Origin of the sequence: Empedobacter stercoris, from assembly GCF_025244765.1 — a bacterium.
GTDB lineage: Bacteria > Bacteroidota > Bacteroidia > Flavobacteriales > Weeksellaceae > Empedobacter > Empedobacter stercoris.
The window spans coordinates 346,029-403,699 of record NZ_CP104209.1 but is presented as its reverse complement, the minus strand read 5'-3'; the positions used below and the strand labels follow the sequence as shown (position 1 = coordinate 403,699).

The following is a 57,671-nucleotide window of genomic DNA, read 5'->3' as shown; positions in this document are numbered from 1 at the left end:
CTAATTAATGTTAGTTAAATATTAACCTGCTATTTAGCATTAAAATTTAAGCTATTCTATCAACTTATTTTCAATAAAAAAACCATTAGAATTAAACCAATGGCTTTAAAAATTTATAAATTTCCTCTTCTGTCTTGCTCTCTTTCTAAGGCTTCAAACAATGCTTTGAAATTGCCTGCTCCAAAAGATTGTGCACCATGACGTTCAATAATTTCATAAAATAATGTTGGACGATCTTCAACAGGCTTTGTGAAAATCTGTAACAAATAACCTTCTTCGTCACAATCAACTAAGATTCCAAGATTTTGTAACTTTTTGATATCTTCATCAATTTCTCCAACGCGCTCCGGAATCATATCATAATATGCCTCTGGTGGAGCTGATAAAAACTCTACACCGCGTGCTTTTAACTCTGTAACAGTTTTGATAATATCCTTAGTTGCAACAGCAATATGCTGCACTCCTTCTCCCTCGTAAAAATCTAAATATTCTTCAACTTGAGACTTCTTTTTACCTTCAGCTGGTTCATTAATAGGAAATTTAGAATAACCATTTCCATTACTCATCACTTTCGACATTAATGCCGAATATTCTGTATTAATTTGTTTATCATCAAATGATAAAATATTAACAAATCCCATTACATCTTGATACCATTGAACGGTCTCATTCATACGATTCCATCCTACATTCCCTACACAGTGATCAACATATAACAAACCACAATCTGTAGGTTGATACGTTGACTCAGATTTTACATAACCTGGCATAAAAGGGCCATTATAATTTTTACGCTCGATAAACATGTGAATTGTTTCTCCATACGTATAAATTCCTGCCATTTTTACTTCACCAAATTCATCTGTAACAGTAGTTGGTTCCATGTAAGGTTTTCCTCCACGCTTTGTTGTTTGCTCAAACGCATCATAAGCATCATCTACCCAAAGTGCTAAAATTTTTACTCCATCTCCATGTTTCATCGCATGTTGGCAAATTGGCGAATCTGATTTTAATCCAGAAGTTAGAACCAAACGAATTTTACCTTGTTGTAAAACATAAGAAGCTCTATCTCTTACACCAGTTTCTGGGCCGGCATACGCAACTTCCTGAAATCCAAATGCTGTTTTATAATAATGTGCAGCTTGTTTTGCATTTCCTACATAAAACTCGATGTAATCAGTTCCATTAATGGGAAGGAAATCTTGTGCTAATGCAATCTTTTCTGCAAATGTTTGTGTACTCATTTTTATTGTGTTTTTATTTTTATTGTATTATGTAAAATGTATTAAGTTTTACTATTTTATCATTTATTGTGATATTGAATTTATTTCAGTTTCTTTTTATTATTATATTGTATCAAATGTATTTCGAGATTCTTCGACAAGCTCAGAATGATAAAATCCACATCTTAGAACTTAGAACAAAACTCTAATCGCACTATTCATAACCTTTAATAAAGCCACGATTTATAATAATCTGGATCTTCTAATTCTATCGCTTGCTCTGTTAACATTAATGGTCGAAATGGATCAATCATCACAGCTAATTCGTGTGTTTCTTTTGCGCCAATCGATTTTTCTACTGTCCCTGGATGTGGTCCATGTGGAATTCCTGCTGGATGCAAGGTAATTTGTCCTTTCTCAACCGATTTTCTCGACATAAAATCACCGTCTACATAATATAAAATTTCATCTGAATCTACATTACTATGGTTGTAAGGTGCTGGAATTGCGTTCGGGTGATAATCAAATAAGCGGGGAACGAAACTACAAATTACAAATCCTGCTCCTTCAAAAGTTTGATGAACAGGAGGTGGTTGATGGATACGACCTGTTATTGGTTCGAAATTATGAATCGAAAAAGCCCAAGGATAATGATAACCATCCCATCCAACAAAATCGAAAGGATGTGTACCATAAACATAAGGGTAAATCAATCCTTCTTTTTTAATCATTATTTTAAAATCCCCGTGTTCATCATTCGTTTCGAGATTTTGAGGACGTTTAATATCTCGCTCACAAAAAGGAGAATGTTCCATTAATTGACCAAAATGATTGCGGTAACGACGAGGTGTTTCTACAGGGCTAAAAGATTCTGTAATAAATAATCGATTATTTTCGTCATTAAAATGAAGTTGATAAATAATTCCACGTGGAATCACTAAATAATCACCATATTCAAAATCAATTTGACCATAACCTGTTTTTAAAGTTCCAGACCCTTCATGAATAAAAATCACTTCATCCGCCATAGAATTTTTATAGAAGTAATCTGTCATTGATTCTTGTGGCGCTGCTAATGAAATATGCAAATCGTTGTTAACTAAAACGGGTACTCGAGATGCTAAATAATCTTTTGTTGGTTTGACTTTAAACCCTTTTAAAGAAGTATGTTTTAAATGTTTTGCGCGAGCTATTTTCGGTTCTACCGAATAAGGTTCATTAATTTCTTTAACCAAAGTTGGCGGATAACAGTGATAAACGTTAGAATACGTACTCGAGAAACCATGCGTAGAAACTAATTCTTCTGCATATAATTCTCCATTTGGTTTTCGGAATACAGTATGTCGCTTTTGTGGAAATTCTCCCAAATGATGATAAAGTGGCATATTTTGTTTGTTGTTTTGATGAAAAGGTAAAATAGATGACGAATTTCGTCAACAAATAATCTGCAATATTCTAAAGTGAATATTGAGCAAATACAATTTTGGAAAGTAAAGCAGAAGTTTGCTTATTCATTCCAACAAATAAAGGTTTTATATTTACTTTAATTGTTTGCATTTCTTTTCTGTGGTTAACTCAAAGATAGAAACTTTTTCCGATTGAGCAAAATAGAAACTCACTATTTTCAACGTTTGCAATGATTTCAGAACCAAATGATGTCCATATCTGTTTTAGATTATGCAATAAAAAAGATTAAGCTTCGTAATTTGTATTGATAAAAAACTTTCAGTTTTATATAAAAACTGATAAATAATAGTACAACAACTGTTAATATCAGATTTAAAATCAATACTTTTGTAGTATGAAGATATGGGCTACAAAGATTTTAATTTTTTTGTACATAACGACATCTACTCAATTTTGTCAGTTATATAAATTGCCTGTGCTTATTTCTCATTTCATCGAGCATGACACCGGAGGAGATTTTATCCATGAAATGAAAGTCTTTTTGGTACACCATTACGGAGGTCATGAAGTGGATGACGACTGGGAAACTGATCAAAAACTACCTTTCGTAAAAATAGAAACTGTTCATATTGACTTTTTCTATTCTCCAATTATCTTGTTTGATGTACTCCACTTAGATAAGGAAATATCAACTAACTCTATTAAATCTTTTAACGAAGATTTTCTTTATTCGCATTATTTAGATTCTATTTGGCAACCGCCAAAACAAGCGTAATACATTTAGATTTTCAAGATAAATTGATCGTTTAATTTATCCATTTTTCAGCTATTTACATTTTATATATAGCACATTTTTAATCTATACAATTTTACGATGTTAAATAAAATTATTGATTTTTCAATCAAGAATAAATTTATCGTGGGTTTGTTTACTGTCGCGTTGTTGATATTTGGAATTTACGACGCAACAAAATTACCCATCGATGCACAGCCTGATATCACATCGAATCAGGTACAAATTATCACCGTTGCGCCTTCTTTTAGTGCAGAAGATATTGAGCGTTTGGTGACTTTCCCTATCGAACAAGCCAATTCTAATATTGGTGGAATTTCGGAAATTCGAAGTTTTTCTCGTTTTGGTTTATCTTTAGTTACCATCGTTTTTGATGATGAAACAGATGTTTATTGGGCAAGACAACAAGTTAGTGAGCGACTATTACAAGTTCAGAACGATATTCCAGAAGGAATTGGTGAACCACAACTTGGTCCAATTTCTACAGGTTTAGGTGAAATTTATCAATATGTCGTTCGACCTGCTGAAGGTTATGAAGACCAATATGATGAAACAGAATTAAGAACCATTCAAGATTGGATTGTACGTCGACAACTTTTAGGGGTTCCTGGCGTAGCTGATGTCAGTAGTTTTGGAGGAAAACTAAAACAATATGAAATCGCAATTAATCCACAACGATTGCAATCGTTTAACCTAACCATCAATGATTTGTTTGATGCATTAAGTGAGAACAATCAAAATACAGGAGGAGCTTATATTGAAAAAGGCCCTACTTCATTGTTCATTCGTTCTGAAGGTTTAATAGGTAAAATAGAAGATATCGAAAATATCTTAGTGAAACGTTCTCAAAGCGGATCACCTATTTTACTGAAAGATGTAGCGGATGTTAAAACTGGTTTTGCAACACGATATGGCGCAATGACATATAACGATACCGGAGAAGTTTCTGGTGCAGTTGTTATGATGTTGAAAGGTGCAAATAGTAATGAAGTTGTCAAAAATGTACAAGAACGTATCGAAGAAATTAAAAAAACGTTACCTGAAGGTGTGATAGTTGAACCTTTCTTGGATCGCAAAAAAATGGTTGATAATACTATTCGAACTGTAGAAACCAACTTACTTGAAGGTGCTTTAATCGTTGTTTTTATTTTAGTTATCTTCTTAGGAAATTTACGTGCCGGATTCATTGTTGCTTCTGTCATTCCTTTGTCATTGTTGTTCGCTATAATCATGATGAACATCTTTGGCGTTGGAGGAAATTTAATGAGTTTAGGAGCATTAGACTTCGGATTAATTGTCGATGGAGCAGTTATTATTGTTGAAGCCGCTATGCATCAATTGGCACATAATAAAAAGTTTGGGTTGAAGAATAAATTAACGCAAACAGAGATGGATCAAACGGTTGGTTCTTCTGCTAAAAAAATGGTCAATTCAGCGGTTTTTGGTCAAATTATTATCTTAATTGTTTATTTACCAATCTTCACATTACAAGGAATCGAAGGAAAAATGTTTAGACCAATGGCGCAAACTGTGGCTTTTGCTTTAATCGGAGCGTTTATTCTTTCGTTGACTTATGTTCCAATGATGACCAGTTTATTCTTAAGTAAAAAGAAGAAAGTAAAACCAAATCTTTCGGATCGTGTAATGGCAAAAGTTGAAGTTTTTCATCAAAAATATTTAATGAAAGCATTACGCGTTCGAAACCTTATTTTAGTTGTTGTTTTTTCGCTTTTTGCAATTGCAATCTTTGTCATGTCTCGTTTAGGTGGTGAATTTATTCCAGCTTTAGAAGAAGGCGATTTTGCTGTTGAAGCGCGGGTTTTACCTGGAAGTAATCTTTCGACAACCAAAGAATATACAACCAAAGCTGCAAAAATCTTAAAAGATGAATTTCCTGAAGTTGAAATGGTAGTAACCAAAATTGGTAGTGGTGAAATTCCTACTGACCCTATGCCAATGGATACAGGTGATATGATTGTTGTTCTTAAACCGAAAAAAGAATGGACTTCTGCAACAACTTTCCCTGAATTATCAGACAAAATGAGCAAAGCTTTAGAAAATATTCCAGGGCTTTCTACTGGTTTTCAATTCCCTGTTCAGATGCGTTTCAATGAATTAATGACTGGTGCGCGTCAAGATGTTGTCGTAAAAATATTTGGTGAAAACTTGGATAGTTTATCGAGTAATGCTGCCAAATTAGGAAAAATAATTAATACGGTTGAAGGTGCACAAGATTTGTATATCGAACCAATTAATGGAATTCCACAGGTAGTAATCGAGTTTGATCGAGGGTTATTAGCACAATATGGATTGACTGTTGGTGAAGCAAATCGAATTATCAATATGGCTTTTGCTGGACAATCCACAGGAATGGTTTTCGAAGGTGAAAAACGTTTTGATTTAGTTGTTCGTTTGGCAGAAGAAAAACGTACCAATATAGACGACATTCGAAATCTATTGATACCTACTGCTTCTGGAGTACAAATCCCTTTGAATCAATTGGCTAAAGTAGAATATAAAAATACGCCAAACCAAATTCAACGAGAAGATGCAAAACGACGAATTGTTGTTGGTTTTAATGTAAAAGATCGAGATGTAGAAAGTGTTGTTCAAGAATTACAACAAAAAGTTGATGAAAAAATCAAATTTCCTACAGGTTATTATGCAACCTACGGTGGGGCTTTCGAAAACTTAAATCATGCCAAAGCGCGTTTAGGTATCGCCGTTCCTATTGCATTAATCCTAATTTTTATATTATTATACTTTGCATTCAAATCAGTTAAAGAAAGTTTATTAATTTATACAGCTATACCACTATCCTCTATTGGTGGAATTTTATTCTTAGCTGCACGTGATATGCCTTTTAGTATTAGTGCGGGTGTAGGTTTTATTGCGCTATTTGGGATTTCTGTTTTAAATGGAATTGTCTTAATTTCAGAATATAATCGTTTGCGTGATCATGGCATCAAAAATACGACTCGAATTGTAATTATGGGAACACGTACACGTCTTCGTCCCGTATTAATGACTGCAACAGTTGCCTCTTTAGGATTTTTACCAATGGCAATCAGTAATGGTTCTGGTGCCGAAGTGCAACGTCCGTTAGCAACAGTCGTAATTGGAGGTTTAATGGGTGCTACTTTCCTAACTTTATTTGTTTTACCAATCTTATATGTTATGTTCGAAAATATTCATTTTAAAAAGAAAAGAATAAATAAAAAAGCGCTTCCTGCTGCTTTAGTTATTGTTTTTACAATGTTTGGAGCTTCTGCTCAAGCACAAAACCGTATGAGCTTTGATGAAGTTGTTGCTTTGGCGGATGCGAATAATCTTGAAATGAAACAAGCTGAATTGAATACGGTTTATCACGAGAAAAATATCTATGCGAATCGTTCACTTTCTCCTTTGGATATCTCGACTGAATTTGGACAAGTCAATTCTGCTGAGTTTGATAATGTCATTTCAGTATCACAATCTTTTCAATTTCCTGTCGTTTTCAAACGTCAAAAAGCATTAAACGAACAAATGATTAATGCTTCGAAAGCAAATGAAAAATTAACAAAAATTGAGATCAAACAACGATTAGCAAATTTGTATGTTAACATGCAAAACAATGAATCTAAAAAGGATTTATTAAAAGAAAACGAAGCAATTTATGACGAGTTTTTAAAGAAAGCTAATCTACGTCTGAAAAAAGGAGAATCGAATCGTAGTGAAGTTTCAACAGCAATTATTCAATTAAAATCGATTCAGAATCAACTCAAGTTAATGGATGTTGAATTAGAAAACTCATCACGACAAATTCAATTTTTAACGAATTCTACAGCTAAAATTTATCCAACTCAAGATGGTGTAAATTGGAGTCAAATTGCAGGTACTGCTGTGTCAAATTCTCATCCATTGTTAAAATTAGCAGAGGAAACGATACAAACCTCTACATTAGAAACTGAGGTAGAAAAATCGAAAAAAATTCCTGTATTTACGGTAGGTTATTCTAATCAAAGTTTTTCTGATTTAGACAACAATCGATACAATTCATTTCAAGTTGGTGTTGGTCTACCTTTGTTTAATCGTGGAATTAACTCATCTATAGAGGCATCGAAAGTTAAGGTTAATCTTGCAAAACAAGCTTACATCTTGCAACAAGCTAAAATGCAACAAGATTATGATGTATTAAAAAATCAAGTCAATATGTATGATGAAATCGTCCATGATTATGAACAAACTCAACTTCCAGCATCCAATGATTTACAAAAAACGATTAATCGTCAATTGTTAGAAGGAGAAATAAACTTTTTGGATTGGGTGATTTTAAATAATCAAATCATCGAAGTGAAAACAACATTTTTAGAAGCTAAAAATTTACGTGAACAGGCATATGCCGCAATGACTTATTATACCGCAGAATAACATGAAAAAATATATTTTAATGCTTTGTACAGCTCTTGTTGTTATGAGTTGTAGCAAAGAAGAAGCACAACCGCAAGAAGATCAAAAAGAAGAAGTTTCGACTTCTATTTTGAAATTAACAGATGCACAATTAAAGAATTTTGACATTGATACCGTTTCGTTTCAACATCAAAATTTACCAACAACTATTCGTTTGAATGCGAAAACAGCAGTAACGCCTGAAAATACAATTTCGATTACGAATGCATTTGGTGGTTATGTGAAACAAATTGCCCTTATTCCAGGAAATTATGTGAACAAAGGACAAGTTTTGGTCGTTTTAGAAGATCCGCAATATATCCAAATGCAAGAAGACTATTTAACGACAAAAGCTTTATTAGAGCAGGCAAATGCAGATTATATTCGTCAAAAAGAGTTGAATGCTGAGCAAGCCGCAAGTGATAAGGTGATGCAACAAGCCAAAGCAACGCGTCAATCGTTAATGGTGAAAAAAAGTTCGTTGGAACAAAAATTACGATTAATGAACATCAATCCATCTTCGGTTTCATTGAGTAACATTCGTCGTACCATCAATGTTTATGCACCAATCAGTGGAATGGTAAGTCAAGTTTTTGCAAATAAAGGACAATACATTTCACCTGCTGATGCGATGTTAGAAATTATTAATCCAGATCGTTCTTTATTGAACGTAAAAGTATTTGAAAAAGATTTGGGTAATATTCAGATTGGACAAACTCTAAAAGCTTATACCAATACGAAGCCTGATCAAAAATTGGATGCGAAAATAACGTCTATTTCTAACCAAGTAAATGAAGATGGAACAGTAGATATTTTTGCTAAAATTACCAATGCAAATGGAACACGTCTGACAGCTAATATGTACTTTAATATTGAGTTAGAAGTAAACTCTTTGGATGCAAATGTGTTGCCAGAAGAAGCAATTGTTCAATTTGAAGGTAAAGATTATGTTTTCGAAAGACAAAACAAAAATCAATTTCGTTTAGTTCCTGTAGAAATCGGAATCTCATCAAATAAAATGGTAGAAATCAAATCGCCTCAAAACTCAAATAAGGTTTATATAGCAAAAGGATCTTATAATCTATTGAATGCGATGAAAAATGAAGGTGAAGAAGAATAATACTTTCACTAATTTAATTACAAAAAACGAGCGATAAATATCGCTCGTTTTTTTTCTATTCTTTATCTGTACTTCGAAAAGGCATTTCCTCTATTTTGAAACTTCCTTCGATTACAGCTTTTTCAAGCAATAAAATAGCTTTTAAGGAAGTATAGTCAATTTTTTCTGCGTCATCAGTTGGTTTGTGATAATCATCGTGTCCACCCGTATGAAAAAACAAAACAGGTATATTTTTTTCGTAAAAAGAAGTTTGATCCGATCCACCTCTCCCCTCGTATCCTGTATAAAATTTGACATAATTCGTGGAATCAATCTCATTGAAAATTGTTTCAAAAGTTGGCGAAGTTCCATAACCTATAATCGAAACACCTGTTTCTTTGTTCAAACGACCAATCATATCCATGTTCAACATCCAATGAATTTTAGTTAAATCATACGTCGGATGTTTGACAAAATGTCGAGAACCTACCAAACCTAACTCTTCAGCACCGAAAGCAATGAATAAAAAATTAACAGGTTCTGTAATTTTATTTTTACTATACACTCGCGCAAGTTCTAACAAACCTGCTACTCCCGAAGCATTGTCATCAGCACCATTGTGAATAATTCCATAACTGTCTTTCGCTAACGAACTTCCTTGTTTTCCTTCGCCCAAATGATCATAATGTGCACCAATTACTATCGTTTTTTTCGCCTTGTTATCTAAAAAACCAATTACATTTTTAGCGGAGCGAATACTATCCACCACTTTTACTTTTCTCACTTTTGCATCAAATCCCTGAAAATAACCATCTTCTCCTAACGGCAGTAGTTTATATTTTTTGAATTCTTTGGCAATGTACTTTGCAGCTTTCAAATTTTCATCACTTCCTGTTCCTCTACCTTTCATTTTATCATCGGCTAAATAATAAATGTGCTTTTTAAGATTCTTTACTTCGATAACTTGTGCATAAGATTTAGTTGCAACAATCAAAGAAAGAAGGACTATTATATTTTTCATATATGAGTTTAACGATTCCCAAAAATAAACCTTTATTTAAACAATCAACTCAAATGAATGTATAATAATTTAACATCAACTCGTCTCTATACACTACCGAATAAATGAGAGTTATAAATAATTTTTAACTAATTACTTTCGTTTTAAACTATTATTTTCTAAGTTCAACAAATAAGTGCAACTCAAATTAAATCATTTGGGGCTAGCCCCCAATGATTAGCCAAGTGCTAAATTTGATTTGTGAAAAAAATATATAAACAACTCGACCAGGAACAAAGATACCAAATTGGAATACTTTTGACCGCAGGAAAAAGCAAAAAAGATATTGCTGATTTAATAGGCGTACATAAATCTACCATCACGCGTGAATTACAAAGAAATATTGGCAAGCGTGGTCTACACGCAGGTAGCTATATTCCTGATTTGGCGCAAGAAAAAACAAGTTTAAGGCACAAACAAAAAAACAAGGCAGTAAAATTCACAAAGTCGCTTAAAAATCAGGCAGCTAATTGGTTAAAGAATGAACAACTAAGTCCAGAATTGATTGCTGTAGAATGGAAGTGCATGGGCGTTCAGGGTGTTTCTCTAGAATGCATCTATCAATGGATATGGGACTGTAAAAAGAGTAATCGCAGAGCTGACGCGCCCTATAAAAATCTGTATAAATTTTTGTAGTCCACTATTTGCTGCATAGCTCGACGAGGACTTATCTCAAAAGTTTTTAATTCAATCTGAACCAATGGCAATCCATTCAATAGCAATATAACATCATAACGATGGTTGCTATCTTCAGTATTCATGCGCAATTGATTGATGACTTCAAACTCGTTTCTACACCAATCTTTAATATTAACTAAAGTATATTGCAGAGGCGTACCATCTTCACGATAAAATGTATTTCTATTGCGTAGAATTTTTGCAGCCTTAAATTCATCAGGCTGTATAATTTCTTCCTTTAAACGATTAAATTCGCTATTGTAATCTTCCCTAAAAACCGGACCGTTTAAAAATATAGTTTATTAACTTAGGGATAATTATGAAACAAAGCAATTTTACAGAAGTTCAGATCGTCAAGATCTTATCTGAACAAAATCAAGGCAAAACAGTCAATGAAATTTGTCGTGAACATGGAATAAGCCAACCCACTTTTTATAAATGGAAGAGTAAATATGGCGGAATGGAAGCTCATCAATTAGCTCAATTAAAGGAACTAGAGAAGCAATTGTCTCAATATAAAAAAATTGTAGCAGAGCTTACTTTAGAAAACGTAGTTTTAAAAGATGTTATCGAAAAAAAGCTATAACGCCTTGTGAAAAACGAGAATTGGTGTTGTATTCAAAAGCAAAACATCAACTAAGTTCCCGCAGGGCTTGTCGTCTATTTAACTTAAGAACATCCGTTTTTTATTATCAAAAAGTACGTAAAGATGAGGATGATAAAATACGTTTTCAATTGATAGCACTATCCAACGAGCATCAAACTTGGGGCTTTTGGATGATGCATTATCGTTTACGAAATTTAGGCTTTACTTGGAACCATAAACGAGTTTATCGAATTTATACTTCGATGAAACTTAACCTACGTAATAAACGTAAAAAAAGACTTCCTGCAAGGATTAAAGAGCCGCTTTTACGTCCGATTTATCCAAATGTAACGTGGAGTATGGATTTTATGCATGATAGTTTAGAAAACGGAAAAAGCGTGAGAAGTTTGAATATTATAGACGATTTTAATCGAGAAATTTTGAGTATTTGTATCGACACAAGCTTACCTTCAGCTAAAGTAATTTCTGAACTAGAAAAACTAATCGAATGGCGAGGGAAACCTGAGAAAATTAGAGTAGATAATGGTCCAGAATTTATTGCTGAAAAACTAAAACTATTTTGTCAAAAAAAAGCCATTGAATTATATTATATTCAACCTGGGAAACCTACGCAAAACTCGTTGATTGAAAGATTTAATAGAACTTTTAGAACAGATTTTTTAAATGCTTATTTATTTGAAAATATCAAAGAAATGAAAAATTATACAGAAATTTGGATGTGGATGTATAACAATGAAAGACCACATAGTTCTTTGCAATATCTTTCTCCTAGAAACTTTTTATTGAAATATGGTAAGGTCAAAAATCCTAATGATTTTCCAACATTTCAAATTAATCAAAATAATAATACAATAATATTAAATAAAAACTCTACTTTTAAGTGTTCTTAACAAGGGGAAGATTACACTATCACTTAACTTCACGCAATTAAGTGCTTCAAACTTTTCTTTAAAGTTTTTCTCTAAACTTTCACGATTACGAATATCTAGACGATAACTGTATTTTTGTTCAATTAATTGCTTAATTAAATCATCTTCAATATGTTGTTCTTTGGTCATAAATAATTCGAAATTTAACAGATTGTCTTCTCCAAATATACATAAAATAAGCACTATTAGTAATGATATAATACACAACTACACTTATATTAATTAATATAAAAAAGAATAATTAAATACAAAAATCATCTCACAACAATTTACGGATTTAAAAAAAATAAAGAACCTAGATTAAAAACACTTAATGAAGTTTATAACCTTTTTCCAGAAAAATCAACTTATGATCATTTACAAAAGCTATATGTAGTTTTTAACTTAATAATTTTTCAATAGCCTTTTTAATATTACTTCTTGTAAGTTCAAGTTGTTCAATACTAAAGCCTTTTTTTAATTGTTTAAGTATATTTTCATCAGCTTGCATAAAAGTTTGGTACATTGAGATTAAAAAAAATAATTGTATAAAAAATAAAAAATTCTCTCTGAGTGAGTTAATATCTTCTTTAAATTCAGAACTTTCAATTTGAATTTTTTTGGATTTATCTTTACTTTGAAACAAATAATGTACAGGTTCTTAAACTGGTAAACCATCGTAATGTTTTACACAATTGCATATCCAATTAATTTTTTTTGAAGTAGAATTTAAATCTGAAATTTTATTAAGATCTCTATTAAAATGTTTTTTAGTAAAATTTACAATTGGCAAAAGATTATTATCAAAATCTGTTAGTTTTGAAAATTCATCTGTTAGTTTGATTAAGTTTTTAATATAGCTCTCAAATTTGTGACTAATACCGACGTAGCCTAATCTTATTGTTTCGTAGTAATTTTCTTTTAATTCTTCGTTGCTAAGATTAAATTCATTCTTATACTTAGAAAATTTCAACTCTCTTTTAAAATCAACAATTGATTTTCGAGATGCAGGAATATAGTATTGCAAGAAAAGAGATTCAAAAGATTTAAGTTCGAATTGTACTTTAATTATGTAATGATAAAAATCTTCACCGAGTTGATTTTCAAATAATTTATTAAACCCCTCTACCTTAGATAAATTAAATTTTAATCTATCTATAATTGTGTCAATAGAATTTTTTTTCAAATTAACTATTTTTATAAAAATTACAAATTATATTATTTTTAATGAACTAAAATATAGTTTTAAACACTATATCTAAATTTCGTTATATTATTCCAAACATACAACAACCATTTAACAATAAATTACGGTTTCACGTAATTACAAAAAACCTCCTTAAAATCACTTTTAAAGAGGTTGTATATTTATTGTTATTTGTGTTCAGTGATTTCAATATATCTCATGCCCTCCGGGCAAAATGAAAGCTTAGTTATTAGCTGACGTTTTTATTTTGAGCCGAATATTTTTCTAAACTCATTTTCCGTTTCTTCGATTAAAGACGGTAATTCTTCATCTTTAGTAGTTTCAATTAACACAAGGATTTCATTGAATTCATTTACTCTTTCTGAGGATATTTCGTGAAGTTTCTTGCTAACTATACCTAGATAATTTCCATTATCATCAAAATGTTCATCAGATTTAATAATTAGAGCTAAAGAAGATTTAGTATGACAATAAAACAATTTATCTATCACATTTTCAATTTTTGGAACTAAAGTTTTAGGAATAAATATTCTATTTTCTTTAAAATGTCTTTGTGTTTGAAAAATTAAATTTGTCAAAGGTATTACAACTCGTTCTTTATGATCTTTAGAAAATTCAATATCGTCTTTTACAATGTGATAAAATTCATTTATCAATTCTTCAGTTTTAGTTAGATTGGAATAAATTAATTTTAAAGTTTCAAATTGTTCATTTTGTAACTTGGTATATTTTTGATTTTCTCGAATAAGTTTATTTTTTAATCTATCAGAATCGGCATCAAGTAATTTTTTAATAAATTCTTTTACAAACCAAAGAATTAGACCAGTTATTGTTGTAACTGATAGTAGAATTGTTACAATTTCTTTTATTGGCATTCTGTTGTTTAAAATTTCTGTTAATGACTAAGTATTTGCGAAGAACGGTTAGAAAATTGAACGAAGTTCAAGTTCATCCGTTCAAGCAAATTGCTCTTTCTGAAACTAATTTAGTATATTGTTTTTAAACTAAACGTTTTTAATTACTTAATGTCCTTTACTTTTTTTACAAACTCCTCATAAGTATCAGATTTTTCGTTTTTCCAATTAGTTGGTTCTATTAAATCATAAATACTAACTCTTAGTAATTTTGCAATAATCCTTTTGTTTTATAAATATGTAATTTTTCTAGAGAATTCTGCATCTCTTATTTTTTTATCATTTAGTAATTTGTAGCGAACTTTCTTAGTCCAGTTTCCATATTTATCATATTTGTATTCGAATATGTATTTATTATCTTTAACTAAGTCATTTTGTTCATTATATGTATATCTTTTATCAGGGATATTGAAATCTAATTTAATATCTTTATTGGAAACAATTAATTCATTATTAGTATTGAAAACTGCCGTAGAATAAGTGTTTGATTTATAATCATATATTGCTTTTTCATAACCATACTCTCCATTATTAATTACTAACATTATTGGATTACCGATTGAATCATTTTCTAAAGTTATTATTTCAAAAATTTTGTTATAATTATCCTTTTTAGTAATTTTTACGAGGTAATTTTTAATATCATATTCATAAAGTACCAAACTTCTTTCATTTCCATAAATTGGTATATTCTTTTCAGAATTAATACTTAGTTTAATACTATCATTTTTATATTTAATTGTAGATCTGTACTTCAAATTATTTTCAGAATCAAAACCTTCTTGTTTTATAATATAAAAATACTGATTAAGGTGATAAATATCTCTCTTCTTTTCAGAGCTATTTGAATTATAAAATATTGTTATTTCTTCAATTTTCTTTATTCCTTTTGAAGATCTAACATCGAATTTATCATTGTAATGAATTGCACTGTAAATATTTTGAGCTTTAACATTAAATGATAATATATATAAAAAAATGAAAAATATGTATTGCATATACTTAAACTTTCTAAAACTCATTATAGTATTAAAATTAGTTCTTAGGCTTTATATAAATAGCCTTTCTACCAGTTGTTTCTTCTGAACTGACCAACTCATCGTTTTTTAAGTTCCTCATAACACCAGCGATAGCAACAGAAGTTATATCTTTTGGTACTAATTTCAACCGAACTAACTCCTCTTTTATTTCAGCAACAGTTTTACCTTTATTAAGAAAGTTTGTATTTACTATATGCTCTCTAATTTTTGATGTCAATTTTAAAGATTCTATTCTATCTTTAGGTAATTCATTGAGAGGTTTAAGAGGAATTTTAAAGTCTAATAATGTTTCTAATGGGTACTGAACAGCTTTTGCATATTCAACGTAATAATCTATATTGGTAGTTATACCTTTTTCAATACTATTAATTGTGTTTTCTGTTATAGTTGTTAATATAGAAATATCTTTTCTAGTATAGTTTAATTCTATACGCTTATTTAATAAAGACTTACCTAACTTTTCTCTATAAACAGGTGAAACTAATCTATCTTTTCTATTATTACTACTCAATTTTAATGTTATTTTAAATTAATTAGATATAAATTTGCATGTAACAAAATATTTATCTATATTTGACTATAATTAATTAAGCGACAGTTATTAAACTCGAGTCTTGTTATCGAAAACGGCTAATTTAAGATGACGCAAGACCAATAGGGTTGTCGCTACCTCATATTTTGTATATTTGCATTCTATGGGGTGGTTTTCTCTATCGGATATTTCGTCAAAGGTTCTTAGCCGTACCTCGATTTAAATTGAAGATAGGAAATCGCCCCTCTTCATATCTCGACTCGTTCAATAAAACCCAACACAAAATGAGAACGAAACAATTACCATTCATCCGTAAAAAACCACCAGACAAAGTCTGTTTGTTTTTTCCATTCTTTTAAAGAACAATACTCCGTTTTAATAACATTTAACGGAACGTAAAGCAAAGGGCTATCCTTTCTTTACATGCTCTCTATCAGAGCCTCAGTAATGAGACTTTGACTGCAAGGTTATACTCTTTTTTTCGCACATTAAATGTAATGCCTTTCATATCATTTTCCAAATTTATTGGGCTCTGCTACCTTTTTTGTTTGTTGTATTATGTAAAAAGTACAGATTAGATGTTAGATATGAGAATTGAGATTTTAGAGTTGTACTATGTAAAAAGTACAATGTATTATGTATTAAGTACAAAGTAGATGTTAGATATGAGAATTGAGATTTTAGAGTTGTACTATGTAAAAAGTACAATGTAGTATGTATTTAAGATTAAGAACGAGATTAAGAACGAGATTAAGAACGAGATTCTTCGACAGGCTAAGAATGACAAAATCTGTTGTTTAAAAGTGGATTTGAGTATAGAAACGGGAATTAAAAATCCGACGATTTAGAATCGAAATGTAATTCAACTCTAAATTATTGGAATAAAAAAGTTGGAGTGTTTGAGTGGAGCGAGTTGCCAACTTTATGGAAATAATTTATTTAGTTGAATCATTGAGAGACTACTGTCGGCATCTTTTTTTGTTTCGTTTTTTTGGATGAGCTTCCCCGAAGGGCATATGAATACCGATAATTAAAATAGATAAGCTATGAATAAAAAAATGAAAGGGAGAGATTTTTCAACAAGCTAAGAATACCAACGAGAAGAGATTCTGAGACAAGCCCAGAATGACAAAATTTGTTGATAAAAATGAATTTGATTATTAATAAGAAAAAAAGCGTTAAGCGTATCACGTCAAACGTAATAAAAACCCCTTTCCCAAAAACAAAGTTGGCGCGATGTACAGGAAAAGGAGTGGCTTTTAAAACTAATGTTGAATTAAACAAACTTATGTAAAATTATGAAAGAGTAAACAGACTCACATCTATCCCTCGAAGACAACACAATAAGAAAGTAAATGATCTTCATAAAGTAATTAGTGTTAAATTTTAGTTTTCATTTATTAATGTATTTTTTAAAACTGTTGGAGGGGGATATTTTTAGGAGGAATATAGGATTAACAGGTGCGCGCGCGTGATAATAGAGATGAAATTCTAAATGGAATTTGCGATAATAAGAAGTTCTCTATTTATTGCTTTTTGCTTAATCAAAAAGTAATCAAAAAATCAAGTCTGTGCTTACAAGTCGGTCAATAACGGCTATTCGCTAAATGCTTTAAATCATTCGCATGTGAAATGCGAACAGTAAATCATTTTTAACGCTCTTTACGCCGAATTGACACTCGACTTTTCAGCAATGACGGTTTTGAATTCGTTGTAAAAAGTGTATTTGAGTATTGAAAAAAGGATTAGAAAAATGTCATATGATTTGGAGGCGAGTGTCAAAAAGTTGAAGTAAATGGTTAAAATGTTTTACTGTTTGCGTAGCAAATGATTTAAAACATTCAATGGCTGAAACTTATTTTGACCGTCGAAAATCAAAGACAAGTCTTTTTTCGTTAGTTTTTTTGACTGTTCCCCGAAGGGCACATGAATACCGACAATAAAAATAGATATGTAATGAATAAAAAAAGTGACAAAAGATTTCTCGATACCTCGAAATGACATATTGGATGCGATTCTGAGACAAGCCCAGAATTACAAAATCCATTTTTAAAAATGACAACGAATTTGAGTATTGAAAAAGAATGAAAAACCGGCATTAAAACTCTCACGTTAAGAAAATGTTTGAGTGAAGCGTTAAAAAGGTTTTAGCCCGTAGGGTTTGTAAAATCTTTAGTGGAATGAGAACATTTTTAGTAGAGAGGTTTACGGCCAAGCGTTTTTTGTTTCGTTTTTTGCTCTCTTCCCCGAAGGGCATATGAATACCGGTAATTAAAATAGATAAGCTATGAATAAAAAAGTGATAGAAAGAATTTTACATTCATTTTTTCCTTGATGAAAAAACATTTGAGATTAAGAATTTGAAATTAAAAGGAGAAGCTCCTGTGGAGTTTAGGTAAAAATTGTTACAAGTTGATTAATAATTATATGTTCATTTTTGTCTTGACACAAAAACGAACCAAAAAAGTCAAGACGGCGATTTTCGACGTTCAATTACCATCTCACGCACTAAAAAGATTAAATGATTCGCTATCGCTCACTAATCTTTTTTACGCTTGTTTCAATGGATTGAAACTCGTCTGCAAATCGTATGTCGACTCTAAAATCCGTTATTAAAAAAGGAATTAAAAATCCGACAATTTAGAATCGAAATGCGATTCAACTCTAAATTATTGGAATAAAAAAAGTTGGAGTGTTTGAGCAAAGCGAGTTGCCAACTTTATGGAAATAATTTAGTTAGTTGAATCATAGAGAGACTACTGTCGGCATCTTTTTTTGTTTCGTTTTTTGGATGAGCAAAAAATGAAAAGAAGAATTACAAAAAAATCCCTCTATCCCTACTTCCTCTTATGATTTGTTTTATTTAACTAAAATACGTATCTTACTGAAATTAAGCAAATTAAAACGTATGCAAAACACTTACTTTTTTACACAAAAAGAGAAGGATAGCAACGAGTTAAAACTTCTTTTAGTAGAATTAATTACGAATATACAACCCACGGACAAAGATCACGGATTCTACGACAGTGCAGATGTGCAAAGGCTACTTAACGTTAGTGACAAAACGTTGTATCGCATGAGGAGAAACAAGACGATTCCTTGTTTTAAGCTCGGTAAAAAGTACTTTTACCCAAAACATTTCTTTAACAAAAAAGCTCTTGGATAAGAGCTTTTTTTGATATTTATTTTAATCTAGATACAAGTTTTAAAAAGAAGCTAAGTTGTACTTAGCTTCTAAAATAATGTTAGCTGACCAGGATATGACCTGCAATGTTGAGTTACATATTCTAATCTTCCATAACGGATTCTAGTATAAGCTCTAACAAATACTGGTTTCAAGCCAGCACATACAATACATGTTCTCATGTTCTAAAATTTAAATTAATAAACTTTAATTATAAATCTGACATGATTTTACATATTGTATTGCAAATATAAATATATTACTTAAATCTATATTAAAATATCTATAATTTACTAAATAACTTTAATACTATTATATAAGTCTTTTAAATGATAAACAGACATATCTATTAAAGGTTCATACATAAATGAATTTAGATGTATATTTTCGGGTGTCATTAAATTAATTTTATCAATGAGTTCTTTTTTTGAACTATTTGGATATTCAATTAGATATTTTTTAGACAGCTCTCTTGTCTGGTTAGAATTTAATTTATCTCTATTAATTGATGGTAATTTATTGATCATATACAATTCTGCTTTCAATCTACATGCTATTGATAATACAATTTTATTTTCAAGTATAATTTCATCAATATTCTCTTCTGAAACAATTTTATCTGCAATTTCAAAAATATATTCATGTACTTTTACACTACCCTCTATATCAAAATCTCTATCTGAAAGTTTTATTAATCTATTTTTATAAATCTCAATAATGTCATCAATAATAATATTTTGTGATAATTCTTTCACATGTAAACATCTTGTAAGAGTTACAGCATCATCACATTTATTAGAATCAGTATATTCAATAATGTTTCGAACAAAAGGTATCAAGCTGATAAAAACTTTAGGATTATTAATTTCTTTTAAGAGCTCTTGAAAAATAACTTTAGTGTAATTACTTGTCCTTAATGAAATTTCTTTCTCATCATTTTTTGTAACAATAAAGCAATTTTTAAATAAATCTAATCTTGATGCTATTGTTCTATAAAAATCGAAATTATGAGTTAAAATTATTGATTTAAATTTTTCAGATTCATGTAATTCTTTAATATATTCAATAATCGCATATTTATTTTTGTAATCAAAAGAATCTGCGATATCATCAAAAATTAATAAAGTAAAATTATCCTCTAACTTTCTAGATTCAATTTCGAATAAGAATTGCAATATGAAATAAGCTCTTTGTTCTCCTTTACTAAGTACTTTTAAAAGATTCTCTTTGCTTTGCAAAATATCACCTTGTTTTTTATCTCTGTAAATGAATTGCAAATTAGCCGTTTCTTGTTTTAGTAAAACATCTCGCTTATTCGCTATATTAACTTCAAAAGGAACATAAAATCTATCATTAAATTTCTTAGTAATTTCTTTCCATAATTTAATTTCTTTATCAGTTTCTTTTAAAATAGCTTCTAATAGAGGTTTTTTTTCTTTGTATAATAAATTTAGCCCTATTACATCATCTTTGATTTCGGATAAAAAATTATTCCAAACTTTCTTTTTATATTCTTCATAATTTTTTAATTCTAATAATAATGTATTATTCTCTTCAATTATCTTTTTAAATGTTCTAAGCTCAACATTAGCTCCAATTGCTCTATCAACTTTATCGAAAGATGCTTTCAGTTTTTTATCAGAAAGTATTTTATCTACTTCCTCTTTTACTAATTGTTTTAATTCATCGCTAGTTTTAATTTCTGTTCCATCTTCTAAAATAAATTTATGCCCCGCATCAAAAAAAGCATTGTCTTCTATTGATTTTAATATATCATTTACTTGTTGTGTCCCAAAAGTATTATTTGAAATTTTAAATAATTTTGATGAAGAAATAATATTGTTATAATTATCTATATAATCATCTAGTAATGGTTCATTTTTATTAATAAATTCCTTTACTTTTCCTTTTGTATCAAATACATGATTATATTTAAAAGGAACTTTATCAAATTCATCTTTTAAATTTTCTACATTATTTGAGAGTATTTCAAAAAAATTATTTGAATTATTTTCACTAAAAGTTGCAATATATTCACTTTCACAATCTGAACTTGAAGAAATATTTTTTAGTTTTTTTAAAATCTCATCTTTTTCGTAGTTTAATTCTACATAGATTTTATCATATTGTTCTTTTAAATCTTTACTTGCAATAAAAGATGTTACTTTATTAGAAGCATCAAATGAGGTATCCTCTGCATTTATTACTAAGATTTGTTCTGGATCTATATCTATATTATCTGTTATAATATTATATTTAGAATCTTTACCATACACTAAATCTTTTGGTAGATTTTTCTTGTCATTTTTTGAAATTAAATCAAAAGTTTTAGCAAAAGATGTTTTCATTGTTCCATTTGGAGCATAAAGAAGAAATGTGTTTAATTTAGAAAAATCAAAATCATATTGAAATTTTCCAATCCCAAAACAATTTTCCAAATCGATAGAAAGTTTTTTCATAATTTTTTTATTTCATTTTAGGTTTACCAATTTTTTCTAACTTGAGATTTAATTCTTGTTTTCTTAATTCTAATTTACTTGGTTGTATAAATACAAAATCAAATAAAGCTTCTATTACTTCAATTAACCATTCAGCTTCCCCTATTTCTCCAGTATTTTTATCTTTATTCGGATGTGCAGCTATATTACCAATTATTCTAACAGCATCAACGGCATTTGTTAAATGCGAAGGAACACCACTTAAAGTATTAAATATCTCAATTTCTTTTACTAAACTATTTTCCTTAATATCAAACTCTTCTCGCAAGATACACTGTAACAACCTTCTACTTAAAGCTGCTGAAGCTTTTGGGCTTGGAGAAAGCACTTTAATAGCTTCCTCATAATCTTCTAAATATTTTGTAGGGATATCAATTGAATTTTGAAAATTGTTTTGCTTAGGATAAATTATCTTTTGCCATTCAGTTTTATCTTGTATATGTAAACCATTATATTCACTTGATTTTAAATCTCCTTTTTGTAAACCAACTACTAGTTTATTACAATTTGGACATTCTGAATAAAATATTTCAATTCCTGCTTTTTTTACTTTATCTATTTCGTGTGGTGAAGTAACATTCCAATGAAATTTAACAACTGTTGAACAATGTGGACAAATCATTTAATAATATTTACGTTTATAACTTGTTTTAAAGTTAAATATAGAAAAACATTCTTGCAACAAATTACTGTTTCACGTAAAACAAAAACCTCTCTAAAATTGCTTTTAAAGAGGTTATTATTTATACTATTTTGTATTTATAAAATTGGAGTTGTGCAACAGTTACCTATGTTAGGCGTAATTATTTTTTTCTATTCCATCATAAAAGTAAGTAATTATATACTTATCAAATTCGTCAAGCTCCTTTGTGTTCTGTATAACGTAGTCAATTCCAATTTCTGAAAATAATTGTATAGTATTATGTATATTTAATTCAGGATTATAAAAATCAATAACATTAGAATGATGTATTTTTTTTGTAATCATTCTAGGTAATCCATATTCTTCTAATTGATAAACTACCTTAGGCAAGAATGCATGTGAACATAAAGTAATGAATCTTGAGATATCATAATTTTTAGTATTAAGAATTCTTTTCTGTAGTAAATTAATATCTTGTAGAAGAGCTGTAAATTTGTATGTTACGTTTCTTTCAAGTTTGAAAAATTCATCTATTCCGATATCATAATCTTCTAATTCTGATAATAACTCAGGAATTGATTTACTCCAATTATATGCAATTATTTTAATAAACTCAACAAAAGTAGAATATGAAGTTTCCCAGTTTCCTGGTTGAAGTTTTAAAATTTTATAAAGTAATCTATCCCAGTTTTTTGGAGTAAATTTATTTAAGTAGAATAAACCATTCCATTCTTCTGGATTTTGTACCAAATCAATCGCAATCAATTTAATTAATTCTGAGTTACTAGATTGAAATGCTGATTCTCCTTTTAATTCAGAATATATTTTAGCTCCAATTAGGTTTGACATTTCGTCATTATGTGCTTTTAGTTTTGCTATTTGCTCATCTGTTAATAAGCCTTGATAAGGTATTTCGTCTAAATCTCCAAGAATTTCCTCTGGGAATGGAATATCTAATTGGGTTTGTATTTCTTTTGGAGGCTGTTCTAATACATATATTTTGCCTATGAAATGTTTAAACATTCTACCACCTCGTCCAATTATATTTTTGTATGTGAAATCATCTAACTTTGCAGCACCTTTTCTATTTCTCCAAATGATAACATTTTCAGCAGATGTGTTTACTCCCTCAATTATCGAAGATGTAGAAATTAGATTGTTTATACCATTTTCTTCTTCAAATAATTTGACTTGTATTTGACTTAATGACCTATGTAACCGTCCATTATGTATACCAATACTTCTATTTATAAGTTTTGTTAAACTCCAGTTTGAATCATAATTTTTTGAAAGCCAATCAGAAAATTGATTTAATATTTCACTTTTTGTAGGTCCATACGTTGTTAAAAATAAATTTGTTAAACTATCTATATTTGAATATGTTCCTGCATAAATTAGTGTTTTTCCTTTATTTTTATCTAAAATATTCAAAAGAGCTTCACTTTTTTCTTCAGTTGAATTTATTTCTTTATATAAATCATGTTTTTCTAGATAAACTGTATTGAAATCTAATTTAATGAATTCCATATCCTCGGTAAAAGGATTATTATCCAAAGAAGTGATATTTGGTGCTAAATAATATTTTTGTTTTGACTTAGCTCCTAATTTTATCATTGCTCTAATTAAGCTAGGAGAACGTTCTTTGTCAAAAGTACTACTTGCTTTGTAAAACTCATCAACTATAATTATATCAAATTGATCTACTACATTAATGTAATTTATTGCCCTTTCCTGTGGGAATATGAAAATATTTTTTTCACTTAACTCAACATCTGATGTTGTAATTATTTTATATTCATGAGCAAATTTTTTATATAATCGTCTTCTAGTTTCATCAGTTAGTGCTATTGTAGGCACAATAATCAAAACATTTTTTGGTTTTTTTATCTTAATATAAGCATCTATAACAAAGCTTTTACCAAAACTTGTTGGTGCACTCACTGCAATGTTTTTACCACTTAATAAACTCTTAAGTAAATATGATTGTTCACGATGTAATGTAAGGGGATTTTCTTCACCAACATCAACTTTGAAAGCATTATAAATAAAGCGTTCTTGCCAATCTGAGGTTTCAGGTTCTAGATAGGGAAATAATCCAGTTTCTCTAATTAAATGATTGACTAATGGAGTATATGATAAACTATTTTTTTTATGGAAATCTAATAATTTTATTAGTTCTTGTCTAGCTTGGTTTTCATGTTCTTGAATTAGTAAGTTATTAATAACTTGACAGTTCTCAAATATATATTCATTCATATTAACTTCTATAAATTTGTGCTATTTGTATAAATTTGTCAACTATAGTTTTTTTATCTGCAATTGGAAAAAGAACAATATGAAACTTTATCTTTTCATACAAATGCACGTCTTTACATTTATTAATCTGTTTTTTAAAATATTCTGTCGCTCTTTCTTTATGATAATCTATCATTTTTTGTTTATAATCATCAGAATATATAGTTTCATTCTTGGTTTCTTCACATTCGTATAAAAGTAAAATTGGAATATTTAGTAATGGTTTAATTTTATCAATTGATACATCTTGAGAAAGACTATTTTTTATTGATTCGCGTAGTGATTCGTTAATCTCATCAAAGTCATTAATGTCACTTAAATTAGTTATTATGCTATTTTCTTTTTTTATTTTATCTAAACTAAGAGAATCTTTTACCGATTCGACAATTGTATCTAATCTTGCGTTTTCGATGCTATTATAAAATTTTGACTCACCAAACCAAAGTGAAAAAGAATCAGGAGATTCAATTACAATATGAACACTATCAGAACCTTTAGCTTCATCTTTTTTATTTTGCTTATAAAATATTTTAGGTACAATTGGTAATGCTTTATAATGATGTTTCATTATGCCGTATAAAACAATTTCAGCAATTTCACTTCCTCTACCAATTGCATCAGTAGCTTCAACAAGACGTAGTTTTTTTGCTGATTCAGTAAGTATTGAGCTTTCTCCATCGGAAAGAAGTGCTTTTCTTTCACTATGACTTAACGCTGTCTCTTTTATATTATCCCAAATAAATTTTTGAAATTTGTCATATCGCCATTTTCCATCCTCATAATCATTTAAAATTCCAACAACTCTCTTATTATTTGTTTGGGTTAAGGTAATATCTTGTTTAAGATTTTCAAAAAAATCATTTACTATAACTTCAAATTTCATGTGTAGTTTGGTTTATAATGATGCATAACATAGTTTGTTAACGAAGTAAATATAGCTTCGCAAAAAACTCATCTATATCTACATTTCGTAATATTATTCCAAACATACAATAACCATTTCATAATAAATTACGGTTTCGCGTAAAAATAAAAAACCTCCCTAAAATCACTTTTAAAGAGGTTGTTATTTATACTATTTTGTGTTCTTATACTTAAAATAAGAGTTGAGCAACAGTTACAAATATTAAGTGAAGTTAATATTGAGCATTATAAATCTTTTCAATCAAATTTTTATGATTGTTAAATATAATATTATGAATATCAATTTTTTCGATATAATCTAAAAATAGAGTAATACAAAAATCTTCGTCAGATAAATGTGTGCTGTTCGGAATAATTGTTACATTACAACTATCTTCTAATGAAGTAACATATTCTCTTATAGTTTTTTTGTTCATTAAATATTTTATCGCATCTCTATTGCCTGTTGAATCTACAATTATTTCACTCAAATTAGTTGTCGATAATTCTGGTCTATTATTTTTTTGTGAATTAAACTGTTGTTCAAGCTTTTGATATCTTGTTGAAGTAACATTCTTCGTTTCATTAATAATATTATCTAATATGGTATAAGAATTACTTTCAATTGTTGCAATTTCCAGAGTTGTTACAAATGATAAGTACTGATGTAGTTTATTTAAATCACTAAATAATGTTGATTCAATGCAGTAGCCATCGTGACATAACGATTCAGAGGTTGAACCTAATTTACTTTTTATAGTATTATTTAATTCATTACTCTTTTGAATAGATGTAAAATCTTTATCAGTAACAACAACATATTTTTTATCATTAAATAATTGACTTAAAGTTCTTTTATTGTGTTCCAATTTAGTACCCAAATTATCTTTTCCTCTTATATGAAAATAGTAACATTTCTTAATTTCAGATTTATTTGTTATTATATCAGATTCTACAAATTTTTCTAAAATTTTGGTGATATATTTTTTGTCATCTTTACCTTCTACAAAAATTATATTATCTGAATTATTGAGTCTTTCTAAAGTTAAAATAGGACTTCCAAAATCTTTTTTAATTAAATCACCATCTTCTATATGTTTTAATTCTTTTGAAAGTTTTGTATCCTGACTTAAATAAAATAATTCTCCATCATCTGTTTCATTTACAAAGCTATCATTGTGGCTAATAATAAACGATTGATTATGTGATAATGCTTTAAGATTTGTAATTAATCTTTTTTGTAGAGCCAAATGTATGTGACTATCAGGCTCATCTATTAATAGTATATTTAGCTTTGAGTCTAAATAATCAACAGTAGCAAATATTTCTGAAATTTGTATTAATCCACTACCTTGTAAATGAAGATCAAACTGTTTAGTTTGATTTAATACTTGTAGGTTAATATATTCGTCTTTATTTTTTTGATTTTTATTTAGTATTTTAAATTTTATTTCAGAACCAAGAACGTTAGAAACTTGATGTTCTAATTGCTGTAAATCTCTATGTAAAAGAATTTTATTACGTAGAACTTCCTGCGATTTACCACGCATAATTTTTTTTCTAACTTGACCTTCATTCATAAAAGGTTCTTGTGCTAAAACTTGAGCTATCGGGCTTGTTTGATATAAAAAAATAGCTTCATCAAGTTTTATATGCTTTGTTTTTAGATGTGTCGAAAACGAAAGAAATTGTTGATTATTATATTTTAAAACACGTAGGTACGCGTTTGAAATTGATTGAGGTCTATTTATTTTAAATTGTAAATCAAATTGTACTTGACTTCCCGATATGTCTGTATCAACAATTGTCAATCCAATTAATGCTTCATTTGGAGTTGAATTATATAAATCAGTATCTTTTGCAAGCCTTAAAAAATTTAAATCTTTATAAGGTAAATAAAGATTATTTCCAACATAAAAATCCGTTTTATTTGGTCTAATATACAGTTGGTAACATCTATACCAAGTTTGTAAAGCTTCAAAAATTGTGGTTTTGCCTTGATTGTTCTCACCAATAATTACATTAAATTTCTCATTAGGATAAATAGATAATTCCTTGATACATTTAAAGTTTTTGATAAATATTTTAGAAATAAACATTTATAGATTATAGTTTTTATACAATTTTGGTTATTTATGTCATCTTAATTTACGAAGTAAAATATAGATTCGCTAATTTAACTTCAAATATATAAAATAATCTAATTTATAACCATTGTTGTGTAAAATATTATAGAATAATTAAAGATTCTATATAGAGCCCTTTGTTTATATTATATATAAACAAAAACTCTGGAGTTAGACAAACCTAAAATTAACTCCAGAGTACTATTACTAACTTTAACATGCCTACTGGTTAATACTACTAATTTAGTATATTGATTTTAAACAAAACGTTTTTAATTACTTAAGTGTTTTATTTATTTTTTCTATAATTACATACAAATTCTTGAAGAGCTTTCACAAATTCAGGATTATTGATTTCTTTTGTATCTCCGTTAACATCTGATAATTGAATTTTAGTAGGCAAACCAGCTTTAAGTAATCGTTTATATTCATTTTGTAACGCTTTTGCTAGTCCTGTAGATTTTCTTGGATTGGATTGTAACAAATCTATGTTATCTACTTCTAATATTTCACCTAATTCATCTAATCTTTTTAAACTAGGTTGAGAAATATTAGAATTCCATTTACTAATCGTTGTATCATCTAAATCAAGAAATAATGATAATGCAACAACTTGTAAAGATGAATCTTTTATAGCTTCTTTTATTTTATTAATCTTTTTTGACATATTTTTAAAAAAACTTGCATTATATTCCAGTTATTTTTTATACATTTGTTTTAGCGAATTGATAATTAGTCTATAAAGACGAATTAAAACGATGTAATCTCGAACCGAAATGACCAATTTTATTATCGAGAGTATCGTGGAATCGCTCCATGTCTGAAAAGTTTTGTACTTTCGCATACGGCATGGGCGGTTTTCACATATACTTTAGGTAATAACTTATAAAATCGAAGGATTTATAAGTGGGTTTGGTCACCCTCGGTCCTAAGTAGTGAAGCCGCCTTGCTTTTTTGCAAGTATTTCTTCATACTCGAGAAACATCGTTCCATAAAACCCAACACAAAATGAGAACGAAACAATTTCCATTCATCCGTAAAAAACCACCAGACAAAGTCTGTTTGTTTTAACCATTCTTTTAAAGAACAATACTCCGTATTTATAACATTTTTAAAACACGGATCGTAAAGCAAAGGGCTATCCTTTCTTTACACGCTCTCTATCAGAGCCTCGGTAAGGAGACTTTGACAGTTGGTTATACTTTTATTTTTCGCACATTAAAAGTAATGCCTTTCATATCATTTTCCAAATTTATTGGGGTTCTGCTACCTATTATTTAGATGTGAGATGTGAGATTTTAGTATTGAGAGAATTCAATTATGTACAGATTAGATTTCTTGAAATGACAGAATATTAGAAAATAAAGTGTTAAAAAGTGTTAAATTTCTGTATCGGTGTATATCGAAAATGACACTTTTCTGTATCGGTTATGTATCCGCGCTATATCCATTCTGTATCCATTGTATATGTGTTCCGTATGGTTTGTTCGTGGTTCGTGTATCGGAAGGGATTGTTAGGATGTACTATGTACTATGTATTAAGTAAAAAGTACAGATTAGATGTTAGATTTTAGATTCGAGATTCGAGACGCGAAATTCGAAATTCGAGGTGCGGGATTTGAGAATTTATATGACAATGAATTTGAATATTGAAAAAGGATGAAAAACCGGCATTAAAACTCTCACGTTAAGAAAATGTTTGAGTGCAACGTTAAAAAGGTTTTAGCCCGTAGGGTTTGTAAAATCTTTAGAGGAGTGAAAACATTTTTAGTAGAGAGGTTTACAGCCAAGCGTTTTTTGTTTCGTTTTTTGCGCTCAAAAAATGAAAATAAAGAACAAATTTGAAATAAAAAACCAAAACCCCTTTCCCAAAAACAAAGTTGGCGCGATGTACTGGAAAAGGAGTGGCTTTTAAAACTAATGTTGAATTAAAAAACTTATGTAAAATTATGAAAGAGTAAACAGATTCACACTCTATCCCCCGAAGACAACACAATAAGAAAGTAAATGATCTTCATAAAATGATTAGTGTTAATTTTTTCATTTATTAATGTATTTTTTAAAACCTGTCGGAGGGGGATATTTTAGGAGGAATATAGGATAAACAGGCGCGAATGCACGCGCGTGATAATAGAAATGAGGTTCTAAATGGAATTTACGATAATAAGAAGTTCTCTATTTATTGCTTTTTGCTTGATCAAAAAGTAATCAAAAAATCAAGTCTGTGCTTACAAGTCGGTCAATAACGGCTATTCGCTAAATGCTTTAAATCATTCGCATGTGAAATGCGAACAGTAAATCATTTTTAACGCTCTTTACGCCGAATTGACACTCGACTTTTCAGCAATGACGGTTTATAAATTCATTGTTAAAAAAGGATTTGAATGTTTAAATAGGATTAAAAAAATGTCATATGATTTGGAGGCGAGTGTCAAAAAGTTGATCGCCATGGTTAAAATATTTTACTGTTTGCGTAGCAAATGATTTAAAATATTGAATGGCTGAAACCAATTTTGACCGTCGAAAATCAAAGACAAGAGTTTTTTGATTACTTTTTTGCTCTCAAAAAAGTGATAGAAAGATTTCTCGATACCTCGAAATGACATATTGGATGCGATTCTGAGACAAGCCCAGAATGACAAAATTTGTTATTAAAAAGTGAATTTGAATATAAATAAGAATAAAAACGTAAAACGTTAAGCGTATCACGTAAAACGTAAAAAAATAAAACCTCCTTTCCCAAAAACAAAGTTGGCGCGATGTACTGGAAAAGGAGTGGCTTTTAAAACTAATGTTGAATTTTAAAAAACTTATGTAAAATTATGAAAGAGTAAACAGATTCACACTCTATCCCCCGAAGACGCCTTAAGAAGAAAGTAAATGATCTTCATAAAGTAATTAGTGTTAAATTTTAGTTTTCATTTATTAATGTATTTTTTAAAACTTGTCTATATCGGGGGATTTATAAAGGATGCGATTCTGAGACAAGCTCAGAATGACAGCGAGATAAGAGCCTAAAGAGAAATTGGATATATTAAGAGGATTAGTAGTTCTTTATTTTATTACGTTCATTTTTTCCTTGATGAAAAAACGAACCAAAAAGTTATTCATATGGTTTATTATTATTTTATGGTATTCATGAATGCAAAGCATTACAAGTCTGTGCTTACAAGTCGGTCAATAACGGCTATTCGCTAAATGCTTTAGAACATTCGCATATGAAATGCGAACAGTAAATCATTTTTAACGCTCTTTACGCCGAATTGACACTCGACTTTTCAGCAATGACGGTTTTGAATTCGTTGTAAAAAGTGTATTTGAGTATTGAAAAAAGGATTAGAAAAATGTCATATGATTTGGAGGCGAGTGTCAAAAAGTTGAAGAGAATGGTTAAAATGTTTTACTGTTTGCGTAGCAAATGATTTAAAACATTCAATGGCTGAAACTTATTTTGACCGTCGAAAATCAAAGACTTGATGTTTTGTAACTTTTGCATTAAGGTAAAAGTTAGAAGAAAAAAAATCGAAAGATTCTGCACTTCGAGTGCCTCAGTGACCGTGTTATTAGTGAATTAAAATAAAAATAAAAACATAAAAAGTATAAGAATATAGACTCACATCTATCCCTCGAAGACAACACAATAAGAAAGTAAATGATCTTCATAAAGTAATTAGTGTTAAATTTTAGTTTTCATTTATTAATGTAATTTTTAAAACTGTTGGAGGGGGAATTTTGGGTGTAACTTAAAAAGTAGTATAAAAACAGTATTTATTCATTTTTTCCTTGATGAAAAAACATTTGAGATTAAGAATTTGAAATTAAAAGGAGAAGCTCCTGTGGAGCTTAGGTAAAATTGTTACAAGTTGATTAATAATTATATGTTCATTTTTTCCTTGATGAAAAAACGAACCAAAAAAATCAAGTCTGTGCTTACAAGTCGGTCAATAACGGCTACTCGCTAAATGCTTTAGAACATTCGCATATGAAATGCGAACATAAATCATTTTTAACGCTCTTTACGCCGAATTGACACTCAACTTTTTAGCAATGACGATTTATAAATTCGTTGTTATAAATGGATTTGAGTATTGAAAAAAGGATTAGAAAAATGTCATATGATTTGGAGGCGAGTGTCAAAAAGTTGAAGAGAATGGTTAAAATATTTTACTGTTTGCGTAGCAAATGATTTAAAATATTGAATGGCTGAAACTAATTTTGACCGTCGAAAATCAAAGACAAGTCTTTTTTCGTTAGTTTTTTTGACTGTTCCCCGAAGGGCACATGAATACCGACAATAAAAATAGATAAGCTATGAATAAAAAAGTGATAGAAAGAATTTTACATTCATTTTTTCCTTGATGAGAAAACATTTGAAATTAAAAGGAGAAGCTCCAGTGGAGCTTAGGTAAAATTGTTACAAGTTGATTAATAATTATATGTTCATTTTTTCCTTGATGAAAAAACGAACCAAAAAAATCAAGTCTGTGCTTACAAGTCGGTCAATAACGGCTATTCGCTAAATGCTTTAGAACATTCGCATATGAAATGCGAACATAAATCATTTTTAACGCTCTTTACGCCGAATTGACACTCGACTTTTCAGCAATGACGGTTTATAAATTCATTGTTAAAAAAGGATTTGAATGTTTAAATAGGATTAAAAAAATGTCATATGATTTGGAGGCGAGTGTCAAAAAGTTGAAGTAAATGGTTAAAATGTTTTACTGTTTGCGTAGCAAATGATTTAAAACATTGAATGGCTGAAACTTATTTTGACCGTCGAAAATCAAAGACAAGTCTTTTTTCGTTAGTTTTTTTGACGAAAAAAAGTGACAAAAGATTTCTCGATACCTCGAAATGACATATTAGATGCGATTCTGAGACAAGCCCAGAATGACAAAATTTGTTATTAAAAAGTGGATTTGAATATAAATAAGAATAAAAACGTAAAACGTTAAGCGTAGACCGTAAAACGTAAAAAAAAACAAAAACCCCTTTCCCAAAAACAAAGTTGGCGCGATGTACTGGAAAAGGAGTGGCTTTTAAAACTAATGTTGAATTTTAAAAAACTTATGTAAAATTATGAAAATATTTTACTTTAAACTCAATAGGCATATAATAAGTGTGCTATTGGGATTGGTTTGTGCTACACCCCTATTTGCACAAACAGGAAAAACCGTGACTGGAACGGTGAAAGATCATAACCATTTGCTCTCTGGCGTGGTAGTAACAGAAGAAGGTACACAGAATAGTGTGCGAACTGATGCAAATGGATACTATGCGTTGACCTTACAACAAGACAATGCTAAACTTATTTTTGAGCAATTGGATTTCCCTATTCGTGAAGAAGAGGTATTGAATAGAAGTGTGATAAATATAAGTTTCACAAAAGAAGAGAATGAAATTCAGCTGAAAGATGTGGTGATAAATGCAGGGTACTATGCTGTAAAAGACAAAGAACGTACGGGGTCTATTGCACGTGTTACGGCTAAGGAAATAGAAAATCAGCCTGTAGATAATTTTTTAGCAACGCTACAAGGACGAATGGCAGGAGTAGAAATAACTCAAGAAAGTGGTGGTTCTGGAGGTGGATTTCAGATAAAAATACGGGGACAGAACAGTTTAAGACCCGATGCCAATCAACCTTTATTCATTATAGATGGTATCCCCTACTCTTCGGATCCTATTGGAGGCACATCTACCTCTGGAAACAGACCTTCTTTTACAAGTCCGTTATCTACGATTAACCCTGCTGATATAGAAAGTATAGAAGTACTGAAAGATGCCGATGCTACAGCTATTTATGGATCGCGTGGAGCAAATGGTGTGGTGCTCGTTACAACTAAACAGGGGAAAATAGGTGCTACACAGGTAAGTATTCGGACATCGATGGGGTTAGGAAAAATTACACGTCCGTTGAAATTGATGAATACCGAACAATACCTTGATATGCGTAGACAGGCTTATGCCTACGATGGTATTTCTACTTATCCTACAAATGCCTATGATATAAACGGGACATGGGATCAAACCCGATCTACCGATTGGCAAAAAGAATTAATTGGAGGTACAGCAGAATATAACACGATACAAACTTCTATAAGTGGTGGTAACACCGCTTTTAATTATACCGTGAATGGTACACATCACGAAGAAACTACTGTTTATCCAGGAGCATTTAAGTATTTGAAAAATGCTGTTCATTTGGCTTTAAACTACAAGGCTAAAAAGTTTAATTTCTTATTTACGGGTAATTATAGCAATCAAAATAACAATCAACCTTCTACTGATTTAACAACTGTTGCAAGAGAATTAGCACCCAATGCTCCTGCTTTATATGATGAGAATGGACAATTGAATTGGGCAAATAATACATGGACCAATCCATTGGCAAGTTTAGAGTCTAAATTTCTATCAAAAATAGATAATCTAACCGCTAATATGATGTTGAGCTATGCTATTTTACCTGAATTAACTTTTAAAACCAATTTAGGGTTTACCCAATTGCATAGCCGAGAGTTGAGAACTTTTCCGTCAACGATGTATAATCCTTCTTCTGGACAAGGTAGTGAATCATCAAGTGTAGAATCTAATCAAACTAATCGTTCTTCATGGATTATAGAACCTCAACTAAGTTGGGATAAGAAATGGAATCAACATCGTTTTTCTTTTCTTATAGGTGCAACTTTTCAGGATCAAAAAACTGATAGGCTGTATTTAACTGCCGCCGATTTCCCTTCTAATGAAATGTTATTGTCTTTGTCTACTGCTGCTTTACAATTAATAGGCTTAGATGAAAAAACAAATTACCGTTATCAAGCTTTTTATGGACGATTGAATTACATCTTACATGATAAATATATACTTAACGTAACAGCTAGACGAGATGGCTCGAGTCGTTTTAGTCCTCAGAATAGATATTCTAATTTTGGTGCAATTGGTGCGGCTTGGCTTTTTTCGAAAGAAAGTTTTCTACGTGAAGTATCATGGTTGAGTTTTGGGAAATTACGTGGTAGTTATGGAATTACAGGAAGTGATAATATTGGAGATTATCAATATTTAGATAACTATCAAACAACATCCAATCCATATAATGGGACAGTTGGTTTAAGTCCTATTCGGTTATATAATCCCAATTATCATTGGGAGACAAATCGCAAATTAGAAGTTGCGCTAGAATTAGGTTTTCTACATGATCGTCTTAATTTTTCTATGGCTTATTATCAAAACAGATCAGGAAATCAATTGGTCGGTATTGCTCTACCTACGACAACTGGTTTTTCTTCTTTTTCTGGAAATTTACCTGCAACAGTAGAAAATAAAGGATGGGAATTTACACTTGGTTCCAAAAATATAACGACTAATAATTGGAAGTGGACAACAGAGGTTAATTTATCTTTTAATCGGAACAAGCTACTATCTTATCCAGATCTTGAAAGCTCTGCTTACGCCAATACTTATGTTATCGGTCGATCAATTAACAGCATCAAACTTTATCAATACACAGGTATAAATCCTACAAATAATCAATATGAATTCTATGATTATGATGGAGATGGTATAATAACTTCTCTAAAAGATCGAGTTGTACTCGTCGATCTTAATCCTTCTTATTATGGTGGTATTGCCAATCAAATTCGGTACAAACAGTTGAGTTTAGATATGTTATTTCAGTTTGTAAAACAAGAACGACAATTGTACTTGCCTACAGCAATAGCTGGTACTATGACCAATCAATTAGTAGACTATGGTATACCTATGCAACCATATAGTACTAAAAATTCTCAAATAGCGGCTAATTATAATTTAATGCGAAGTAGTACGCTTTCTATTGTGGATGCTTCTTACATCCGATTGAAAAACATTTCGATTACCTATGATATTCCTTTAAAAGATCATTTCTTGAAACCTCAAATCTTTCTACAAGGTCAAAATCTATTTACTCTAACGCCTTATAAAGGAGGTGATCCCGAATTTAAGTACAACCGATTTCTCCCTCCTCTTCGTACCATCGTAATGGGAATGAAATTAAACTTTTAGTCTGATAAGAATAATAAAATTTAGCACAATGAAAAATATATATACGTTAAGTTTAACAGTCGTTATAAGCGTCTTATTCTTTAGATGCAATGATTTTTTGGATGTTGATGTTCCTACTTCTCAATACAATAGTGAGTTGGTTTTTGCTGATAAAAAGACAACAAATGCTGCGCTTATTAACCTATATGCAGATATGAGAGAAAAAGGTTTTGTAAGTGGGCAAATGAGTGCTTTTCCTGTTTCTATTGGTCTATATACCGATGAATTAGATTCGTATCAAATCAATCAAGTAGAATCTCAAAATTTATATAATAATACATTACAGGCAAATAGCGCCACTGTACTACAATATTGGTCGCAAACCTATTATCAGATTTATATGGCAAATGCTATTATAGAAGGATGCCAAAATAGTAAAGGCTTATCTACACCAGATAAAAATGGTTTTATAGGTGAAGCACTTTTTGTGAGAGCATTGCTCCATTTTTATTTAGTGAATACCTATGGCGATATTCCTTATATAAAAACAACGAATTATGAGTTGAATAAAAGTGTTTCTCGTTTAGAGAAAACAAAAGTGTATGAACAAATTACACAAGATTTAGAAGTAGCTATACCGCTATTATCTTCACTAATAACACTACAACGTAATCGTCCTAATCAAGTAACTGCACAAGCTTTACTAGCACGTGTAGAATTGTATAAAGGAAATTGGGTAAATGCTGAAAAATGGGCTTCTACAGTAATTAATACTCCTTCTATAGAATGGCAACAAGATGTTAATCAAGAGTTTTTGAAAGAGAATAAATCGATTATTTGGCAAATTTCTCCTAAGCAAGCTGGTAATTATGCGTATGAAGGTGGTACGTATACTATGTCGCAACTGGTCCTCCTACTTCTATTGCTTTAACAAAAGTAAATACACAGTTTGAACCAAATGATCTTCGTCAAAAAAACTGGGTAAGAGAAGTTACTAACGGTACAAGTACTTGGAAACATGCTTATAAATACAAACAAAGAACAAACTCTTCTTCAACAACAGAAAACTCGGTTGTTTTTCGATTAGCAGAACAATTTTTAATTCGAGCTGAGGCACGTCTAAAACAACAAAATAAAGTAGGTGCCTTACAAGATCTTAACAAAATTAGATCAAGAGCTGGTTTGCCTGCTTATATCGTATTGACTGATGAGGAATTTATAGAAGCTATTTTACAAGAAAGACAGCATGAGTTCTTCTGTGAATTTGGGCATCGTTTTTTTGATTTAAAACGATTGAATCTAATCGATCAAGTATTAACTCCAACAAAATCAAATTGGAAAAGCTATTGCCAACAATGGCCAATTCCTGAACAAGAAATATTAAAGAATTCGAATTTAACACAAAACACTGGATACTAATGAAAACAACTATATTGAAGCATTTTATTGTATTAATACACCTCATGTTTTTATTTAACATGAAGCCTGTATTTGCACAACATACTCACCGAACAGTAAAAGAATCTGAATACGATAAATGGGGAAAAGTTATTGGTTCGCAAATTTCTGAAAAAGGGAATTGGTCTACTATTAGTATGTCTTACGCTACTACAGATACTGTATTTTTAATTAATAACTTGACGAAACAACAAATAAGTATTGCTGGAATAAGAGAAGGTGCTTTTATGAAAGAAAATTCTTTTCTATGGTTAAAAAACAATAATCTTTCTGTACTTAATTTAAAAACGCTAGAAAATATTGAGATTCCTGCTGTAAAGAAATATGTTGTTTCAGTGGACAAGAATATTCTTATTTCCATAGAAAAACACAACAATGCACAACGAATTGTTTTGCGAGATATAAAAGGTAATAGTATAAAAACCATTGAAAATACGCGTAATTATAGTTTTGATAATGAAACAAATCGAATGGTTTATGAAAAAATAGTTGATACTAGTGTCTTTTTAGAATACATAGATCTTTCTCACCCTTTATCATCTAATGCGGTAGCACATAAAGAAGCTGGTTCTTACACTAATTTTAAGTGGAACGACAATGGTGTCGTTATATTATCGAAAAACGAAAACGCCTTGTCTAGCATTTGTTATTTTGATCTAAAAAGTAAAAACTTAGACTGTATGAATACTAATTTGATAGAAGACGAAATCGATCAAACATCAAATACATTGTATCTTTCTGCTAATGCTGAATTCATTTATTTCAATGCCAAAAAGAAGTTGATAAACAGAACAACAAATGATTCTGTAGAAATATGGTATGGTTCGGATCAGCTGATCTATCCAATTAGAAAAATGAGAGATGAACGTGGTTATACCCCTTATACTTGGGTTTGGAATAGAGTAGAAAATACTGTAAAACAGATTACAGACGATGAACTACCTAATATACATTATTTATCGAATAGTAATAAGCTCTTATTATACAACCCATATCAAAACACAACAGATAATAAATTAATAAACGATTATGATGTTTATTTCTATGATTCGAAAACAGCTGTTAAGAAAAGAATTATTCAAGAATTTGATCCAAATACTCATTTATTCGGAAATGTAGGACAAACAGATGATTTTGTTTACTACTATGACAATAATTGGTGGTGGTATAATACAAAACTTGAAACAGCTACAAATCTGACTTCTTCCATACATGCCGAATGGGATAACAAAATACTAGATGAAGGTTATCAACAAATTGCATGGGGAATTGCAGGAATCTCAAATGATAAACAATACCTCTATCTATATGACACCTATGATATTTGGAAAATAAATGTAAAGACATTAGCTTCTACTAAGTTGACAAAAGGCAGAGAGTCGCAGCAAGTTTTTCGTTTTGAGTTATTGACGAAATCAAAAAATACGTCGGATATCCGTCTTATTGACGAAACTAAGAACAACAGGTTGGTTATAAACGATCTAAATACAAGAATTAAATCTTATGCCATATTAAAACCAAATCATACAATTGATTTACTATTGACAAGTCATGATTTTTTATATACAAAGTTGCAACAAGCCAAGTTAACAACAGATTTTATTTACTTAAAAGAAGCCTATAATTTACCACCAGAATTGTGGTATAAAAAAGATATGAAAAGTGAACCAATACAATTATTCGCAACGAATAAACAACATTATCTTTATGATTGGGGAACATCCGAATTATTGCATTACACAACTATAGATGGAAAAAAACTAAAAGCTGCTATATTTTACCCACCGAATTACAAGAAAGGAAATGTATATCCTGCTATAGTTCGTGTCTACGAAAATTTGTCACAAACAGTAAAAGAATACCACAATCCATCGATGTATAACAACATAGGATTTAATGTATCAAATCTTACGCAACAAGGTTATATTGTTGTACTTCCCGATATGGCATATGATAAAGGTTTTACAGGTGCATCTGCTACAAATTCAGTTGTAGGAGTTTTGAATAAACTAATTGATGAAGGTGTAACTGAAAAAGGAAAAATAGGATTGATTGGACAGTCATTTGGAGGATATGAAACCAATTTTATACTTACACAAACCGATTTATTTAGTGCTGCTGTTACGGGAGCAAGTTTATTTGACTTGGTAAAAGACTATTTTTGGAATGAACCTTACGAAAAAACAGAAAGCTGGCGCTATGAAAATTTTCAATTTAGAATAAAAAAGCCATTTTTTGAAGCGCCCGAACTTTACATAAAAAATTCACCTTTGTATCATGCAAGTAGAATCACAACACCAATATTGAGTTGGACAGGTAAAAATGATACTAATGTACCTCCAGAACAAACGATGACAATTTATACCGCTTTGAGAAAACTCAAAAAAAAGATTGTTATGCTACGCTATCCTGAAGCAAGACATTTTGTATCAAGCAAAGAAGATCAAACAGATTTGACAAGGAGAATAGAACAATGGTTTGCTTTTTATTTGAAAAACGAACCAAAAAGTAGTTGGATTAAATAACCTACAAATAAGAAGAGGTTCCTTTCGGAACCTCTATTTTTAATTAATTGGTTTATATAATTCTAAAACACACTGGCCAACACCATTTTTTTGCCAAACTTGCTGTGGAGTTGCTTCTTCTGTCATACAAAGTTGATCTGTACGTTCTTGTGTACAATCAACTTTAATTTCTTCACAATCTGTAGACGAACTATGTCGAATAAATCCATCGATTAAAGCAGCATCTTTGATAGATTCGTTGCTTTTAGTTTGCTGCGTAGCAAACGCTCCTATTCCAGCCAATAAAAATGCTGCAATAGGCAATACTGTTTGAAGTTTTAAATTTTTCATTTTTTGATTTTTTTTGGTTTTAACCTACTATATTATACAGGTGTTCGGTTATCCTCCTGCTATCGGCCGATAGTTTATTGTATGATTTTCGTATTAAGCGTATATACAACCAGTTGATTCTTTATAATTGCATATAAATTATTGTTGTTAATAATAAATTCATTTGTTTTTTGACGATCAACATCATAGAGATAAAAACTGCCTTTATACAATTGTTTTTGATAATCATATATATCTACTGCAGAAGCTTGTTTCCACACTTGATTATCTTCAAATTGTCCTTTTTTAGTAGAATTTATATACAATAACCCATTATCTACCGCTGCTAAGCGGTTTATTACACTATTGGGATTTAATAATTTTTGCTGATTTTGCTGATTCGTTATAACTTTAAGTGGCGCTAAACGGGTGGTGTCTATTGTATGAGATCTGGTGATTACATCTAAATTTTTATTCGCAACTGTATAATTGTTTCGATAATAGTATACATATAGAAATTTATTTTGTTTTAAATCAAACAACGGAATGCCATCTGTATCAAAAATCCCTTGTGTTGCTTCACCAAATATTGATGTAGTGGTAAATTGTTGTACAGAAGGTGCTAAATTATATCGCGCTAGTATATTTTTTTTTGTTTTAAAATCTTGCTTACGTACAAATAACTCGTCTGTTGAACTTATAACAGCTTTCGAAAAATAAAGGGTTGGATCTGTTGATAATACTTTAGCTTCCCATGTTTTGATATCCCCCTTAAAGATTACAGGAACAGTTCCATCTACTAAAAAGAAATGTGGAGATGAAATAAATATTTTAACTGTACGAAAAGGAAAGTCGTCTTGGTCGATTTTAATTATTAGCTCACGAGATTGATAATTATCTAAATCTATTTCCGTTACATAAAGAGGTGCAAATCGATCTCCTAAGTATAGCTTATTGTTTGTAACGCCAATAAAATAGTGTGAATTATTTTTAAGCTTATACGAATGTTTACCAATCACAATATCTTTCAAATATTTTCGAATAAATGGATTCTGTTTAGACATCTTTGCTTCTGATTGTAAGAATAAAATAACAACACAACCCGCACTCAAAATACCAATTACAATTAATTTCAAGAAAAGCTTTCGTTTTACACTTTCTCTTGTAATCATAATAGCAATGATGGAAAGACCAACAAAGATTACATTAAAAATTAAATGTTCTGTCCATCCCATCTTTTCTAAAATACCGCCACAGGAACATGGAATGAAATCGCTGTAATTTAATATCAGATAAATATAGACTGTAAATGCTATCATTAATCCGAATGAAGCATAAAGCCCAATTAATCGCCATCTTTTATAACAAAGCAGTAATGCAATCACTATTTCCGCAATAATAACTGCATAAGAAATAAATCCTGCATAAGCACTAAGTAATGGTGATTGTGCCAATTGAATTTGAAAATTCTCAAAATCCATCAGCTTGCTTACCGCCGCATAAATAAACAACACAATAAATAGGTAGCAGATGAGTGTTTGTATAAATGGATCGTATTTTCTCATCTTAATGTGTTTTTAGGTTTAAAGTGAACTACTCACCTCCTTCTTCAGTACGCTTGATATAAGGATCTTTATCTTTTGGTGGATCAGCTTCTTCTTGAATAGAATCAGCAGTAACGACACTATCCAATTCTATATGTAAATCTGATTCGCGTTTTTGTTCTACAACAGATAAACCATCTGATCTTAATTGTGGAGCTTCCTGTTCTATACATTGATAAAATAGGAAACTAATGATGCTAATGAATAAATAAGTTTTTGTTTTCATAGTCGTGTTTTTTAGGATTATTTATATTCTTAGCTTAAAATTAGAAGGCATAATGATTAAAACAATAAAGAAGCACGTCAAAAACATAAAGACTATGTTGATTTTATAAAAGTGTCACCTGTAATCGTTTATATTATTAATAAACAATAAATTACCAAATGTTAATTTTTTAAATTACTATGAAAAAAATATCCTACAACGCTGTATAAATGTGTGAAATTTATAAATACATACATTTCATGGAGTAATCGATTAGTGATTTGTGGTAATTTACAAACCTAATTCAATTAAAATAAGTAACTTACATGAAAATCTACTACTGTTTTCATCTAAAAAAACAATGCTTATGAAAACATCTATACCCCTTCTAATTGGATTTTTATGGCTTATTTTCAACATCGAAAATGTCTATGCAATTGATCAACTAAGCACACAAACAAATGACTTTCTAGTTCAGAGAATTGATTCATTTCAAACCGATAAGAACAATCCCGAAGTTTGGAAGTACATTAATGCTTATATCCTAAAGGCTAAGATTAGTAATGATAGCGAAACGTTGTGCTATGGCTATAAGGAAGCTATTTACTTTTCACAGGATTATTCAACCAAATTAAAATATGCTGATAGTGCGATAGTTGTTGCTCAACAGACAAAGAATAATGATTTGATTGTTCAAAGTTTTCTTTCGAAAGGATTGGTTCATTATCAGTTCAAGAAATTTCAACCAGCCTTAAAAAATTATTTATTAGCTGAAAAGAAATTGAATAAGAAATCATCCAACTATTTAACGCATAAAGTCCTTTTTAATGTTGCTTTAATTAAATTTCAATTAAAACAGTTTAGTGAAGCGGAACTATTGTTTCAGAAATGCATTATTTACTTTGAAAATAATAGTTCAGATGTCAATCACCAAGCTTATTATTTAAATAGCCTTTATTATTCTGTTCAAATTTTACAGGCTCAACATAAATACACCGAAGCTAATCAACTTAATCATAAAGGTTTGGAATTGAGTCAAGATTCTCAAAACGACTATTTTATTCATTATTTTACCTATTTAAAAGGAATTCAATTCTATTTAGAAAAAGAGTATCAACAATCTATAGCCATACTAACAAATGAATTAGATTATTTAAAAAATCAACAAGATGCTAATTCACTTAGTTTGGCTTATTTTTATATTGGTAAATCTTACGAGACAATAAATGAAGTACAAAAAGCAATTATATATTTTCAAAAAATAGATCAACTTTTTAATGAATATGAGTTTTTGGATAGCGATGTTCGTGCTGCTTACGATGCCTTAATCCATAATTCTGAAAATAATCGTAATTACCCAAATCAATTGTATTATATCAATCAGTTATTAAAATTAGATCATTTAACTCAGCAAAATACAGTAAAGCTTTCTCCTATTCTCCAAAAAGAATATGATGAAAAAGAACTATTGAAGTTGAAGAAAAATGTTGAATTCAAAATCGCCATCTATCCTATTTTGATAGGTTTTGTGATCATTTTATGTTCAATAGGGGTATTGTATAGTTACAAACGTTTTTTCAAAAAGCTTACGATAGATAAAAAGAAAGTAAAAGAACCTCCCGTTATTGAGATTCCGACTGAAGTTGTAAATGATATTTTGAATCAGCTGAATGATTTTGAAATGAATCACTTATTTGTACAGAAAACTTTAACCTTAGCTCAATTAGCAAAATCATTTAAAACCAATTCTGCATATTTATCAAAGATTATTAATTCAGAAAAAGGAACTAATTTTTCAAATTACATCAATCGACTTCGAATAAATTATGTTCTTCATCTCCTAATGGATTCAGATCAGTATCATCAACATTCAATTGGTGATTTAGCAGAATTAGTAGGTTTTTCATCTTCTCGTCAATTTTCGAATGTATTCTTTCAAGTGACTTCATTTCGCCCTTATGAATATATTAAACAATTGAAATTCAATATAAACAAAGACGATTAAATAGAAAAACGTAAACAACATTTTCATCTCTAAGTAGTAGCAGGATAAAGGCAACATAGTGGCAGTAGAATGTATGTAAACGATTTTTGAATTGAGATGTAAGAATTGTAGTATGTATTATGTAATAAGTATTTGAAATGTAATCTGTCAAACTGAATTCATTTCAGTTTCTCATCCAATGGATTGAAGCTCCTCTGCAAATCGTATATCAACTTTAGAATCCTTTATTAATAATCAACTTGAATTAGAAAAACGGCATTAAAACTCTCACGTTAAGAAAATGATTGAATGGAACGTAAAAAAGATTTTAGCCCGTAGGGTTTGTAAAATCTTTAGTGGAATGAAAACATTTTTAGTAGAGAGGTTTACGGCCTTGACTTTTTGGTTACTTTTTAGTCAAGTAAAAAGTGACATCAAAGAAAATGAATACCTGAGCCACTCCGTGGCTCCTCCTCTTAATCTCAAATTTTTAATTTCAAATGTTTTTTTGGATGAGCTTCCCCGAAGGGCATATGAATACCGATAATTTAAATAAACAGGAAATGAATAAAAAAATGAAAGGAAGATATGACAAAAAAGAATATTCACCACATAGGTACATAGAACTGACATAGAAAAGACATTTCGATACAATTTTCTTTTTTTATGAAACGAAAATTTACTCAATGTGACAGCAAGAAAGAAAAAAAACGTATCACGTTAACCATAGAACATAGACAATTCCAAATGGCAGGATACTCCCAACATCAAGGCAAGATGAAGGCAACATAGTGGCAGTAGAATGTATGTAACTATTTTTGATGTACGATGTAAAATGTATTATGTACAAATTAGATGTGAGATATTAGTATTGAGAGGGTTGTTGTACAATGTATTATGTAAAAAGTAATAAGTATTTGAAATGTAATATGTCAAACTGAATTCATTTCAGTTTCTCATCCAATGGATTGAAGCTCCTCTGCAAATCGTATATCAACTTTAGAATCCTTTATTAATAATCAACTTGAATTAGAAAAACGGCATTAAAACTCTCACGTTAAGAAAATGATTGAATGGAACGTTAAAAGGTTTTAGCCCGTAGGGTTTTTAAAATCTTTAGTGAAATGAGAACATTTTTAGTAGAGAGGTTTACAGCCAAGCGTTTTTTGTTTCGTTTTTTGCGCTTAAAAAATGAAAGAATGATAATGATTTAAAAACATTCAATGGCTGAAACTAATTTTAACCGTCGAAAATCAAAGACAAGAGTTTTTTGAATACTTTTTTGCTCATTTCCCCGTAGGGCATATGAATACCGATAATTAAAATAAATAAGCTATGAATAAAAAATTGACAAAAGATTTGTTGAAATGACAGAATATTAAAGAAATAATGTGTTAAAAAATGTTAAATTCCTGTATCGATGTATATCCAAAATGACACTTTTCTGTATCGGTTGTGTATCAGCGCTGTAACCATTCTGTATCCATTATATATGCGTTCCGTATGGTTTGTTCGAGGTTCGTGTATCGGAAGGGACAAGATTTTAGATATGAGAATTGAGATTTTAGAATTGTTGAAAGTGATAATGAATTTTAATATAGAAAAAGGACGTAGAAACTGGCATTAAATCTCTCACGTTAAGAAAATGGTTGAATACAACGTTAAAAAGGTTTTAGCCCGTAGGGTTTTTAAAATCTTTAGTGAAATGAGAATATTTTTAGTAGAGAGGTTTACAGCCAAGCGTTTTTTGTTTCGTTTTTTGCGCTTAAAAAATGAAAGAATGATAATGATTTAAAAACATTCAATGGCTGAAACTAATTTTGACCGTCGAAAATCAAAGACAAGAGTTTTTTGATTACTTTTTTGCTCATTTCCCCGTAGGGCATATGAATACCGATAATTAAAATAAATAAGCTATGAATAAAAAATTGACAAAAGATTTGTTGAAATGACAGAATATTAAAGAAATAATGTGTTAAAAAATGTTAAATTCCTGTATCGATGTATATCCAAAATGACACTTTTCTGTATCGGTTGTGTATCAGCGCTGTAACCATTCTGTATCCATTATATATGCGTTCCGTATGGTTTGTTCGAGGTTCGTGTATCGGAAGGGACAGGATTTTAGATATGAGAATTGAGATTTTAGAATTGTTGAAAGTGATAATGAATTTGAATATTGAAAAAGGATGAAGAAACTGGCATTAAAACTCTCACGTTAAGAAAATGATTGAATGGAACGTAAAAAAGGTTTTAGCCCGTAGGGTTTTTAAAATCTTTAGTGAAATGAGAACATTTTTAGTAGAGAGGTTTACAGCCAAGCGTTTTTTGTTTCGTTTTTTGCGCTTAAAAAATGAAGGAAAGAGATTTCTCGATACCTCGAAATGACATATTGAATGCGATTCTGAGACAAGCCCAGAATGACAAAATTCATTGGTAAAAAAGAATTTGAATATTAATAAGAATAAAAAACGTTAAACGTAGAACATAGACAATTCCAAATGGCAGGATACTCCCAACATCAAGGCAAGATGAAGGCAGGATAAAGGCAACATAGTGGCAGTAGAATATATGTAAACGATTTTTGAATTGAGATATGAGAATTGTAGTATGTAAAAAGTAGTATGTATTTAAGATTAAGAATGAGGTTCTGATCATAATTTACGATAATAAGAAGATAATAATTTTATTACGTTCATTTTTTTTCTTGATAAAAAAACGAACCAAAAAAAATCAAGTCTGTGCTTATAATTCGGTTAATAATGGCTACTCGCTAAATGCTTTAAATCATTCGTATATGAAATGCGAACAGTAAATCATTTTTAACGCTCTTTACACCGAATTGACACTCGACTTTTCAGCAATGACGAGTTTATAATCGAAATGATAACGAATTTTAATATAGAAAAAGGATGAAGAAACTGGCATTAAAACTCTCACGTTAAGAAAATGTTTGAATGCAGCGTTAAAAAGATTTTAGCCCGTAGGGTTTTTAAAATCTTTAGTGGAATGAGAACATTTTTAGTAGAGAGGTTTACAGCCAAGCGTTTTTTGTTTCGTTTTTTGCGCTTAAAAAATGAAAGAATGATAATGATTTAAAAACATTCAATGGCTGAAACTAATTTTGACCGTCGAAAATCAAAGACAAGAGTTTTTTGATTACTTTTTTGCTCATTTCCCCGTAGGGCATATGAATACCGATAATTAAAATAAAAAAGCTATGAATAAAAAAGTGATATAAAGATTTCTCGATACCTCGAAATGACATATTGAATGGGATTCTGCACTTCGAGTGCCTCAGTGCCCGTATTAAAATTGAATTTTAGTATAGAAACAGGAATTAAAAAACCGACGATTTAGTATCGAAATGCAATTCAACTCAAAATTATTGGAATAAAAAAAGTTGGAGTGTTTGAGCAAAGCGAGTTGCCAACTTTATGGAAATAATTTAGTTAGTTGAATCATTGAGAGACTACTGTCGGCATCTTTTTTGTTTCGTTTTTTGGATGAGCTTCCCCGAAGGGCATATGAATACCGACAATAAAAATAGATAAGTAATGAATAAAAAAATGAAAGGAAGAAATGAAAATAAAGAAAAGGAATACCTGAGCCATACCATGGCTCCTCCTTTTAATTTCAAATTTTTAATTTCAAATTTTTTTTTGGATGCTCTTCCCCGTAAGGCATGTGAATTCAATATTCATAAAATAAAAAAGAGGATGACTTTAAATATTAAAACAATTACGTAAATAAATAGCTGTATGATAATAATTTATAGTATTTTTATCTCAAATAATACTATAAAATTAATATTTGAACAGCGATGAATAAACTATTTATTGTAGCGATTGCAGCTACTTTGATTGTTTCTTGTAACAACAAAACAGAAGAAAAGAAAACGAATAATGTTGCAGTAGATACTAATCAGAATCAAGAAAACACGATTGCTGATAAGGGATTTGACATCAACAAAATTCCATTTTCGACAGCTGATATTGGAGATTTTCCTTTCATAAATCTTCCGCAAGGTTTACAAGAAATGAACAAACCTTTGGTAAAAGAATTTGACATGTGTTTTTTTCCTATTAACGGTGTTATGACTCCTTTTGAAGGAAAATTATATAAAACTTTTGTTTCACCTAAACAAGGAGAAGAATTTTCGCAACATTTCTTTGAAAAAAGTATGGCTGATTATTTACAATCTATCGGGGCTGTTAAAGTGTTTGATGGTGAAATAACCAAAGAAGAATATGAGCGTTACAATAAACAAGATCCAAATAAAGGAGGTGAAGGCGATATGGGATACGCTGGACAAAATATGAAGTTTTGGACATTACGCACAAAAGATAAAGGAAATGTATATATACAATACCTTTCTAACAATGCTGGTGCTTCGCTTAATGTACTACAAGAAGCAAACTTTAAGCAGACGATTACCAAAGTAACAGCAGACGATATTGCTAATGATTTGACTAAGAATGGAAAATCTATTTTATATATAAATTTTGATGTTGATCAAGCAAAAATCACACAAGAAGGTGATGAAATTGTGACTGAAATTGCAAATGCTTTAAAGAAAGATAACGCATTGAAAATATCGATTGAAGGGCATACAGATAATTCTGGAGACGCTAAACATAACAAAAAACTATCTAACGACCGTGCAAATGCTGTAATGCAAAAACTAATTGCTTTAGGTATTGATAAAACACGTTTATCTGCCATAGGATATGGAGCCGAAAAACCATTGGTAGCAAATGATACAGAAGAAAATAAAGCAAAAAATAGACGTGTAGAATTGGTTAAAGTAAAGTAAAATCTATATATGTTTTATTTCTATTGAATATGAAAAATATTACTACTAATCGTATTTCACTATTTTCTTTGTTATTCTTTCTGAGTTTAAAGCTTGCTCAAGCACAAGACCTCCCTTATAAGTTTACAGAGGATATACAATCTAAAAAAAACAGTAGTGAAAATACTTTTGCGTTACAATTAGCAGCTACAGACTTTGCTTTTCAGGGAAGTTACAGTAAAGCCCTTAAAACTTGGAATGAACAACGTCCAGATTTAAAAGAAATAAAACTAACCCCTTTTGATTCTGTATTTTTTCATAACAGTAAAGCTGTTTCTGCAAAAGATTATATTATTGATAGAAGTAAAAATGAAAAAATTGTCATACTAAATGAACTGCATCATAATGCAAGTCATAGATGGTTTGCAACTTCGTTGTTAAAGGATCTTTACGCAAATGGATATCGTTATTTAGGTCTTGAAGCATTAGATGATTTATTGATAAATGAAAGACAGTTTGCAACAGTAGAAAGTGGATTCTATACTTCCGAGCCTAATTTTGGAAACTTTATAAAAGAAGCGCTTGATTTAGGTTTTACAGTATTTGGTTATGAAGCTTCGGATAAAGATAATTGGGACAAAGATCCCTGGAAAAATCGCGAGATTGCACAAGCTAAGAATATCCATACTTTTATGAAAAATAATACCAATGGTAAATATTTTATTTATTGTGGTGCAGGACATGCTTTTGAAGGAGATAATAACGGTAGAGGCATGTCTATGGCAGGTATTTTAGCAGAGTTAACTGGTACTAATCCTTTTACTATTGATCAAAATAAGTATTCAGATAAAGGAGAAAGTCGTTACAATCAACCTCTTTCTAAATTAATCACGACAACCACTCCAACTGTTTTGATAAATGAAAAGGGAATCATTTTCAGAGGTAATCCATCTAGTTATGAAACTGATATCTCTATCATTCAACCTGCAAATTCCTTTCTAGAAACTACCATTCTGCTTCAAAAATCTAAGGCATATAAAAAAATTATACTTCCTAAGAATCTTATTAAAAAATATCCTGCAATGATATTGCTCTACAGAAAAGGTGAAGCTGAACAAAATGGTGTTCCCACAGCTGTATATGAAGTATTAACTGATACTGATATTCCTTCTATTTTTTTAAAGAAGAATACCTATGAAATTATAATTCTTGATAAAAATTACCAGATACAAAATAAATATACTAGTGATTAGACGTTTTGTATACGATGAAACAGAAAATATAATTATTTAATCTCGTATTATTTTCATTTTTTTTTCCTTAAAAAAGGAAAATTAGATAAACAATTAAAATACATTATCTGAAAGTTTAAACAAGCTTATATTTTAACCAAATCAATTATTCAATAACCGTATTGTTAAACAACTAAACATGTTATGAATCAGGTTTAAAAGAAAGTATTTTCAGATTAAAATCATCTTTGTATCTTCACCTTTCAAACAACAAATAATGAAATTCGTTACTTTCTTAGACAATCAACAAGAAAAAGTAGGTCTTGTTTGGCAAGATACGGTGTATGACTTGACCAAAATTAATTCTAATTTACCCACTACCCTAATTGATATTTTAGCTGATGATGATTTTTCACTTTTAATCTGCCAACAGCTTACAAAGGAAATCTCACGTGATGAACACAAATACGCTATTGTAGCAAATCCTCACATCTTAGCACCTATACCTCATCCCACGAGTTTTAGAGATGCCTATGCTTTTCGCCAACATGTCGAAACTTCTCGCTTAAACAGAGGTTTAGACATGATTCCTGAATTTGATCAATTTCCAGTCTTCTATTTTTCTAATCATCAGGCGATTCAAGGTCCTGGAAAAGTAGTCGCCATGGAGAAGCATTTCGACCGAATGGATTTTGAGCTCGAAGTTGCCATCGTCATTAAAAAAGAAGGGATAAATATAAAAGCTGAAAATGCTGATGAATACATCGGTGGATTTATGATCCTGAATGATTTGAGTGCCCGCGCTTTGCAAATGGATGAAATGAAACTAAACCTTGGTCCTGCAAAAGGAAAAGATTTTGCGTCAATGTTTGGTCCCTATTTGGTAACACCAGAAGAAATCGAAAGCTACAAAGTAGCGCCTAAAGATGGTCATATCGGAAATTGTTATGATTTAGCGATGACCTGTGTTGTGAATGATGTTGAAGTTTCTCAAGGTAATTTCAAAGATATGCATTGGACATTTGCTGAAATCATCGAACGAATTTCCTATGGCGTGAAGCTTTATCCTGGTGATATCATCGGTTCTGGAACAGTTGGAACAGGTTGCTTTCTTGAACTAAATGGAACTGGAAAACGCCAAAATCCTAACTACAAAGAACAATGGCTACAACCAAATGATCATATCGAAATGTCTGTCACAGGATTAGGAAAATTAGTAAATTCTGTTCATCTTTATAACCAATAATCTCAATTTATGCAACACACAAAATCCTTTGAACCTAACACAAGTCAGTTCGATGATATTTTCAAACATGCTATTTCTCCACGTCCTATTTGCTTTGCAAGTACAATGGATAAAGATGGAAATGTAAATTTGAGTCCATTTTCTTTTTTCAATATGATGGGACAAAATCCACCTATTTGTGTTTTTTCACCGTTAAGAAAAATGAGAGATGGAACAACAAAACATACATTAGAAAATATTTGGGAACATCCAGAATGTGTGATTAATATTGTAAATTATGATATTGTACAACAACAATCCTTGGCGAGTGTCGAATACCCAAAAGGAGTAAACGAATTTGTGAAAGCTGGTTTTACAGAACTTCCTTCCGAATTGGTAAAACCTCCTCGCGTTGCAGAATCGCCTGTGCAATTAGAATGTAAGGTACGCGAAGTAATTTCGATTACAGATCAACCCGGTGCAGCAAATTTAGTTATTGCGGAAGTTGTGCGATTGCATATTCACAAAAACTTATTGGATGAAAATGATAAAGTTTCCCCTTATGATTTGGATTTAGTTGCGCGTATGGGTGGAGATTATTATTGCCGTATCATTCCAGAATCAATCTTTGAAGTTGAAAAACCAACCCGTACTGTTGGTTTAGGTATAGATCAATTACCAGATGAAGTGAAGTATTCTAAATACTTAACAGGTAATAATTTAGGTCAATTAGGAAATGTAGAAAAATTACCGACAGAAGAAATGATTTTTCATTTCAAAGAACAATTAACAGAACGTTTAGACATCGAGAAATTTAAGTCGGTTGAGGTACGTCATCAAATAGCAGCAAAGCTTTTAGAACAAGGTGACGTAAATGGTGCATGGTATTGGTTGTTGATGAATATTTAGTTCATGAATAAAACGGCATTGATTTTAGGAAGTACAGGTTTGATCGGTTCTTTATTGTTGGATAAATTATTAAAGCATTCTAATTATTCAAAAGTTATTATGGTTGTTCGAAAACCTCAGCAAATTAATCATCCGAAATTAGTTGAGATTGTAACTGATTTTAATTCTCAAATAAATTTAGATGATATTGAAACGATTGATTCTATCTTTTCTTGCTTAGGAACAACACGCAAGAGAACGCCTGATCTGCATGCTTATCGTAAAATTGAAATAGATATACCAGTACAATTTGCACAATTAGGAAATAAAAAAGGGTTGACGAAATTTCATTATATTTCTTCGGTTGGTGCAAATGCTACAACCTCTAACTTTTATCTCAAAATGAAAGGAGAAGCAGAAAAAGCGTTACAACAAGAAAATGTGAAACAGCTGTTTCTATACCGCCCTTCTTTGTTGATTGGCAATCGAGTCGAATATCGTTTGGCTGAAAATATCAGCGCTAAGATATTACCTTTGTTTAATCCTTTTTTGGTTGGAAATCTCTCCAAATACAAATCCATTGCAGCCGAAAAAGTGGCGCAAGCACTTCTGGAAAATGATTTACACATAACTTCAGAAAAAGTTTCTGTATTGTATTATAACGAAATTATGAATTCTAAAAATAAAATTTAATGATCATATTAGCTGTACTCTTACCATGGTTATCCTTTATACTAAGAGGAAAAATAATTCATGGTGTGATTTGCTTAGTTTTACAAATCTCCTTATTCGGATGGTTACCAGCTGCAATCTGGGCTGTTGCCTCTCTTTTAGACGATAGAAACAAAGCCAGAATAAAAGAAATGAATCGAAATAAGTAAACAATAAAAGCCAACCGATCTAGACTGCACCCAAAAGTTTGGACAGATTAAAAATTAATAATTATAAAAATGAGTTCGATATTGTATCGGGCTCATTTTATTTAAGTTCGATTTTATCCTCTCGTTATTGTAATAGTAAATGTATTGTTTTATTTCTTTTTTCAACTCATCAATAGAATTAAATTTTTGTAAATAAAATAGTTCCGATTTCAGTATTCCAAAGAAATTTTCGATAATAGCATTATCCAAACAATTTCCTTTTCTACTCATACTTTGTACGATTCCTTTTTTATTTAATAAAGCTTGATATTGTTTCATCTGATATTGCCATCCTTGATCGGAATGTAATATCAAATCTTTAGTGTCTTTCGTTATTTTAAATGCCTTTTTAAGCATTTGAGTTACTTGATTAAAAACAGGTCGTTCGCTTAACTCATAGCTGATAATTTCTTGATTGTACAGATCCATTATTGGTGATAAATATAGTTTTTTATCTTTTACTTTAAACTCGGTAACATCTGTTACCCATTTTTGGTTGGGTTTATCAGCCTTAAATGCTCTTTGCAAGATGTTTGGTGCAATCTTTCCTTGTTCTCCTTTGTAAGATTTGTATTTTTTTCTTCGAATCAAACTCTTTAATCCTAAGCTATTCATCAGTTTAAGAACAGTTTTATGATTGATGATAGTTCCTGATTTTCTTAATTCATCGGTAATTCGTCGATAGCCATATCGCCCTTTATGCTGATGATAAATGGATTTTATCTTAAGTTTTAATTCCTCGTATTTATCTGTTTTACTACGTGAAATATGATAGTAAAAGCTGCTTCTAGCCATATGTGTACAATCTAAAAGTAAATTTAGATGAAATTCTGGCCTTAATTCATTTATGGCTTGCGTCCAAGTTTCTTTTGTTTTTCTTCCTCGGCTTGAATTAAGGCATTGAACTTTTTTAAGAGTGCAACTTCACAACGTAAACGTTCAATCTCTAACAATAGTTCTTCTTCTCTTGTTAACGGTTGTTTCGATTTTTTAGGTCTACCCTTAGATGTGCTCATAGTCTTGGGACGGCCTTTTGGTTTGGGTTTTAATCCGTCTATTCCAAAGGTAGCAAAATCTTTTTGCCATTTTATAATAAGCGATTCACTTGGAATATTAAATTTCAAGCGTGCTTCACGCAAACTAAGAAACTGTTTGGTTATAGACTTAATAACTTTCAACTTAAATTCAACGCTATACGTTTGGTTTTTCTTAGGTTCTAAACCTAAAGCTCCTTGATTATGATAATCAGTAATCCACTTACGCAATAAACTTCCTGAAATACCTTCTTGATGTGATATAGAATGAACTGAATGATGTTTTTTTAAAACTTCTTTGACACATCGCAACTTGTATGTTACATCATATTTTACTTTTCTTGCCATAAAAAATGCCCCCAAAAGTGTCTAACTTTTTGGGGGCAGTGTAATCGGTTGGCTTTTATTGTTTTAAAAAGTCTGTAAATCAATAATTATAGTGAGTTTTTTATCAAGGATAGACGATAATTTTAGCCTATCAAATACAACGACTATGAAAAATACAATGTTCCTTACGGTTTTCTGTTTGCTTACTTGTTTTATACATGCACAAGAATACACCACCGATAATATTGTGATCAAGCAAGGCAATCAAGTTTTCTCTATTTATGATACAAAACAAACAATCACCTTAAACCCTACTGAATTTAGTATCGAGTATCTGAATAAGCCTTATCAAGAGAAAAAGAATTTATTTTATGCGGCGCAAGCATTGGTAACGAATCATACGGTTGACATCAATTTACATGAAGGAACTGAAATAGAAAGTATCCCATATTTTGAGGCTGGTACAGGCTTTGCTGCCGAAGAAAATCAGTTGCTACACTACCCTTTCTTATCGCTTGATGGACACCAATATTTGTATTACGTTCCGAATAAAGACAAACGGGTTGAAAAATCAGGAACTTCTGGACAATGGGATATTCACAAATGGACTTTAAAAGGTGTTTTTCAATATGATGCTGAAATGGATTGGAATATCTACGATAACAATCAAGTGTATATTACATTAATTATTGACCGAAACTTAGATGGAATTCTTCAGAAAGGCGAGTTTTTTACACTTCAAATTATGTTCGAGAAATAATAGATATAAGCTTCAAACCAGTTCCTATAAGGCTTTATAGATTTTATTCTAATTATTTCATTTTACGAAAAGGCTTTATATTCGCTATACAAAATATAATTTTCTATCATGTCTAAAAGTACACGTGCTTTGAAAAATCTTCTAAAAAAACGTATTCTACTCTTCTTTTTTATTGTAAGTGGAATAATAAATGCACAAGAGGTATTGACAAATTATGAAAATCAATATAATAACACAAAGCTAAACTCTGCTGAACGTTACGAAATTGCAGGAAAATATGCGCAAGCGTTATTCTTTAATCATCAGAAAGAAAAAGCATTTGCTATTCTCAAAGAAAATATTCTTGCTTCAGAAAAGCTAAAAGATGGTAAACATGCCGCTTATTTGTATTGTATTTCTGCAATGAATAATCGAATTGAAAATAATAGTACGACTTTTAAACATGATTTACAAAAAGCAATTTACTATAGTGGACGCACTAATGACTATTCAACAAAAGGTTATGTAAAATATTGTGAAGGTTGGCTAAATTTACGAAATAATGAAGATGCAAAAGCGGTTAAGAATTTTATTGAGGCATTAAAATTCTTTGATAAATCGCCAGAAACACCAGTTGTATTAACAAGAATGACATCGGTTTATAATCAATTGACGGGTATTTATTCACGTTGGGATGATTATGAATTACAAGAAAAATACAGCAAACTTGCTTTAGAAGTAGCGAAAAAACAAGATAATCCAAATCTCATTTTTGCTGCATACATGTCTATTGGTTATATGTACGAGCAAAAGTTTATGCAAAATAACAAAAATATCTATACCCGAGATTTAGCAGAAAAATATTACAGCAAAGCGATTGATACCTATTACAAGAATAAAAAAGAGATGATAACACCTACAGATTTATCTTTTGTAGCAATCAATTTAGCGAATCTTTACCTTAATTTTTATCCAAAAACCTATCAAAATAAAGTTGTAACCTATGCAGAATTAGCAAAAGAAATAGGAATTGAAACAGATCAAGCAAATCATGTTGCTGCTGCAAACGGAATTTTAGCTGATTTAGCTTTACAAAAAAATGACATTCAAACTGCTAAAAACTATCTATTGCAGTCTGTCATAAAAGTCAATGAAAATGCTATTCCCGACAAAAACATCTTACAATCGTTGTACCTAAGCTTATCCGAAATCGAAGTTAAAGAAGGAAATTTTAAAGAAGCACTGCGGTTCCATAAGCTCTACACATCGATGTACAAAGAAATCTATGACAACGAGCAAGCGCAAATCAGTAAACGTTTAGAAGCTCAATTTGATAAAGAGCGTCAGCAACAACAAATGATTCGCATGCAATTGGAAACAGAGAAAAAAGAGCAACAAATTCAATTGATGCATTCGTTAGGTATTCAGCAAAAACAAGAGTTAGAAAACACCAAGCTAAGCGAGAATTTCCAACGAAAACAATTAAAATTATCACGTTTAGAAGCGGACAAAAGGTCACAAGAATTAACCATTTCTCAACAAAATCTAAAACTATCTAACTTAGAGAATAAAAATCGTAAAGACGAATTGGTGAATTATATCGCAGAACTTAATTTCAAAAATAAATTAAATAACTATTACATCTTTTCGATTGTTGTTTTTATCGTCCTACTTGCTTTATTACTTTATGCACTAAAACAGCGAAATAAGCATTTAAAACAACGAGAAGAATTACATAATTTGGAGATTGAACAAGAACGACAAAATTCTAAGATTTCGACTTTAACAGCACTTCTCGATGGTCAAGAACAAGAACGTACTCGTCTTGCTCGTGATTTACATGACGGTTTGGGTGGTTTACTTTCGGGAACTAAAATTCAGTTAACTCATTTGAATGAAAAAATTGACGAAAACTCAAAAATAGACATGGAAAAATCTATTCATCAATTGGATGGAGCTGTCGATGAATTGCGCCGCGTTGCACATAATTTAATGCCCGATTTGTTACTGAAATATGGATTGGAAGAAGCTTTAAAAGAATATGCCATTCGTATGGCAAACGAACAATTGGATATTGATGTTCAATTTTTGAGATTTACCAATTCATTAAACAAAGAAAATCAATTATTGGTGTACCGAATTATTCAAGAGTTGGTGAACAATGCCATAAAACACGCTCAAGCCGAACAAATAATTATACAATTTGTCGAAGATGATACCAATTATACTGTAACGGTTGAAGATGATGGAAAAGGTTTTGATGTAAACAATACTAAACTCACACAATCAGCAGGTTTGCATAACATTCAATCCCGTATTCAGTTTTTAAAAGGACATTTAAATATACACTCAGAAATCGATTTAGGAACCACTATAGAGTTCCAATTTCCTAAACAATAATTTATGATTAATATAGCAATTACAGACGATCACCCTTTATTATCAGAAGGATTACGAAATATTTTAAGTTATCAATCTAATTTACAAGTTGTGGATTGTTACACTTCTGCTCAACAATTACAAGAAGCGTTAAAATCAACTGAAATTGATATTCTTTTATTAGACATCAATCTTTCGGATACCAATAGTATTGAATTGATAAAACCTATAAAGAAAAAATACCCCGCAATGCACATCATCATGTTAAGTGTACATAACGAATATGCGGTGATAAATAGTTGTTTGGAAGAAGGTGCTTCGGGATATATTCAGAAAAATGCTTCTGTTGATGAAATTTTAGAAGGAATCAACTCAATTTTTGATGGAAAGAAATTTCTTTGTTCACAAACAAAAAATGTATTGAGTAAAAAGGAAAAAGATGGGTTGAATACCATTCCGAAACTTACACGACGCGAAAAAGAA

The 57,671-nt window shown here is 30.3% G+C and carries 40 protein-coding genes and 1 pseudogene (1 of these 41 only partly in view); 22 read left to right on the top strand and 19 right to left on the bottom strand.

The window, feature by feature from the left end:
* Positions 1-113: 113 nt before the first annotated feature.
* A complete protein-coding gene (gene hppD, locus NZD85_RS01820; RefSeq protein ID WP_171622473.1) occupies positions 114-1,244 on the bottom strand; it encodes a 4-hydroxyphenylpyruvate dioxygenase in 1,131 nt (376 codons plus the stop codon).
* 206 nt (positions 1,245-1,450) lie between these two features.
* The gene (locus NZD85_RS01815) at positions 1,451-2,608 is read right to left on the bottom strand and encodes a homogentisate 1,2-dioxygenase (RefSeq protein WP_171622472.1); all 1,158 of its coding nucleotides are present in this window, start codon (positions 2,606-2,608) and stop codon (positions 1,451-1,453) included.
* Between the two features lie 491 nt (positions 2,609-3,099).
* Between NZD85_RS01815 and NZD85_RS01810 the strand changes: the two genes are divergently transcribed.
* The 3 genes from NZD85_RS01810 (at position 3,100) to NZD85_RS01800 (ending at position 8,971) form a co-directional block, all read left to right on the top strand.
* Complete coding sequence (locus NZD85_RS01810; protein ID WP_221411946.1) at positions 3,100-3,405, top strand: hypothetical protein; 306 nt, start codon at positions 3,100-3,102, stop codon at positions 3,403-3,405.
* Positions 3,406-3,504: 99 nt separating this feature from the next.
* On the top strand, positions 3,505-7,833 hold the full coding sequence (locus NZD85_RS01805) for a CusA/CzcA family heavy metal efflux RND transporter (protein WP_260543043.1): 4,329 nt from the start codon (positions 3,505-3,507) through the stop codon (positions 7,831-7,833).
* Position 7,834: 1 nt separating this feature from the next.
* Positions 7,835-8,971 (top strand): efflux RND transporter periplasmic adaptor subunit, encoded by a 1,137-nt coding sequence (locus NZD85_RS01800; RefSeq protein ID WP_188320067.1) that lies wholly within the window; start codon positions 7,835-7,837, stop codon positions 8,969-8,971.
* Between the two features lie 55 nt (positions 8,972-9,026).
* On the opposite strand, the gene NZD85_RS01795 is transcribed toward NZD85_RS01800, so the two are convergent.
* A complete protein-coding gene (locus NZD85_RS01795) occupies positions 9,027-9,971 on the bottom strand; it encodes a M20/M25/M40 family metallo-hydrolase (RefSeq protein WP_260543041.1) in 945 nt (314 codons plus the stop codon).
* A gap of 240 nt (positions 9,972-10,211) precedes the next feature.
* Between NZD85_RS01795 and NZD85_RS01790 the strand changes: the two are divergent.
* Positions 10,212-10,643 (top strand): annotated as a pseudogene (locus NZD85_RS01790) (transposase); the annotation flags it as partial.
* Here the strand turns inward: NZD85_RS01790 and NZD85_RS01785 are convergent.
* Positions 10,619-10,840: a type I restriction endonuclease gene (locus tag NZD85_RS01785; protein ID WP_396127091.1), complete on the bottom strand. Its 222-nt coding sequence runs from the start codon at positions 10,838-10,840 to the stop codon at positions 10,619-10,621. The pseudogene NZD85_RS01790 and the gene NZD85_RS01785 overlap by 25 nt on opposite strands.
* Before the next feature lie 167 nt (positions 10,841-11,007).
* Here NZD85_RS01785 and NZD85_RS01780 point away from each other — a divergent pair, with 167 nt between their 5' ends.
* Together NZD85_RS01780 and NZD85_RS01775 are read left to right on the top strand one after the other, a co-directional pair.
* Positions 11,008-11,274, top strand: a complete 267-nt coding sequence (locus tag NZD85_RS01780; RefSeq protein ID WP_038336637.1) for a transposase — start codon at positions 11,008-11,010, stop codon at positions 11,272-11,274.
* 23 nt (positions 11,275-11,297) lie between these two features.
* Complete coding sequence (locus tag NZD85_RS01775; protein ID WP_260543037.1) at positions 11,298-12,185, top strand: IS3 family transposase; 888 nt, start codon at positions 11,298-11,300, stop codon at positions 12,183-12,185.
* 418 nt (positions 12,186-12,603) lie between these two features.
* Here NZD85_RS01775 and NZD85_RS01770 read toward each other — a convergent pair whose 3' ends face one another.
* The 5 genes from NZD85_RS01770 to NZD85_RS01750 form a co-directional block, all read right to left on the bottom strand.
* A complete protein-coding gene (locus NZD85_RS01770) occupies positions 12,604-12,849 on the bottom strand; it encodes a hypothetical protein (RefSeq protein ID WP_260543035.1) in 246 nt (81 codons plus the stop codon).
* Between the two features lie 15 nt (positions 12,850-12,864).
* Positions 12,865-13,389, bottom strand: a complete 525-nt coding sequence (locus NZD85_RS01765) for a hypothetical protein (protein WP_260543034.1) — start codon at positions 13,387-13,389, stop codon at positions 12,865-12,867.
* 263 nt (positions 13,390-13,652) lie between these two features.
* Positions 13,653-14,285, bottom strand: coding sequence for a hypothetical protein (locus NZD85_RS01760; RefSeq protein ID WP_260543032.1), 633 nt, complete (start codon positions 14,283-14,285; stop codon positions 13,653-13,655).
* A gap of 269 nt (positions 14,286-14,554) precedes the next feature.
* Positions 14,555-15,322: a hypothetical protein gene (locus tag NZD85_RS01755; RefSeq protein WP_260543031.1), complete on the bottom strand. Its 768-nt coding sequence runs from the start codon at positions 15,320-15,322 to the stop codon at positions 14,555-14,557.
* Between the two features lie 37 nt (positions 15,323-15,359).
* A complete protein-coding gene (locus NZD85_RS01750) occupies positions 15,360-15,875 on the bottom strand; it encodes a hypothetical protein (protein ID WP_260543029.1) in 516 nt (171 codons plus the stop codon).
* Positions 15,876-18,804: 2,929 nt separating this feature from the next.
* Here NZD85_RS01750 and NZD85_RS01745 point away from each other — a divergent pair.
* Positions 18,805-19,062 carry a helix-turn-helix domain-containing protein gene (locus NZD85_RS01745; protein ID WP_260543027.1) on the top strand — a complete coding sequence of 86 codons (258 nt, stop codon included), beginning with the start codon at positions 18,805-18,807 and terminating at the stop codon, positions 19,060-19,062.
* Positions 19,063-19,373: 311 nt separating this feature from the next.
* Here NZD85_RS01745 and NZD85_RS01740 read toward each other — a convergent pair whose 3' ends face one another.
* From NZD85_RS01740 to NZD85_RS01715, 6 genes are all read right to left on the bottom strand, one after another.
* Positions 19,374-21,539, bottom strand: coding sequence for an ATP-binding protein (locus tag NZD85_RS01740; RefSeq protein ID WP_260543025.1), 2,166 nt, complete (start codon positions 21,537-21,539; stop codon positions 19,374-19,376).
* A 7-nt stretch (positions 21,540-21,546) separates the two neighbouring features.
* Complete coding sequence (locus NZD85_RS01735) at positions 21,547-22,200, bottom strand: DUF4145 domain-containing protein (protein ID WP_260543023.1); 654 nt, start codon at positions 22,198-22,200, stop codon at positions 21,547-21,549.
* Positions 22,201-22,371: 171 nt separating this feature from the next.
* A complete protein-coding gene (locus NZD85_RS01730) occupies positions 22,372-24,477 on the bottom strand; it encodes a DEAD/DEAH box helicase (RefSeq protein WP_260543021.1) in 2,106 nt (701 codons plus the stop codon).
* A gap of 1 nt (position 24,478) precedes the next feature.
* Complete coding sequence (locus NZD85_RS01725) at positions 24,479-25,399, bottom strand: HamA C-terminal domain-containing protein (protein WP_260543019.1); 921 nt, start codon at positions 25,397-25,399, stop codon at positions 24,479-24,481.
* 253 nt (positions 25,400-25,652) lie between these two features.
* Positions 25,653-27,518 carry an ATP-dependent nuclease gene (locus NZD85_RS01720; RefSeq protein ID WP_260543017.1) on the bottom strand — a complete coding sequence of 622 codons (1,866 nt, stop codon included), beginning with the start codon at positions 27,516-27,518 and terminating at the stop codon, positions 25,653-25,655.
* A 316-nt stretch (positions 27,519-27,834) separates the two neighbouring features.
* Entirely contained in the window at positions 27,835-28,212 is a 378-nt protein-coding gene (locus NZD85_RS01715) for a hypothetical protein (protein ID WP_260543015.1), read from the bottom strand.
* Between the two features lie 4,415 nt (positions 28,213-32,627).
* Here NZD85_RS01715 and NZD85_RS01710 point away from each other — a divergent pair.
* From NZD85_RS01710 to NZD85_RS01695, 4 genes are read left to right on the top strand one after another with little or no spacing between them, the layout of a single operon-like run.
* Entirely contained in the window at positions 32,628-35,585 is a 2,958-nt protein-coding gene (locus NZD85_RS01710) for a SusC/RagA family TonB-linked outer membrane protein (protein ID WP_260543013.1), read from the top strand.
* A 28-nt stretch (positions 35,586-35,613) separates the two neighbouring features.
* Positions 35,614-36,495, top strand: coding sequence for a RagB/SusD family nutrient uptake outer membrane protein (locus NZD85_RS01705; RefSeq protein ID WP_260543011.1), 882 nt, complete (start codon positions 35,614-35,616; stop codon positions 36,493-36,495).
* Complete coding sequence (locus tag NZD85_RS01700; protein WP_260544534.1) at positions 36,486-36,983, top strand: RagB/SusD family nutrient uptake outer membrane protein; 498 nt, start codon at positions 36,486-36,488, stop codon at positions 36,981-36,983. The genes NZD85_RS01705 and NZD85_RS01700 overlap by 10 nt, the downstream gene beginning before the upstream one ends.
* A 59-nt stretch (positions 36,984-37,042) precedes the next feature.
* Entirely contained in the window at positions 37,043-39,547 is a 2,505-nt protein-coding gene (locus tag NZD85_RS01695) for an alpha/beta hydrolase family protein (protein ID WP_260543009.1), read from the top strand.
* Positions 39,548-39,586: 39 nt separating this feature from the next.
* Here NZD85_RS01695 and NZD85_RS01690 read toward each other — a convergent pair whose 3' ends face one another.
* The 3 genes from NZD85_RS01690 to NZD85_RS01680 form a co-directional block, all read right to left on the bottom strand.
* The gene (locus NZD85_RS01690) at positions 39,587-39,877 is read right to left on the bottom strand and encodes a DUF6520 family protein (protein ID WP_221855747.1); all 291 of its coding nucleotides are present in this window, start codon (positions 39,875-39,877) and stop codon (positions 39,587-39,589) included.
* 74 nt (positions 39,878-39,951) lie between these two features.
* Complete coding sequence (locus NZD85_RS01685; RefSeq protein ID WP_260543007.1) at positions 39,952-41,421, bottom strand: DoxX family protein; 1,470 nt, start codon at positions 41,419-41,421, stop codon at positions 39,952-39,954.
* A 28-nt stretch (positions 41,422-41,449) separates the two neighbouring features.
* Positions 41,450-41,686: a hypothetical protein gene (locus NZD85_RS01680; RefSeq protein WP_260543005.1), complete on the bottom strand. Its 237-nt coding sequence runs from the start codon at positions 41,684-41,686 to the stop codon at positions 41,450-41,452.
* A gap of 346 nt (positions 41,687-42,032) precedes the next feature.
* Here NZD85_RS01680 and NZD85_RS01675 point away from each other — a divergent pair, with 346 nt between their 5' ends.
* From NZD85_RS01675 to NZD85_RS01640, 8 genes are all read left to right on the top strand, one after another.
* Positions 42,033-43,670 carry a helix-turn-helix transcriptional regulator gene (locus NZD85_RS01675; RefSeq protein WP_260543003.1) on the top strand — a complete coding sequence of 546 codons (1,638 nt, stop codon included), beginning with the start codon at positions 42,033-42,035 and terminating at the stop codon, positions 43,668-43,670.
* 3,548 nt (positions 43,671-47,218) lie between these two features.
* Complete coding sequence (locus NZD85_RS01670; protein WP_260543001.1) at positions 47,219-47,398, top strand: hypothetical protein; 180 nt, start codon at positions 47,219-47,221, stop codon at positions 47,396-47,398.
* Positions 47,399-47,472: 74 nt separating this feature from the next.
* The gene (locus NZD85_RS01665; RefSeq protein WP_260542999.1) at positions 47,473-48,465 is read left to right on the top strand and encodes an OmpA family protein; all 993 of its coding nucleotides are present in this window, start codon (positions 47,473-47,475) and stop codon (positions 48,463-48,465) included.
* 29 nt (positions 48,466-48,494) lie between these two features.
* Positions 48,495-49,697 carry a hypothetical protein gene (locus tag NZD85_RS01660; protein WP_260542997.1) on the top strand — a complete coding sequence of 401 codons (1,203 nt, stop codon included), beginning with the start codon at positions 48,495-48,497 and terminating at the stop codon, positions 49,695-49,697.
* 256 nt (positions 49,698-49,953) lie between these two features.
* Positions 49,954-50,922: a fumarylacetoacetate hydrolase family protein gene (locus tag NZD85_RS01655; protein ID WP_260542995.1), complete on the top strand. Its 969-nt coding sequence runs from the start codon at positions 49,954-49,956 to the stop codon at positions 50,920-50,922.
* Between the two features lie 9 nt (positions 50,923-50,931).
* On the top strand, positions 50,932-51,810 hold the full coding sequence (locus NZD85_RS01650) for a flavin reductase family protein (RefSeq protein WP_260542993.1): 879 nt from the start codon (positions 50,932-50,934) through the stop codon (positions 51,808-51,810).
* Positions 51,811-51,813: 3 nt separating this feature from the next.
* Positions 51,814-52,482 carry an NAD(P)H-binding protein gene (locus NZD85_RS01645; RefSeq protein WP_260542991.1) on the top strand — a complete coding sequence of 223 codons (669 nt, stop codon included), beginning with the start codon at positions 51,814-51,816 and terminating at the stop codon, positions 52,480-52,482.
* Positions 52,482-52,670 (top strand): YqaE/Pmp3 family membrane protein, encoded by a 189-nt coding sequence (locus NZD85_RS01640; protein WP_260542990.1) that lies wholly within the window; start codon positions 52,482-52,484, stop codon positions 52,668-52,670. Before NZD85_RS01645 ends, NZD85_RS01640 begins: the two co-directional genes overlap by 1 nt.
* A gap of 54 nt (positions 52,671-52,724) precedes the next feature.
* On the opposite strand, the gene NZD85_RS14730 is transcribed toward NZD85_RS01640, so the two are convergent.
* Positions 52,725-54,091, bottom strand: a protein-coding gene (locus NZD85_RS14730; protein ID WP_396127077.1) for an IS3 family transposase whose coding sequence is annotated in 2 segments (ribosomal slippage) — positions 52,725-53,629 and positions 53,629-54,091 — 1,368 coding nt in all. Because the reading frame shifts where the segments join, the coding sequence is not laid out codon by codon here.
* Positions 54,092-54,236: 145 nt separating this feature from the next.
* Between NZD85_RS14730 and NZD85_RS01625 the strand changes: the two genes are divergently transcribed.
* The 3 genes from NZD85_RS01625 to NZD85_RS01615 all read left to right on the top strand — a co-directional run.
* Entirely contained in the window at positions 54,237-54,830 is a 594-nt protein-coding gene (locus NZD85_RS01625) for a hypothetical protein (protein ID WP_260542988.1), read from the top strand.
* A 108-nt stretch (positions 54,831-54,938) separates the two neighbouring features.
* Entirely contained in the window at positions 54,939-57,209 is a 2,271-nt protein-coding gene (locus NZD85_RS01620; protein WP_260542986.1) for a sensor histidine kinase, read from the top strand.
* Between the two features lie 3 nt (positions 57,210-57,212).
* Positions 57,213-57,671, top strand: partial view of a response regulator transcription factor gene (locus tag NZD85_RS01615; protein ID WP_188320081.1) — the 5' portion only. The gene runs 174 nt beyond the window's last position; the window shows 459 of its 633 coding nt (coding positions 1-459); its start codon is at positions 57,213-57,215; its stop codon lies beyond the right edge, outside the window.

Excerpts from the sequence above, each read along its gene's own strand:
- NZD85_RS01625 (WP_260542988.1), top strand. The coding sequence starts at position 54,237 with ATGAAAAATACAATGTTCCTTACGGTTTTCTGTTTGCTTACTTGTTTT.
- NZD85_RS01645 (WP_260542991.1), top strand. The coding sequence starts at position 51,814 with ATGAATAAAACGGCATTGATTTTAGGAAGTACAGGTTTGATCGGTTCT.
- NZD85_RS01815 (WP_171622472.1), bottom strand. The coding sequence starts at position 2,608 with ATGCCACTTTATCATCATTTGGGAGAATTTCCACAAAAGCGACATACT.
- NZD85_RS01760 (WP_260543032.1), bottom strand. The coding sequence starts at position 14,285 with ATGCCAATAAAAGAAATTGTAACAATTCTACTATCAGTTACAACAATA.
- NZD85_RS01705 (WP_260543011.1), top strand. The coding sequence starts at position 35,614 with ATGAAAAATATATATACGTTAAGTTTAACAGTCGTTATAAGCGTCTTA.
- NZD85_RS01665 (WP_260542999.1), top strand. The coding sequence starts at position 47,473 with ATGAATAAACTATTTATTGTAGCGATTGCAGCTACTTTGATTGTTTCT.
- NZD85_RS01800 (WP_188320067.1), top strand. The coding sequence starts at position 7,835 with ATGAAAAAATATATTTTAATGCTTTGTACAGCTCTTGTTGTTATGAGT.
- NZD85_RS01690 (WP_221855747.1), bottom strand. The coding sequence starts at position 39,877 with ATGAAAAATTTAAAACTTCAAACAGTATTGCCTATTGCAGCATTTTTA.
- NZD85_RS01740 (WP_260543025.1), bottom strand. The coding sequence starts at position 21,539 with ATGAAAAAACTTTCTATCGATTTGGAAAATTGTTTTGGGATTGGAAAA.
- NZD85_RS01745 (WP_260543027.1), top strand. The coding sequence starts at position 18,805 with ATGCAAAACACTTACTTTTTTACACAAAAAGAGAAGGATAGCAACGAG.
- NZD85_RS01660 (WP_260542997.1), top strand. The coding sequence starts at position 48,495 with ATGAAAAATATTACTACTAATCGTATTTCACTATTTTCTTTGTTATTC.
- NZD85_RS01640 (WP_260542990.1), top strand. The coding sequence starts at position 52,482 with ATGATCATATTAGCTGTACTCTTACCATGGTTATCCTTTATACTAAGA.
- NZD85_RS01735 (WP_260543023.1), bottom strand. The coding sequence starts at position 22,200 with ATGATTTGTCCACATTGTTCAACAGTTGTTAAATTTCATTGGAATGTT.
- NZD85_RS01650 (WP_260542993.1), top strand. The coding sequence starts at position 50,932 with ATGCAACACACAAAATCCTTTGAACCTAACACAAGTCAGTTCGATGAT.
- NZD85_RS01695 (WP_260543009.1), top strand. The coding sequence starts at position 37,043 with ATGAAGCCTGTATTTGCACAACATACTCACCGAACAGTAAAAGAATCT.
- hppD (WP_171622473.1), bottom strand. The coding sequence starts at position 1,244 with ATGAGTACACAAACATTTGCAGAAAAGATTGCATTAGCACAAGATTTC.
- NZD85_RS01620 (WP_260542986.1), top strand. The coding sequence starts at position 54,939 with ATGTCTAAAAGTACACGTGCTTTGAAAAATCTTCTAAAAAAACGTATT.
- NZD85_RS01780 (WP_038336637.1), top strand. The coding sequence starts at position 11,008 with ATGAAACAAAGCAATTTTACAGAAGTTCAGATCGTCAAGATCTTATCT.
- NZD85_RS01730 (WP_260543021.1), bottom strand. The coding sequence starts at position 24,477 with ATGAATGAATATATATTTGAGAACTGTCAAGTTATTAATAACTTACTA.
- NZD85_RS01685 (WP_260543007.1), bottom strand. The coding sequence starts at position 41,421 with ATGAGAAAATACGATCCATTTATACAAACACTCATCTGCTACCTATTT.
- NZD85_RS01670 (WP_260543001.1), top strand. The coding sequence starts at position 47,219 with ATGAAAGGAAGAAATGAAAATAAAGAAAAGGAATACCTGAGCCATACC.
- NZD85_RS01710 (WP_260543013.1), top strand. The coding sequence starts at position 32,628 with ATGAAAATATTTTACTTTAAACTCAATAGGCATATAATAAGTGTGCTA.
- NZD85_RS01715 (WP_260543015.1), bottom strand. The coding sequence starts at position 28,212 with ATGTCAAAAAAGATTAATAAAATAAAAGAAGCTATAAAAGATTCATCT.
- NZD85_RS01675 (WP_260543003.1), top strand. The coding sequence starts at position 42,033 with ATGAAAACATCTATACCCCTTCTAATTGGATTTTTATGGCTTATTTTC.
- NZD85_RS01755 (WP_260543031.1), bottom strand. The coding sequence starts at position 15,322 with ATGCAATACATATTTTTCATTTTTTTATATATATTATCATTTAATGTT.
- NZD85_RS01680 (WP_260543005.1), bottom strand. The coding sequence starts at position 41,686 with ATGAAAACAAAAACTTATTTATTCATTAGCATCATTAGTTTCCTATTT.
- NZD85_RS01805 (WP_260543043.1), top strand. The coding sequence starts at position 3,505 with ATGTTAAATAAAATTATTGATTTTTCAATCAAGAATAAATTTATCGTG.
- NZD85_RS01655 (WP_260542995.1), top strand. The coding sequence starts at position 49,954 with ATGAAATTCGTTACTTTCTTAGACAATCAACAAGAAAAAGTAGGTCTT.
- NZD85_RS01795 (WP_260543041.1), bottom strand. The coding sequence starts at position 9,971 with ATGAAAAATATAATAGTCCTTCTTTCTTTGATTGTTGCAACTAAATCT.
- NZD85_RS01720 (WP_260543017.1), bottom strand. The coding sequence starts at position 27,518 with ATGTTTATTTCTAAAATATTTATCAAAAACTTTAAATGTATCAAGGAA.
- NZD85_RS01725 (WP_260543019.1), bottom strand. The coding sequence starts at position 25,399 with ATGAAATTTGAAGTTATAGTAAATGATTTTTTTGAAAATCTTAAACAA.